The sequence below is a fragment of the Nocardia sp. NPDC006044 genome (assembly GCF_042871115.1).
Classification (GTDB): domain Bacteria; phylum Actinomycetota; class Actinomycetes; order Mycobacteriales; family Mycobacteriaceae; genus Nocardia.
The window spans coordinates 3,371,786-3,426,380 of the sequence record NZ_JBIAID010000001.1 but is presented as its reverse complement, the minus strand read 5'-3'; the positions used below and the strand labels follow the sequence as shown (position 1 = coordinate 3,426,380).

56 protein-coding genes and 1 pseudogene are annotated in these 54,595 nt (G+C 67.4%); 25 read left to right on the top strand and 32 right to left on the bottom strand.

All coding sequences use genetic code 11. The annotated features are described in order from the left end of the window. Nucleotides 1-23: 23 nt before the first annotated feature. Complete coding sequence (gene dinB, locus ACFYO1_RS15620) at nt 24-1,256, bottom strand: DNA polymerase IV (RefSeq protein ID WP_387231029.1); 1,233 nt, start codon at nt 1,254-1,256, stop codon at nt 24-26. A gap of 129 nt (nt 1,257-1,385) precedes the next feature. Here dinB and ACFYO1_RS15615 point away from each other — a divergent pair, with 129 nt between their 5' ends. The 3 genes from ACFYO1_RS15615 to ACFYO1_RS15605 are packed head-to-tail and all read left to right on the top strand — an operon-like array spanning nt 1,386 to nt 3,856. Continuing rightward, complete coding sequence (locus tag ACFYO1_RS15615) at nt 1,386-1,790, top strand: BlaI/MecI/CopY family transcriptional regulator (protein WP_364733357.1); 405 nt, start codon at nt 1,386-1,388, stop codon at nt 1,788-1,790. Continuing rightward, entirely contained in the window at nt 1,787-2,737 is a 951-nt protein-coding gene (locus ACFYO1_RS15610) for a M56 family metallopeptidase (protein WP_387231028.1), read from the top strand. The genes ACFYO1_RS15615 and ACFYO1_RS15610 overlap by 4 nt, the downstream gene beginning before the upstream one ends. 15 nt (nt 2,738-2,752) lie before the next feature. Next, a complete protein-coding gene (locus ACFYO1_RS15605) occupies nt 2,753-3,856 on the top strand; it encodes a winged helix DNA-binding domain-containing protein (protein ID WP_387231026.1) in 1,104 nt (367 codons plus the stop codon). A 373-nt stretch (nt 3,857-4,229) separates the two neighbouring features. Here the strand turns inward: ACFYO1_RS15605 and ACFYO1_RS15600 are convergent, their stop codons facing one another. After that, nucleotides 4,230-5,666, bottom strand: a complete 1,437-nt coding sequence (locus tag ACFYO1_RS15600; RefSeq protein ID WP_387231024.1) for an MFS transporter — start codon at nt 5,664-5,666, stop codon at nt 4,230-4,232. A 15-nt stretch (nt 5,667-5,681) separates the two neighbouring features. Beyond that, the gene (locus tag ACFYO1_RS15595) at nt 5,682-6,488 is read right to left on the bottom strand and encodes a thioesterase family protein (RefSeq protein ID WP_387231022.1); all 807 of its coding nucleotides are present in this window, start codon (nt 6,486-6,488) and stop codon (nt 5,682-5,684) included. A 53-nt stretch (nt 6,489-6,541) separates the two neighbouring features. Here ACFYO1_RS15595 and ACFYO1_RS15590 point away from each other — a divergent pair, with 53 nt between their 5' ends. From ACFYO1_RS15590 to ACFYO1_RS15580, 3 genes are all read left to right on the top strand, one after another. Continuing rightward, complete coding sequence (locus ACFYO1_RS15590; RefSeq protein WP_387231020.1) at nt 6,542-7,021, top strand: winged helix-turn-helix transcriptional regulator; 480 nt, start codon at nt 6,542-6,544, stop codon at nt 7,019-7,021. Nucleotides 7,022-7,377: 356 nt separating this feature from the next. Then, nucleotides 7,378-7,773 (top strand): NUDIX domain-containing protein, encoded by a 396-nt coding sequence (locus ACFYO1_RS15585; protein WP_364733340.1) that lies wholly within the window; start codon nt 7,378-7,380, stop codon nt 7,771-7,773. Nucleotides 7,774-7,804: 31 nt separating this feature from the next. Beyond that, entirely contained in the window at nt 7,805-8,302 is a 498-nt protein-coding gene (locus tag ACFYO1_RS15580; protein ID WP_387231018.1) for a hypothetical protein, read from the top strand. Between the two features lie 4 nt (nt 8,303-8,306). Here the strand turns inward: ACFYO1_RS15580 and ACFYO1_RS15575 are convergent, their stop codons facing one another. The 5 genes from ACFYO1_RS15575 to ACFYO1_RS15555 all read right to left on the bottom strand — a co-directional run bounded on the left by ACFYO1_RS15575 (nt 8,307) and on the right by ACFYO1_RS15555 (nt 12,334). Further along, nucleotides 8,307-8,504, bottom strand: coding sequence for a hypothetical protein (locus tag ACFYO1_RS15575; RefSeq protein WP_387231016.1), 198 nt, complete (start codon nt 8,502-8,504; stop codon nt 8,307-8,309). 63 nt (nt 8,505-8,567) lie between these two features. After that, nucleotides 8,568-9,167 carry an ATP/GTP-binding protein gene (locus ACFYO1_RS15570; RefSeq protein ID WP_387231015.1) on the bottom strand — a complete coding sequence of 200 codons (600 nt, stop codon included), beginning with the start codon at nt 9,165-9,167 and terminating at the stop codon, nt 8,568-8,570. After that, nucleotides 9,148-9,522, bottom strand: a complete 375-nt coding sequence (locus ACFYO1_RS15565; RefSeq protein ID WP_387231013.1) for a DUF742 domain-containing protein — start codon at nt 9,520-9,522, stop codon at nt 9,148-9,150. The genes ACFYO1_RS15570 and ACFYO1_RS15565 overlap by 20 nt, the downstream gene beginning before the upstream one ends. Next, complete coding sequence (locus ACFYO1_RS15560) at nt 9,519-9,944, bottom strand: roadblock/LC7 domain-containing protein (protein ID WP_364733329.1); 426 nt, start codon at nt 9,942-9,944, stop codon at nt 9,519-9,521. Before ACFYO1_RS15560 ends, ACFYO1_RS15565 begins: the two co-directional genes overlap by 4 nt. Nucleotides 9,945-9,946: 2 nt before the next feature. Continuing rightward, nucleotides 9,947-12,334, bottom strand: coding sequence for a nitrate- and nitrite sensing domain-containing protein (locus ACFYO1_RS15555; protein WP_387231010.1), 2,388 nt, complete (start codon nt 12,332-12,334; stop codon nt 9,947-9,949). Between the two features lie 239 nt (nt 12,335-12,573). Here ACFYO1_RS15555 and ACFYO1_RS15550 point away from each other — a divergent pair, with 239 nt between their 5' ends. After that, nucleotides 12,574-14,127 carry a succinic semialdehyde dehydrogenase gene (locus ACFYO1_RS15550; protein WP_387231008.1) on the top strand — a complete coding sequence of 518 codons (1,554 nt, stop codon included), beginning with the start codon at nt 12,574-12,576 and terminating at the stop codon, nt 14,125-14,127. A gap of 168 nt (nt 14,128-14,295) precedes the next feature. On the opposite strand, the gene ACFYO1_RS15545 is transcribed toward ACFYO1_RS15550, so the two are convergent. From ACFYO1_RS15545 to ACFYO1_RS15535, 3 genes are all read right to left on the bottom strand, one after another. Then, a complete protein-coding gene (locus tag ACFYO1_RS15545) occupies nt 14,296-14,694 on the bottom strand; it encodes a DUF779 domain-containing protein (RefSeq protein WP_387231006.1) in 399 nt (132 codons plus the stop codon). After that, nucleotides 14,694-16,211 (bottom strand): aldehyde dehydrogenase family protein, encoded by a 1,518-nt coding sequence (locus ACFYO1_RS15540; protein WP_387231004.1) that lies wholly within the window; start codon nt 16,209-16,211, stop codon nt 14,694-14,696. Before ACFYO1_RS15540 ends, ACFYO1_RS15545 begins: the two co-directional genes overlap by 1 nt. A 99-nt stretch (nt 16,212-16,310) precedes the next feature. After that, the gene (locus ACFYO1_RS15535) at nt 16,311-17,543 is read right to left on the bottom strand and encodes a transcriptional regulator (protein WP_387231002.1); all 1,233 of its coding nucleotides are present in this window, start codon (nt 17,541-17,543) and stop codon (nt 16,311-16,313) included. A 301-nt stretch (nt 17,544-17,844) separates the two neighbouring features. On the opposite strand from ACFYO1_RS15535, the gene ACFYO1_RS15530 reads away from it, so the two are divergent. After that, entirely contained in the window at nt 17,845-18,270 is a 426-nt protein-coding gene (locus tag ACFYO1_RS15530) for an MmcQ/YjbR family DNA-binding protein (RefSeq protein ID WP_387231000.1), read from the top strand. 374 nt (nt 18,271-18,644) lie between these two features. Here the strand turns inward: ACFYO1_RS15530 and ACFYO1_RS15525 are convergent, their stop codons facing one another. The 3 genes from ACFYO1_RS15525 to ACFYO1_RS15515 all read right to left on the bottom strand — a co-directional run bounded on the left by ACFYO1_RS15525 (nt 18,645) and on the right by ACFYO1_RS15515 (nt 20,952). Further along, entirely contained in the window at nt 18,645-18,968 is a 324-nt protein-coding gene (locus tag ACFYO1_RS15525) for a hypothetical protein (protein WP_364733309.1), read from the bottom strand. 490 nt (nt 18,969-19,458) lie between these two features. Continuing rightward, nucleotides 19,459-20,601: an alkaline phosphatase family protein gene (locus ACFYO1_RS15520; protein WP_387230998.1), complete on the bottom strand. Its 1,143-nt coding sequence runs from the start codon at nt 20,599-20,601 to the stop codon at nt 19,459-19,461. A 42-nt stretch (nt 20,602-20,643) separates the two neighbouring features. Then, nucleotides 20,644-20,952, bottom strand: a complete 309-nt coding sequence (locus tag ACFYO1_RS15515; RefSeq protein ID WP_150401486.1) for a nuclear transport factor 2 family protein — start codon at nt 20,950-20,952, stop codon at nt 20,644-20,646. A gap of 141 nt (nt 20,953-21,093) precedes the next feature. Between ACFYO1_RS15515 and ACFYO1_RS15510 the strand changes: the two genes are divergently transcribed. Continuing rightward, the gene (locus ACFYO1_RS15510; protein ID WP_387230996.1) at nt 21,094-21,978 is read left to right on the top strand and encodes an LLM class F420-dependent oxidoreductase; all 885 of its coding nucleotides are present in this window, start codon (nt 21,094-21,096) and stop codon (nt 21,976-21,978) included. Between the two features lie 641 nt (nt 21,979-22,619). Here ACFYO1_RS15510 and ACFYO1_RS15505 read toward each other — a convergent pair. Then, complete coding sequence (locus tag ACFYO1_RS15505; RefSeq protein ID WP_150401484.1) at nt 22,620-23,027, bottom strand: hypothetical protein; 408 nt, start codon at nt 23,025-23,027, stop codon at nt 22,620-22,622. After that, nucleotides 23,024-23,308 carry a ribbon-helix-helix domain-containing protein gene (locus tag ACFYO1_RS15500; RefSeq protein WP_387230994.1) on the bottom strand — a complete coding sequence of 95 codons (285 nt, stop codon included), beginning with the start codon at nt 23,306-23,308 and terminating at the stop codon, nt 23,024-23,026. The genes ACFYO1_RS15505 and ACFYO1_RS15500 overlap by 4 nt, the downstream gene beginning before the upstream one ends. 269 nt (nt 23,309-23,577) lie before the next feature. Between ACFYO1_RS15500 and ACFYO1_RS15495 the strand changes: the two genes are divergently transcribed. Genes ACFYO1_RS15495 through ACFYO1_RS15485 form a run of 3 tightly spaced genes read left to right on the top strand, consistent with a single transcriptional unit; the run spans nt 23,578 to nt 26,945 of the window. After that, the gene (locus ACFYO1_RS15495; protein WP_387231886.1) at nt 23,578-24,225 is read left to right on the top strand and encodes a TetR/AcrR family transcriptional regulator; all 648 of its coding nucleotides are present in this window, start codon (nt 23,578-23,580) and stop codon (nt 24,223-24,225) included. A gap of 50 nt (nt 24,226-24,275) precedes the next feature. Beyond that, complete coding sequence (locus ACFYO1_RS15490) at nt 24,276-25,127, top strand: 3-hydroxyacyl-CoA dehydrogenase (protein ID WP_387230992.1); 852 nt, start codon at nt 24,276-24,278, stop codon at nt 25,125-25,127. A 48-nt stretch (nt 25,128-25,175) separates the two neighbouring features. Next, nucleotides 25,176-26,945 (top strand): oleate hydratase, encoded by a 1,770-nt coding sequence (locus tag ACFYO1_RS15485; protein ID WP_387230990.1) that lies wholly within the window; start codon nt 25,176-25,178, stop codon nt 26,943-26,945. A 332-nt stretch (nt 26,946-27,277) separates the two neighbouring features. Here ACFYO1_RS15485 and ACFYO1_RS15480 read toward each other — a convergent pair whose 3' ends face one another. The 3 genes from ACFYO1_RS15480 to ACFYO1_RS15470 all read right to left on the bottom strand — a co-directional run bounded on the left by ACFYO1_RS15480 (nt 27,278) and on the right by ACFYO1_RS15470 (nt 30,556). Then, on the bottom strand, nt 27,278-28,171 hold the full coding sequence (locus tag ACFYO1_RS15480; protein WP_387230988.1) for a helix-turn-helix domain-containing protein: 894 nt from the start codon (nt 28,169-28,171) through the stop codon (nt 27,278-27,280). A gap of 191 nt (nt 28,172-28,362) precedes the next feature. Continuing rightward, nucleotides 28,363-29,169: an SDR family oxidoreductase gene (locus ACFYO1_RS15475; RefSeq protein WP_387230986.1), complete on the bottom strand. Its 807-nt coding sequence runs from the start codon at nt 29,167-29,169 to the stop codon at nt 28,363-28,365. Nucleotides 29,170-29,707: 538 nt separating this feature from the next. Beyond that, nucleotides 29,708-30,556 carry a helix-turn-helix transcriptional regulator gene (locus ACFYO1_RS15470; RefSeq protein WP_387230984.1) on the bottom strand — a complete coding sequence of 283 codons (849 nt, stop codon included), beginning with the start codon at nt 30,554-30,556 and terminating at the stop codon, nt 29,708-29,710. A gap of 101 nt (nt 30,557-30,657) precedes the next feature. On the opposite strand from ACFYO1_RS15470, the gene ACFYO1_RS15465 reads away from it, so the two are divergent. Beyond that, the gene (locus ACFYO1_RS15465; RefSeq protein WP_387230982.1) at nt 30,658-31,380 is read left to right on the top strand and encodes an SDR family oxidoreductase; all 723 of its coding nucleotides are present in this window, start codon (nt 30,658-30,660) and stop codon (nt 31,378-31,380) included. Nucleotides 31,381-31,459: 79 nt separating this feature from the next. Here ACFYO1_RS15465 and ACFYO1_RS15460 read toward each other — a convergent pair whose 3' ends face one another. From ACFYO1_RS15460 to ACFYO1_RS15435, 6 genes are all read right to left on the bottom strand, one after another. Then, entirely contained in the window at nt 31,460-32,275 is an 816-nt protein-coding gene (locus ACFYO1_RS15460; protein WP_387230980.1) for a class I SAM-dependent methyltransferase, read from the bottom strand. Nucleotides 32,276-32,291: 16 nt separating this feature from the next. Continuing rightward, entirely contained in the window at nt 32,292-33,542 is a 1,251-nt protein-coding gene (locus ACFYO1_RS15455; protein ID WP_387230978.1) for a cytochrome P450, read from the bottom strand. Beyond that, nucleotides 33,539-34,243 (bottom strand): tRNA-dependent cyclodipeptide synthase, encoded by a 705-nt coding sequence (locus ACFYO1_RS15450; protein WP_387230976.1) that lies wholly within the window; start codon nt 34,241-34,243, stop codon nt 33,539-33,541. Before ACFYO1_RS15450 ends, ACFYO1_RS15455 begins: the two co-directional genes overlap by 4 nt. A 320-nt stretch (nt 34,244-34,563) precedes the next feature. Beyond that, nucleotides 34,564-35,316 carry a 3-oxoacyl-ACP reductase FabG gene (gene fabG / locus ACFYO1_RS15445; protein WP_387230974.1) on the bottom strand — a complete coding sequence of 251 codons (753 nt, stop codon included), beginning with the start codon at nt 35,314-35,316 and terminating at the stop codon, nt 34,564-34,566. Nucleotides 35,317-35,526: 210 nt separating this feature from the next. Continuing rightward, nucleotides 35,527-36,150, bottom strand: a complete 624-nt coding sequence (locus tag ACFYO1_RS15440) for an HAD family hydrolase (RefSeq protein ID WP_387230972.1) — start codon at nt 36,148-36,150, stop codon at nt 35,527-35,529. Between the two features lie 42 nt (nt 36,151-36,192). Further along, entirely contained in the window at nt 36,193-36,564 is a 372-nt protein-coding gene (locus ACFYO1_RS15435; RefSeq protein ID WP_387230970.1) for a winged helix-turn-helix transcriptional regulator, read from the bottom strand. A 49-nt stretch (nt 36,565-36,613) separates the two neighbouring features. Between ACFYO1_RS15435 and ACFYO1_RS15430 the strand changes: the two genes are divergently transcribed. The 4 genes from ACFYO1_RS15430 to ACFYO1_RS15415 all read left to right on the top strand — a co-directional run bounded on the left by ACFYO1_RS15430 (nt 36,614) and on the right by ACFYO1_RS15415 (nt 39,181). Then, nucleotides 36,614-37,543 (top strand): NADP-dependent oxidoreductase, encoded by a 930-nt coding sequence (locus ACFYO1_RS15430; RefSeq protein WP_387230968.1) that lies wholly within the window; start codon nt 36,614-36,616, stop codon nt 37,541-37,543. Nucleotides 37,544-37,679: 136 nt separating this feature from the next. Further along, nucleotides 37,680-38,141 (top strand): SRPBCC family protein, encoded by a 462-nt coding sequence (locus ACFYO1_RS15425; protein ID WP_387230966.1) that lies wholly within the window; start codon nt 37,680-37,682, stop codon nt 38,139-38,141. Nucleotides 38,142-38,628: 487 nt separating this feature from the next. After that, nucleotides 38,629-38,778, top strand: a complete 150-nt coding sequence (locus tag ACFYO1_RS15420; protein WP_387230964.1) for a hypothetical protein — start codon at nt 38,629-38,631, stop codon at nt 38,776-38,778. Between the two features lie 16 nt (nt 38,779-38,794). Further along, nucleotides 38,795-39,181, top strand: a complete 387-nt coding sequence (locus tag ACFYO1_RS15415; protein ID WP_387230962.1) for a hypothetical protein — start codon at nt 38,795-38,797, stop codon at nt 39,179-39,181. 194 nt (nt 39,182-39,375) lie between these two features. Here ACFYO1_RS15415 and ACFYO1_RS15410 read toward each other — a convergent pair whose 3' ends face one another. Together ACFYO1_RS15410 and ACFYO1_RS15405 are read right to left on the bottom strand one after the other, a co-directional pair. Further along, entirely contained in the window at nt 39,376-41,601 is a 2,226-nt protein-coding gene (locus ACFYO1_RS15410) for a molybdopterin oxidoreductase family protein (RefSeq protein ID WP_387230960.1), read from the bottom strand. A 510-nt stretch (nt 41,602-42,111) separates the two neighbouring features. Further along, on the bottom strand, nt 42,112-42,990 hold the full coding sequence (locus ACFYO1_RS15405) for an SGNH/GDSL hydrolase family protein (protein ID WP_387230958.1): 879 nt from the start codon (nt 42,988-42,990) through the stop codon (nt 42,112-42,114). 114 nt (nt 42,991-43,104) lie between these two features. Here ACFYO1_RS15405 and ACFYO1_RS15400 point away from each other — a divergent pair, with 114 nt between their 5' ends. The 3 genes from ACFYO1_RS15400 (at nt 43,105) to ACFYO1_RS15390 (ending at nt 44,489) form a co-directional block, all read left to right on the top strand. Beyond that, nucleotides 43,105-43,761 carry a hypothetical protein gene (locus ACFYO1_RS15400; RefSeq protein WP_387230956.1) on the top strand — a complete coding sequence of 219 codons (657 nt, stop codon included), beginning with the start codon at nt 43,105-43,107 and terminating at the stop codon, nt 43,759-43,761. Then, nucleotides 43,758-44,192: a hypothetical protein gene (locus ACFYO1_RS15395; protein WP_387230954.1), complete on the top strand. Its 435-nt coding sequence runs from the start codon at nt 43,758-43,760 to the stop codon at nt 44,190-44,192. Before ACFYO1_RS15400 ends, ACFYO1_RS15395 begins: the two co-directional genes overlap by 4 nt. Before the next feature lie 105 nt (nt 44,193-44,297). After that, complete coding sequence (locus ACFYO1_RS15390; RefSeq protein ID WP_387230953.1) at nt 44,298-44,489, top strand: DUF1059 domain-containing protein; 192 nt, start codon at nt 44,298-44,300, stop codon at nt 44,487-44,489. A 183-nt stretch (nt 44,490-44,672) separates the two neighbouring features. On the opposite strand, the gene ACFYO1_RS15385 is transcribed toward ACFYO1_RS15390, so the two are convergent. After that, complete coding sequence (locus ACFYO1_RS15385) at nt 44,673-45,341, bottom strand: YitT family protein (protein WP_387230952.1); 669 nt, start codon at nt 45,339-45,341, stop codon at nt 44,673-44,675. Between the two features lie 209 nt (nt 45,342-45,550). Here ACFYO1_RS15385 and ACFYO1_RS15380 point away from each other — a divergent pair, with 209 nt between their 5' ends. Beyond that, a complete protein-coding gene (locus ACFYO1_RS15380) occupies nt 45,551-45,688 on the top strand; it encodes a hypothetical protein (RefSeq protein WP_387230950.1) in 138 nt (45 codons plus the stop codon). A gap of 513 nt (nt 45,689-46,201) precedes the next feature. Here the strand turns inward: ACFYO1_RS15380 and ACFYO1_RS15375 are convergent. The 4 genes and pseudogenes from ACFYO1_RS15375 to ACFYO1_RS15360 form a co-directional block, all read right to left on the bottom strand. Further along, nucleotides 46,202-46,687 carry a GNAT family N-acetyltransferase gene (locus tag ACFYO1_RS15375; RefSeq protein WP_387230948.1) on the bottom strand — a complete coding sequence of 162 codons (486 nt, stop codon included), beginning with the start codon at nt 46,685-46,687 and terminating at the stop codon, nt 46,202-46,204. Nucleotides 46,688-46,740: 53 nt separating this feature from the next. Further along, nucleotides 46,741-47,061 (bottom strand): annotated as a pseudogene (locus ACFYO1_RS15370) (SRPBCC domain-containing protein); the annotation flags it as partial. Between the two features lie 137 nt (nt 47,062-47,198). Then, complete coding sequence (locus ACFYO1_RS15365) at nt 47,199-47,537, bottom strand: ArsR/SmtB family transcription factor (protein WP_387230946.1); 339 nt, start codon at nt 47,535-47,537, stop codon at nt 47,199-47,201. Beyond that, complete coding sequence (locus ACFYO1_RS15360) at nt 47,534-47,992, bottom strand: SRPBCC domain-containing protein (protein WP_387230944.1); 459 nt, start codon at nt 47,990-47,992, stop codon at nt 47,534-47,536. The genes ACFYO1_RS15365 and ACFYO1_RS15360 overlap by 4 nt, the downstream gene beginning before the upstream one ends. A gap of 213 nt (nt 47,993-48,205) precedes the next feature. On the opposite strand from ACFYO1_RS15360, the gene ACFYO1_RS15355 reads away from it, so the two are divergent. The 4 genes from ACFYO1_RS15355 to ACFYO1_RS15340 all read left to right on the top strand — a co-directional run bounded on the left by ACFYO1_RS15355 (nt 48,206) and on the right by ACFYO1_RS15340 (nt 54,346). Further along, complete coding sequence (locus ACFYO1_RS15355; RefSeq protein ID WP_387230942.1) at nt 48,206-50,443, top strand: serine/threonine-protein kinase; 2,238 nt, start codon at nt 48,206-48,208, stop codon at nt 50,441-50,443. 11 nt (nt 50,444-50,454) lie between these two features. Next, nucleotides 50,455-51,603: an epoxide hydrolase family protein gene (locus tag ACFYO1_RS15350; RefSeq protein WP_387231884.1), complete on the top strand. Its 1,149-nt coding sequence runs from the start codon at nt 50,455-50,457 to the stop codon at nt 51,601-51,603. A gap of 512 nt (nt 51,604-52,115) precedes the next feature. Next, nucleotides 52,116-52,832, top strand: coding sequence for a metal-dependent hydrolase (locus ACFYO1_RS15345; protein ID WP_387230940.1), 717 nt, complete (start codon nt 52,116-52,118; stop codon nt 52,830-52,832). A gap of 506 nt (nt 52,833-53,338) precedes the next feature. Continuing rightward, the gene (locus ACFYO1_RS15340; RefSeq protein ID WP_387230938.1) at nt 53,339-54,346 is read left to right on the top strand and encodes an SMP-30/gluconolactonase/LRE family protein; all 1,008 of its coding nucleotides are present in this window, start codon (nt 53,339-53,341) and stop codon (nt 54,344-54,346) included. Nucleotides 54,347-54,595: the final 249 nt, after the last annotated feature.

The following is a 54,595-nucleotide window of genomic DNA, read 5'->3' as shown; positions in this document are numbered from 1 at the left end:
CCATAACCGCAGAGCGGGCGATGTCAGTCCGGTAGCAACGGCACCGACAGGCCCTCGCCGCGGCCGAGCAGTGCGGCGCGAGTGACGGCGGCGGAGCCGAAGCGGTGGCGCAGGTCGTCGAGTGTCGCGTCGAGGGTGTTGGTCGCGCGGGCCTCGAAGGGCAGCGACAGTTGGAACGGGTCGGCGTCGGCAAGGTTGGTCAGCGCCAACCCGATCAGGGTCAGGCCGCGTTCCTCGATCATCGGCATGGCGGTGGCCAGCAGCGATCTCGCGGCGCCGAGCAGAGTTTCGGTGTGATCGGTCGCCTCGGGCAGGGTGTGTGAGCGGGTGGCACGGGTGAAATCGTCGAAACGCATGCGCAGCACCACCGTTCGGCAGATGCGCTCGGCGGCGCGCAGCCGGCGGCCCAGCCGGTCGGTGAGCCCGTGCAGGTAGGCCTCGATCTCGTCGGGTGGATGCGCCTGTCGGCCGAGGGCGCGTTGGGCGCCGATGGATCGTCGGCGTACACCGGTCTCGACGCGTCGCGGGTCGCGCGCCCAGGACAGGGCGTAGAGGTGGCGGGCCGCGCCGGCGCCGAGGATCGCGCGCAGCGGGCTCTCGCCGAGGTCGGCGAGCTGGCCGACCCGGGTGATGCCGTGTTCGTGCAACGTGCGAGCGGTGACTTCGCCTACGCCCCACAGTCTTTCGATGGGCAGCGGGTGCAGGAAGTCGAGTTCGGCGTCCGGCGGCACGACCCGTAATCCGTCCGGTTTGGCGACCGCGCTGGCGACCTTGGCCAGGAACTTGGTGCGGGCGATACCCACCGAGATCGGCAGCCCGACCTGCTCGCGTACCCGGCCGCGTAATCGCTCGGCGATGCCGATCGGCTCGCCCGCGATCCGGCGCAACCCGCCCACATCGAGGAACGCCTCGTCGATCGAGATGCCCTCGACCACCGGCGTGGTGTCGTGGAAGACCTCGAACACCGCCTTGCTCGCCTCCGCGTACGCCGACATCCGCGGCGGCACGACGATCGCGTGCGGGCACAGCCGCCGCGCTTGCCCGCCGTTCATCGGCGTGCGCACCCCGAACGCTTTCGCCTCGTAGCTGGCCGCCAGCACGACACCGCCGCCGACGATCACCGGCTTGCCGCGCAGCCGCGGATTGTCGCGCTGCTCGACCGAGGCGTAGAACGAATCCAGATCCGCGTGCAGGATCGACGCTTCGGCGCGCGCGACGATCCGCGGGCGGGGAGCGGGTGCGTCAGACACGAACATATGTTCGCATGAGCGACCGACAGGATCGAGCGCAATCCGCGAATCTACGGCTTGACTACGTAGCAATTCGGACGAACCGGTACGCTGGCCCGATAGCAGGGCACGTTTTCGGATGAGGGAGTCGGTACTGTGCGCGGATTTGGAGACCTGGAGGCGGTGATCATGGACCGCATCTGGGATCGGGACGCGGAAGACACCACGGTGCGCGAAATCTTCGACGAACTGTCCGCTCAGCGCGACATCGCCTACACCACCGTCATGTCCACGATGGACAACTTGCACCGCAAGGGCTGGCTGGCGCGGGAGCGTTCCGGTAAGGCGTACAAGTACTGGCCGACGCTGACCCGCGAGGAGCACAGTGCCCGGCTGATGCTCGAGGCGCTCGGCGCGGGTGGCCGCTCCGATCTGGTGCTGAGCCATTTCGTCGACCGGATCAGCGCCGAGGAATCGGCCGGCCTGCGGGCCGCGCTACGCAGGCTCACCGCCCGCAAGACCCCGGACGGACCGCCGGGCGCCGAAGGCGCCGCGCCATGACCCTGGCCATCGCACTGATGTTGTACGGCGCCACCGTGGCCACGCTCGGCCCGCCGGTGCTGACCCGGCTGACCCGGCGGGGCAACGCGCCCCGGCTCGGCATCATCGCCTGGGTCGTCGCGATCATCGGGACGCTCGGCGCGTGGGCGGCGGCCGCCACCATGCTCACCGTCGAATTCGCCACCTACTGGGGACATCCGCACGAGGCGTTGCGCGCCTGCTTCACCATTCTGTGGAGTCCGATCCACGACGACGGCAGCGGCGCGACCAAGGCGGTCACCTTCGCCATCGGCGCGCTGGTCGCGACCTGCACGATGGCGGTGGTGGCGCGCGCGGTGTCGGTGGTGCGGGAGATGCGCAGGCGCACGCACGCGCACGCGAAGGCGCTGCGGCTGGTCGGGCGTCGGGTGCCCGGGGTGGCCGCGCTGGTGCTGGATTCGCCGGAGCGGCAAGCCTATTGCGTGCCGGGGCGCCCGGACACGATTGTCGTCACCAGTGCCGCGCTCGACGCGCTGGCGCCGGATCAGCTGGACGCGGTGCTGGCCCACGAGCGGGCACATCTGTCCGGCAGGCACGCGCCGTTGACCGCGGTGTTGCGGGCGATCGCCACGACCTTGCCGGGGTTGCGGGTGGTCACCGTGGGGACCGCCGAGATCGCCCGGTTGCTCGAGATGTGTGCCGATGACAAGGCCGCCGACAAGCACGGCTCGGAACCGCTGCTCGGCGGATTGCTGGCGATCCTCGGGGTGAGCGAGGCGCTGCCCGAAGGTGCGCTCGCCGCGGCCGGGACCGCGGTGCTGGCCAGGGCCGAGCGCCTGGTGGATCCCGTGAGCCCGTTCCGGCGGGCCACCACGCGCACCGCGCTGCTCGGGGTGATCGCCGCGACGGTGACGGGGCTGGCGTCGGCGGCGGCTACGGTAGCGTTTTGCAGTGCGTTGCTGAGTTGATCTGAAGGAGTACCCATGCGCTTGACCTGGGATCAGGTTTTCGCGTGGCGGTTGCGGCGACAGTTCGTCGCGCCGCGTGCGGACGGCGTCGCCGAGATCGTCGGCCGACTGTGCGGGGTGCAGGCGCAGGTCACCTCGGCCGCGGAAATGGCGGTGGCGCTGCGCAGTTCGGCACCACGGGCCGGCGCGCTGGTCGATGAGCTCAACAACGGCACCCTGATCAAGACCTGGGCGATGCGGGGCACCCTGCACGCGCTCGAACCCGGGCTCGCCGCCGACTGCCTGTCGCTGCTCGCGTCGGCGCGCACCTGGGAAAAGCCTTCGTGGCAGCGCACTTTCGGCGCGTCGCCGGATGAGGTCACCGCGTTGACCGAGGAGGTGCGCCGCGTGCTCGACGGAGCCGTGCTGACCCGCGAGGAACTGGTCGACGCCATTGTCGCCGACCCGGCTTATCACCGGCTCGGCGAGCAGCTGCGTTCGGGCTGGGGCGCGCTGCTCAAACCCCTTGCCTGGCAGGGCGCGATCTGCCACGGTCCCGCGCAGGGCACCAAGATCACGTTCGCGAACCCGGCCCAGTCGATCAAGGGCTGGCCCGGCATCCCGGAACCCGACGTCGCCGGCCCGCGCGCGATCACCGCCTACCTCGGCGCCTACGGCCCCGCGACCCCCGAGACCTTCGACGCCTGGCTCAGCCGCGGCAGCCTCCGCAAAACCGTCCTGCGCCGCTGGTTCTCCGAATTGGGGGACACCCTCACCCAGGTCGAGGTGGAAGGCCGCCCCGGCTACGTCCTGACCGAGCACCTCGACGACCTCGCCACCACCGAACCCAGCACCGCGGTCCACCTACTCGGCGGCTTCGACCAGTACGTCCTCGGCCCCGGCACCAACGACACCGTCCTGCTACCCGGCGACCACCGCGCCAAAGTCAGCCGCGCCGCAGGCTGGATCTCCCCGATCGTCGTCTCCGCGGGCCGCATCGTCGGCACCTGGGACCTCACCGACGACGTAGTACTCATCTCGATGTTCGACAACGCCCCCCTCCCGAAGGGCCTCGACACCGCCGTAACCCACCTAGCCACCACCCTCGGCCGCAACTCCCTTCTCGTACAAGCCCAGTAGCCGCACACCCCCCGATTTCCCGCACACCAAGTCGCATGCCATTCGCTGTGCGGGAAGCCAGAAGTTGCCGGCCACCGTTCGCCGACGGGGGGGAGCGCCGGTCGACCGAGGATCGGCAGTCCGTGCTAGGCGAGCAGCGGACGGCTAGATGCTGGCCCTGAATGAGGTCGAAATCAGCGCGATTTCTCGGGATTCGTACCGGGCCATATTCCGGAAACAGACCCTGAGCGAGATGCGGGGCTCGGTCTGGTTGACCTGGATGGCGTTTGGCCGGGCCGCCAGGCGATCGTGCACGCAGCCGCACGGTTTCTGATTTCCCGCACCTGGATTTGCATGCGAATTTCGGTGCGGGAAATCAGAAGGCGTGCGGGTGTCAGGCCCTTGTGGGAGTTGGTTGGGGAGAGGCGCTGGTTTTCGAATCCGGTTGCGGGGCAGCTGGGGACGGGGTCTTGGTGGCCAGGCCGATGAGGCCGGCGAGGATGGCTACCGCGGCGGTGACGTACCAGCCCCGATGGAAGGCATCGAGGGTGGCGTCAGGGGTGGTGGGGGTGCCCAGGACCGCGACGAAAAGGGCTACGCCGACGGCCAGGCCGATTTGGCGGGCCATGCTCAGGACCGCGGAGCCGGTGGCGAAGCGCTGGGGCGGCAGGGCGCCGGTGCCCGCGGCGAACGAGGTGGGAAGGCTGAGGCCGACGCCCAAGCCGCTGACGAGCATACCGCCGAGCAGGCCACCGACGTAATCCGGTTGCAGCGTGACCGATTGGGTCCACCAGAACATGCCTGCGGCGAAGGCGATTCCGCCGGCGGCGATGACCGGACCCGCTCCGACGCGGGCGATGAGTTTGCCGGCCAGGATGGCGACGATCGGGACGACGAGTGGTCCGGGAGCGATGGCGAGCCCGGTGCGCAGCGCCGACCAGCCCCAGACGTTCTGTGCCCACAGCACCGAGGAGAGCAGCATGGCGCCGAAGGCCATGTTGAAGAAGATCGAATTACCGGCCATCAGCGCGAAATTGGGGGCGCGCAGCAGGGCCGGGTCGACGACGGGGCTGTGGTGACGGGCCGAGGAGACGGCGAAGCCGATCGCGAGCAGCACGGCGGCGGCGAACGCGAGCAGGACGCCGGCTGAGGACCATCCCCAGTCTTCGCCCTTGACCAAGGCGAGCACGAACGTGGCGATGGTGCCGACGAGCAGGAACGCACCGAACAGGTCAGGCAGTCGTCCGCCGTCGCCGGGCGGATCGGGCAACCGTCGCAGGCCCAGGACAACGGCGATGATCCCCAGCGGGACGTTCACCAAGAACACCCAGCGCCAACCGAATTCGACCAGGATGCCGCCCAGCACCGGGCCGAGCGCGGCGCCGAGCCCGCCGAAGGCGACCCACAACCGCACCGCGACCGGCCGGCGCTCGGGTGCCGTCGCGGCCAGCACCAGACCGAGCGAGGTGGGAATGAGCATCGCGGCACCGACGGCCTGCACCACCCGGAACGCGACCAGGGATCCGACATCCCACGCGGTGGCACACAGCGCGGATCCGATGACGAAAACGGTCAGCCCGATCAGGAAGGTGCTGCGGTTGCTACCGCGATCGCCGAGTCGTCCGGCGGGCACGAGCAGCGCGGCGAACACGATCGCGTAGGCGTTGAGCACCCACGACAATCCGGCGATATCGGCACCGCCGAAATCGCCGGCCATGTCGGGCAACGCGACATTGACGATGAACAGGTCCAAGCTCGACAGCAGTACGCCGATCGAGACAATGGCGAACACGATCCGCGAATCGGCCCGCGGTGCGGAACGAACAGTCATGACGATTTCTCCGATTCAGCCGTGTACACGGCGGGTCTGCCTGGCGGAGGCCAGGATTCGGCCGTCGCGGTCCCAGAGGTCGACATCGTCGACGGACCAGCCGCCCCCGGTGGAAGCGTTGGTCGCACGCACCAGCACCGGTCGCGGTGGGGCCTCGAGCAGATCGGTGTGCAGATGCATCGACAGCGCCACGGTGGGGACCGCGACCGGCGCGTGCAGCGTCGGGAAGACCGCCGGCGGCAAGGCGTCGACCAGGATCGCCAGCGTCGCCGCGTCGACGGGAAGCTCGGGGACGATCGAGATCCAGGCACACATCATCGATTCCGCCGCGCCGGTCAACGGCAACGGACCCGCCGCCGGCCGGATCTCGAAATGCGCTCCCACCGGCGTGATTTCGGGCGGCAACGCGAACAGCGAGCAGTCCTCGGGGCCGGGTACCGCAGGCGCCGGCGGCCCGGCATGCCCGGCTACGCCCGTCACCCTGGTGCGGCCGAAGGTCACCGACGCCGAAGCCATCAGCCCGGCACCCTGAAACGCCTGCACGTCGATCACCACGGTGCTGCGTCCGACCGTGTGCGTGGTGGCCCGGAAAGTGAACGCCCCCTCGCGCGGTCGCCCGAGAAACCGCAGATCCACCGCCCGCACCGGCAGGTCGCTCCCGCCCGCGCGGCGCGCCACCTCGACGAGCATCGCGCCGATCACCCCGCCGTGCGGCCCGGTCCACCCGCGCCACGATCGGTCCACGTATGCCTGCCAGATCCGATAGTCGGTCTCGGCGATCGCGAACACATCGCTGACCGATCGCCCAGTGAGTTGCATCATGCAACGAACCATAGGGGAGTGAGTTCCATGAAGCAACCGACTATGCTGTGGTCATGCGCAGGACGAGCTTCGAAGACATGAACTGCTCGCTGGCCCAGTGCCTCGAGGTGGTCGGCGAGTGGTGGACGCTGCTGATCGTGCGCGACGCGCTGCTCGGCGTGACCCGCTTCGACGACTTCCGCGAGCGCCTCGGCATCGCCCGCAACGTGCTCACCCAGCGCCTGGAACACCTCGTCGAGCACGACATCCTGGCGCGAGAGCCCTACCAGGACAACCCGGTTCGCCACGACTACCGCCTCACCCCCAAGGGCCGGTCGCTGTGGCTGGTCGTCACCGCGATGCGGCAGTGGGGCGACGAGTGGGCCGCCCCGTCCGGCCCACCACTGGAACTCGTGCACAAGACCTGCGAGCACACCGCGGCAATCGAACCGGTGTGCTCGCACTGCGGCGAACACGTCACCCTCCCAGACCTCCACGCTGTCCTGGGTCCGGGCGCTCGCACTCCGGCGCTGCTCCCGATCCCGGTCCACTAGGCGCCGGCTCGCCGTTCGACTCGCGCCGGCGTGCACGGTGGGATAGCCCGACCCACCGGAGCCGGCTGCGGTCGAGGCCTATGCTGCGCGAACACGCCGACGGGCCGCACACACCCGACGATGACGCGGACCTCGAGCCGTCAAGTTCCCTGCAGGATCGGGTATTCGGTGCGCGAGCGGTGCCTGTCGGTGAACCTGGAAAACCTGGGTTCGCACACCCGGGTCCAGGGCACCGGGCTGCTGACGGTGCCTGCTGCCCTGCGGCACTATCCACGTCGCGGCACACTACCGATCTGACCCGTCAGTTTCCGGTGTCGCGTGCGCGGCACTCAGGCAGGGGTGGTTAGGGTGCGGGGGTGGACGGGCAGCTGATCGACACGGTGGCGTGGGTGCGGATCGAGGGCGGGCGCATCCTGTGCGCGCGACCGCGCGGCAAGGACGTCTTCTATATCCCCGGCGGCAAACGCGAGGGGGCGGAGACCGATCTGCAGACCCTGCTGCGCGAGATCGAAGAGGAACTCACCGTCGCGCTGCTGCCCGAGACGGTCGCCCACGTCGGCACCTACGAGGCCACGCACGGACCCGCGCAGGTCGTGCGGATGAGCTGCTATACCGCCGACTATCACGGCACCTTGGCCGCGAGCAGCGAGATCGAGGAGATGGCGTGGTTCAGCTACGCCGATCGGGCCCTGGTGCCGCCGGTGGATCAGCTGTTGTTCGACGATCTGGTGGATGCGGGCCGATTGCGTTGAGCCGCAGGCACAACGCGCTACGGTCGGCGCTATGAGTTTGGTCTTGGCATGGCTGCGCGCGGCGGCCTATGCCCTGTGGGCGGTGCCGCTGGCGGCAGGCCCGATCCCGCCGCGACTGCGGGTGCCGCGGCGGTTGCTCGGCGAATGGGTCAATCCGCGGAAGTATTCGGCGGCGCGGGCGTTCTGGCATTCGATGCTCAGCGGCGCGCTCGGCCTGGTGACCTGGTTCCTGGCGTTTCTGGCCGTGCTCGGCGCGGTGCGGGGCGTGTGCTATCCGCTGCTCACCTCCGGCGGCTACGGGAATGCCTGGGGCGGGCCGAGTTTGGCCGGTGCCTGGTCGGTGCACGCGCTGATCGGTGTGGCGGCGTTGCCGGTGTGGCTGGCGCTGGTCGCCGGGATCGGCGCGCTGCAGGTCCGGCTCACCCGCGCGATCCTCGGGCGGGCGGGGCCACGCTGGCCGATCGCGCTGACGGTGCTGCTGTGCGCGGCGGGTGTGCTGTTGTTCGTGTCCTGGGTGCGGCAGGTGTGAGGTTTCAGCAGAGCGGGAACTTCGAACCGACGAACTGGCCCTTGATCAGGCACACGATGAAATACGCGAATTCGCGTGCGTAGGTGGCCGATCCGGACTCCGGTGCGGCCGCGACCACCGGCGGCGCCGCGACGGCGGGCGCGGCGGGCAGCACGAGGGCGCCGGAAACCATCACGGCGGCAAGGGTTCGTTCGATACGCATAGGCCTGACTCTCTTCGAACGGTGTGCACCGGTAGCCCCGAACGCGTCGGGGCTACCGGCGACTCAGGTGGTGACGATCGGACGCTGCACGCGTTCGATGAGGTGCTCCACCAACGTCATCAGCACCGTCTTGCACGAACCCCGGTCGCGGGCATCGCACAGCAGCACCGGGGTGTTGGGATCGAGGTCGAGCGCGTCGCGCACCTCCTCGATGGTGTAGACCGGCGCACCGTCGAAACAGTTCACCCCGACGATGAACGGCAGCCGCCGCCGCTCGAAGAAGTCAACGGCGGCAAAGGAATTGCCGAGCCTGCGGGTGTCGGCCAGCACGACCGCGCCGAGCGCGCCGCGGGCCAGCTCGTCCCACAGGAACCAGAAGCGGTCCTGTCCCGGTGTGCCGAACAGATACAGCACCAGGTCCTTGTCGATGGTGAGCCTGCCGAAGTCCAGGGCGACCGTGGTCGTGGTCTTCTGTTCCACGCCGGACAGATCGTCGACGCCGGTGCTGACCTCGGTGATCAGCTCCTCGGTGCGCAGGGGCGCGACCTCGCTGATCGCCGACACCATCGTCGTCTTACCGACGCCGAACCCGCCGGCGACGAGGATCTTGACCGAGGCGGCCATGTGCGGCGTGCCGCTGGGGTCAAAGTTTTCGGATTCCATCCAGTACCGCTCGCAATATGTTGAGGTCTTCGGGCCCGGCTTCCGTCGGGACGGGAGCCCGGAATATGAGTTGCCCGTCGCCGATTAGGTCGCCGACGAGGATCTTCGTCACCGCGAGCGGTAAACGCAACTGAGCCGACACTTCGGCCACCGTTTGCGAAACTCGGCACAGCCGAAGGATATCGGCGTATTCGGGTTCCATCCGGCGCGAGGCGCCCGCCGAGTCGTCGGCGACCACGGACGTGAGCATGTCCAGTTCGGGGCCTGCCCCGCTGGTGCGCCCGCGCGTCACCGCGTACGGGCGGACCAGCGGGCCTGCCGCTTCGTCGAACCAGGGCTCACGCGGGTGGGTCATGACAGATTCGATTCACCCTGTCCGACGAGGTCGTGCCGTGGCGTGGTGGACAGGTAGTTGCCGACGCGCTGGACGGTGAGGTTCATTTCGTAGGCGACCATGCCCAGGTTCGCGGACTCGATCGCTTGCAGCGCAAGGCATGCGTTGTCACCGGCGGAGGTGACGAACAGCACGGCCCGGTCGAGCTCGATGACGGCCTGGCGCACGCCGCCGCCGTCGAATCGGTTGCCCGCGCTGCGCGCCAGACCGTAGAGCGCCGAGGACATCGCGCCGAAGTGTTCGGCGTCTTCACGGGTCATCGCGCTGGAGCGCCCCAGTAACAGTCCGTCGGTGGACAGCACCACCGCGTGGCGCACCCCGGCCAGCCGGTCGACGAGATCGTCGAGCAGCCAATTGAGATCACCTGTGGGAGAAGAGGACACCCCTAACCTTCCTGTTCGTCCGGGACGGCGGCGGAGCGGCGGCCCTGCCTGGTCCCGTTCTCGATGGCGGACATCAGATCACGAGCTTGTTCGGCCGAGCGGGCCGGCGCCGCGGGGGCGGGCGGTTCGGGGGCGGGCTCGGCGAGTTGCGGTGCGAGGTTGGTCTGCCTGCTGCGCCGCGGCAGCGCGGGACGGCCGTCGCGGTCGGGCTGCGGTGCGGGCGGGATGTGCGGTCGCGGGCTGTAGGGCGCGGGGGATTCGATGGCCAGGGTCGCGACCGAACCGCTTGTCGGCTGGGCGGATTCGGCGGATTCGACCGGTTCGCTGGTCATCGGCGCGGCCAGCCGCCGGCGCCGGCCGGGGTCGGTGAGTTCCGAAGGGGTCTGCGCCGGAATGGAATCGGCGACGATCAGCGCGGACGGGATGAGCACGATGGCCTTGATGCCGCCGTAGTCGGATTCGGAGAGCCGCACCGTTATCCCGTGCCGCACCGCGAGCTGGGCGACCACGAACAGGCCGAGCCGCGAGTCCGCCGACAGCGCCGCGACACCGAAATCCGGTGGGGTGCGCAGCATGTCGTTGAGCCGGGTGAGTTCGCTGTCGGGCATGCCCATGCCCTGGTCGCTGATCTCGGTGACCACGCCCTTGCCGACCACGTTGCCGCTGACCTCGACGCGCGACTGCGGCGGGGAGAACGCGGTGGCGTTGTCGACGAGTTCGGCGAGCAGGTGGATGAGGTCGGCGACGACGGTGCCGACGACGTGCACCTCCGGCAGCCGCGACACCCGGACCCTGGCGTAGTCGAGGGTTTCCCCGACCGAGCTGCGCACCAGATCCATCAGCGGCACCGGGTTGCGCCACTGGCGGCCGGGCTGGCCGCCGCCGAGGATGGTGAGGTTCTCGGCGTTGCGGCGTTCGCGGGTGGCCAGGTGGTCGAGCCGGAACAGGGTGTCGAGCAGCGCCGGGTCCTCTTGGCGCCGTTCGGCTTCGTCGAGGATCTCGAGCTGGCGGTGCACCACGATCTGGCTGCGGTGGGCGATGTTGAGGAACACCGCCTTGACCCCCTCGCGGGTGCGGGCCTCGGCGACCGCGGCGCCGATGGCGGCGGCGTGTGCGTGCTGGAATGCCCTGGCCACCTGGCCGATCTCGTCGTGGCCGAAGTCCAGGACCGGGGTTTCGGCCGCGGGGTCGATGGTTTCGCCGGCGTTGAGCCTGCGCATGGTGTCCGGTAGTCGCTCGTCGGCGAGGGCGAAGGTCTGTTTGCGTAGTCGCTTGAGCCTGCGGATGATCCGGTTGGCCAGCACGAGCGCGACCAGGAAGGCGGCGATGCTGACCACGAGCACGCCGCCGCCGGCGTAGAGGGAATTGGCGGCGGAGGTGTTGGCTTTGTCCTCGGCCAGTTCCTGGGAGCGGCGGTTCTGCGAGATCCACACGTCGATCATCGAGCGGTTCACCTCGGCGGCGGCGTTCTGCCAGTCCGTCGTCGACAGCGGCAGCGCGGGCAGTTTCGAGGTGCCGGTCGAGGTGCTCGACGAACTGCTCGAGGAGTTGCCCGAGGAGTTCGATCCGCTCGACGAGCTGGTGGCGGCGTTGGCCTGCGCGGCGAAATAGCGTTGGGCGAGCGCGGTTTCCATCAGCGACAGCTGCTGCCAGTTGGTGCTGCCGGTGAGCTGCTGGAGCCGGTCGTGCATGGGGCCGGTGGGGAATTCGGCGGCCAGGTTGCCGATTTCGTTGTGGTAGAAGCCGACCTGGCGCAGGAACTCCTCGATCGGGATCGGGGTGGGTCCGTTGGCGGTGGCCAGCATGACGCCGAGGGCGTTGCTGCGCGACATCGATTCGGCGGCGTTGAGGAAGCGCATGCCGTCGGCGATGGCGACGCCGATCTCGGTGTCGGGGGCGGATTGTTCGGCGATCTCGGTGCCGACGGAGATGACGTCGAGGATGCGGTTGTAGAACATGTAGGCGTCCGACGGTGGCAGCTGGCCCGCGTCGGTGGCCATGCGGACCTGGGTCATCTGGCTGAGCAGGGTGTTGAAGCCCGCGACGTCGTCGCCGATCTTGGAGTCGTCGACCTTGCGCAGTCCGTTGGAGGCCTCGATCAGTCCGCGCATGGCGCCGTCGAGACGGATCCGCGCGGCGGCCAGGGCCGGGGGCACGGTGTCGTCACCGGCGAGCAGGGCCAGGGTCAGGCGCCGTTCCTGCTGGACCGCCTCCATCAACTCCCGGGTGTGCGGGATGGCGTTCTGATTCTGGACCGCCCATTCCTTGGCCGTGGTCCCCTCGGCTACCAGATACCCCGCTGCGCCCACGCCGACTACAAGCAGAGTCAAGCTCGGAATGAGCGCGATTGCCAGAATCCGCGTACGAACCCCGAGCCTCGCTCTGAACATCGGCACAACCTAAACCACAAAACCAACCGCACGGCCGTTGTGTCCCGCTGAGTGGGACTGGAATTGACTTTGCCGCCACGACCGCGCTGAGGGCGGGTTCGAGCGATAAATCCCGCCAATTGGGCGGCGATCACCGCCGGATTGCCGGGTCGCGGCTGCTGGCGAGGACCCTTCCGGCGTAGATTGTGTGTATCTCGCGGTTACACGAGATCGCATCGACATACACGTAGGAGGCAACGATGCCCGCGCCGCAAGCCGCCGTCTTCGAACGTCTGAGCGCGCTGGCCGCGATCGACGATCCCGACGCTCGTTCGCGCAAGACGATTGCCGAGACGTTCACCGGCACACCGCTGGGCAGCGTGCCGGTGGGCACGGCCGAGGATGTGGCGGCGGCGTTCGCGAAGGCCAGGGCCGCGCAGGCGCGCTGGGCGGCGCGGCCGGTCGCCGATCGCGCGGCGGTGCTGGAGCGGTATCGGGGACTGATCGTGGAGCACCGCGAGTTCCTGATGGACGTGGTGCAGGCCGAGACCGGCAAGGCCCGCTGGGCGGCCCAGGAGGAGATCATGGGCCTGATCTTCGCCGCCCGCTACTTCGCCAGGAACGCCGCGAAACTGCTTGCCCCGCACAGTGTTCCGGGCGCGTTCCCGGTGCTCAACCGAACCTCGGTGCGGACCCAGCCCAAGGGCGTCGTCGGGGTCGTCGCGCCGTGGAACTATCCGATGCTGCTCTCGATCGGTGACTCGATTCCGGCATTGATCGCCGGCAATGCCGTGGTGGTCAAGCCGGACAGTCAGACGCCGTTCTCCTCGCTGGCCAACGCCGAATTGCTCTACCGCGCAGGACTTCCGCGCGATCTGCTCGCGGTCGTGCCGGGTCCGGGCACCGTGGTCGGCACCGCCATCGTCGACCAGTGCGACTACCTGATGTTCACCGGCTCCTCGGCGACCGGGCGCACCCTGGCCGAGCAGTGCGGGCGCAGGCTGATCGGCTTCTCCGCCGAACTCGGCGGCAAGAACCCGATGATCGTGGCCGAGGGCGCGAACCTGGACAAGGTCGCCAAGGCCGCGGTGCGCGCGTGCTTCTCCAACGCGGGCCAGCTGTGCATCTCGATCGAACGGCTCTACGTCGAACGCTCGATCGCCGCGGAGTTCACCGACAAGTTCGTCGCCGCGGTCGAGGCCGCGAAACTCGGCGCCGCCTACGACTATTCGGCCGATATCGGGTCGCTGATCTCCGAGGCCCAGCTCGAGACGGTGACCAAGCATGTCGCCGACGCCACCTCCAAGGGCGCCAAGGTGCTGGCCGGCGGCAAGGCGCGCCCGGATCTGGGCCCGCTGTTCTTCGAGCCGACGGTGCTCGCCGACGTCACCGACGCGATGGAGTGCGGACGCGACGAAACCTTCGGCCCGCTGGTCTCGATCTACCCGGTCGACTCCGTCGACGAGGCGATCCGGCTGGCCAACGACACCGAGTACGGCCTCAACGCCAGCGTGTGGGCGTCGAGCAAGTCCGAGGGTGAACGCATCGCCGCGCAACTGCACGCGGGCACCGTGTGCGTCGACGAGGGTTACGCGCCCGCGTGGGGCAGCACGGCGGCTCCGATGGGCGGCATGGGCATCTCCGGGGTCGGGCGCAGGCACGGTCCGGACGGGTTGCTCAAGTTCACCGAGCCGCAGACCGTGGTGGTCACCCGGTTCCTGAATCTGGATGCGCCGCCGATGATTTCGCAGGACAAGTGGCAGCGGTTCCTGATGACGGTCGCGCGCAGCCTGCGGTTCCTGCCCGGCCGCTGAGCCAGCGTCCGCCAGGTGGTCGTGCACCACCTGGCGGACGCCGCCGGCCGGTGACCCCGGCGGGCGCGCGTACCCCTCCGCCCCCGCACATGGTCGCGGCGGGTGCGGAGCACGCCCATACCGTGCGATCATCCGGTCCGATCGCGCGGATTCGGGGCCACCGGTGGTCTAGGTCAGCCGATCGGCACCGGTATACGGCGGCGGCAAGGTCGCCACCTCCTCATCGGAGAGCAGCCGCGAGCGCAACAGGAACCGCACCCCCTCGGGCGCCTCCAGCGAGCAACTGCTGCCACGCCCGTCGACCACGTCGACGGTGACGTGGGTGTGCTTCCACAGCTCGTATTGCTCTGCGCTCATCCAGAATTCGGTGTGCCAGGGCAGATAGCCCAGCAGCACGTCCGCGCTGCCGATGCGGAACTCACGCACCGGCAGGCACACCGGCGAGCTGCCCTCGGCGCGGCCGCCGGACTGGTGGAACAGCACCGCGCCGTGGCATTCGATCAACTGCCGCAGCATGGTTCGGGCGCGTTCGGTGACGGCGACGCGGTGGGTGCGATATTGCTGCATCAGAAGAACCCCAGCTTCGTCGGTGAATAACTGACCAGCAGGTTCTTGGTCTGCTGGTAGTGATTCAGCATCATCTTGTGGCTCTCCCGGCCGATGCCGGATTTCTTGTAGCCGCCGAACGCGGCGTGCGCGGGGAAGGCGTGATAGCAGTTGGTCCAGACCCGGCCGGCTTTGATCGCCCGGCCCATCCGGTAGGCGGTGCCGCCGTCCCTGGTCCACACCCCGGCGCCGAGGCCGTAGAGGGTGTCGTTGGCGATGCGCACCGCTTCCTCGACGGTGTCGAACCTGGTCACCGCGACCACCGGCCCGAAGATCTCCTCCTGGAACACCCGCATGGTGTTGTTGCCCTCGAAGATGGTGGGCTGGATGTAGTAGCCGCCGGGCAGGCCCTCGACCTTGCGCGCTTCGCCGCCGGTGCGGACGCGGGCGCCCTCCTGTCTGCCGATGTCCATGTAGGACAGGATCTTCTCGTACTGGTCGTTGCTGGTCTGCGCGCCGATCATGGTGGCTTCGTCGAGCGGGTCCCCGCCGGTGATCGCCTCGGTGCGGGCCACGCAGCGAGACAGGAACTCGTCGTAGATCGAGGAGTGGATCAGCGCGCGCGACGGGCAGGCGTAGACCTCACCCTGGTTGAACGCGAACATGCCGAAACCCTCGATCGCCTTGTCCAGGAACGCGTCGTCGGCGGCCATGACATCGGGCAGGAAGATGTTGGGACTCTTGCCGCCCAGCGCCAGGCTGATCGGGACGATGTTCTCGCCGGCGTACTGCATGATCAGCCGCCCGGTGGTGGTCTCGCCGGTGAACGCCACCTGCGCCACCCGCGCACTGCACGCCAGCGGTTTCCCGGCTTCGACGCCGAATCCGTTGACCACGTTGAGCACTCCGGGCGGCAGCAGGTCCGCGATCAGCTCGACGACGAGCATGATCGAGGCCGGGGTCTGCTCGGCCGGCTTGAGCACGACGCAGTTGCCCGCGGCCAGGGCGGGCGCGATCTTCCACGCCGCCATCAGGATCGGGAAGTTCCACGGCAGGATCTGCCCGATCACGCCGAGCGGCTCGTGGAAGTGATACGCCACGGTGTCGCCGTCGATTTCGGCGACGCTGCCCTCCTGGGCGCGGATCGCGGCGGCGAAGTAGCGGAAGTGATCGACGGCCAGCGGTAGGTCCGCGGCCAGGGTTTCGCGGACGGGTTTGCCGTTGTCCCAGGTCTCGGCGACCGCGAGCGGTTCGAGGCTGCCTTCGATCCGGTCGGCGATCCGGTGCAGGAGTGCGGCGCGCTGCGCGGGCGAGGTGGCGGCCCAGCGCGGGGCGGCGGCGTGCGCGGCCTCCAGGGCCAGGTCGATGTCGGCGGCGCTGGATCGGGCTATCGCGCAGAACGTTTCGCCGTCGACCGGCGAGGGGTTGTCGAAGTAGCGGCCTTCGATGGGTGCGGCCCAGTCGCCGTCGATGAAGTTGTCGTACCGGGTGGCGTAGCTGACTATGCCGGCGTCGGACCCCGGTCTGGCGTAGATCATGGCTTCGCTCCTCACAGATTTACTCTGAGAGGGCCACTATGGCCGGTGAAGGTTGGCGCGAGGTTGGTGTGGAAGGTTCAACCTTCGCACCCGCGGGTCTCAGCTGCGCAGCGCGGTGTGCAACCGGGCGGCGACCACGGCGCGGCGCACGTCGTCGAGGGGCAGCAGGCGCAGGGCATGCTCGTGCACCTCGATATCGCCGGGCGCGCGTTCCCCGAACGCGACCGCGTGTTCGGCGCGATCGCTGGCCAGGACCGCATTGCGCACGCCCACATCGAGATACGCCCGCCACTGCACCACACCCGGGGTGTCCGAGCCGGGCAGCAGCGGGCCGCGATAGAGCCACACCGCGGAGGTGGTGTCGCCGGCGGCGATGGCGGCCAGCAAGTCCACCGCATCGCAGGCGACCGGGCCGGTGAGCAGGTAGCGGCGGTTGGTGATCTCACCGCCGGTGGCCCGGCGCAGGTGCGAGACATCGGCTTTGAGGGTGCTGGTGGAGACCGCGCGGTCGCCGTAGACCGCGGCGTGCAGTTGTTCGGGGGTGAATCCGTCGGGTTCCAGGGCCAGCAGGGCGAGGATCTCGAGCTGGCGCGGCGGCAGCGGGACCGGGCGGCCGTCGCGCAACAGCCGTGCGGTGCCCAGACATTCGAGGCGCACGCCCGGCGTGGGCGCGGGTTCGGCGACGCGCAGCATGGTTTCCACGGCGGTCACCAGCGCGCGGACCGAGGTCATCACCGCGGGATGGGAGCGATCCCAGGAGCTGGACAGGTCGAGCACGCCGACCTGCCTGCCGTCGGGGGCGTGGATCGGGGCGGAGTAGCAGACCCAGCCGTGCAGGGCGGCGACGAGGTGTTCGGCGGAGAACACCGAGCACGGACGGTCGTCGTGCAGGGCCAGCGACAATCCGTTGGTGCCCATGTGGGTTTCGTCCCAGCAGCCGCCGGGGGCGAAGTTCACGTCCTCGGCCTGCCTGCGCAGGGTGCGGTCGCCGCACGACCACAGGATGGTGCCCGCGTCATCGGTGACCACGGCGAGGTAGCCGGCGTCCTCGGTGATGCCGCGCAGGTCCGACGACAGTTCGGTGATCGGGGTGCGTAGCGGGGATTGGGCCCAGGTGTCGCCGATGTCGTCGAGGCCGGGCGCGACGGTGACCGACGGGTCGACGGTGTGCAGCGAGCGTTGCCAGGATTGCGCGACGTCGGTGCGCAGCAACGTCGGTCGGTCCGGCGGGGTCGCGATCTTCGGGGCCGTAGCCCAGCGCTCCCATTCCTTTTCCAGTTCGGCCCGCTGCTGGGTCAGGGTGCGGAACTGTGCCACTTCGGGGAACCCCATCGTCGTGTGAAGTCACATTCGCTCTCTCATTCTGGCGTACGCACGACCACGGTGGGCGGGTTTGTCGGCAAACCGAACGGTCCCCATGGTGATGGTCCGGGGTTTCGCGGCGTGGCGCGCAGCGTGTTCGCTACGGGCTCGCGCGGTCTGTTTCGGACGCGGCTGGTCGCTGGACGGACATGGTCGAGGCAATCGCGAGTAGTGGCACGGCCATGTCCCGGTGAGCGCGAAGCGGTTCCGGGTGTTTCAACCTCTGCTGGCGTGCACGGGCTTCTGGCGGGTGCGCCGTTATGCTGCTGGTATGGCTACCGTTTCGCGGCGGGCCGAGGTCGCTGACGTGCATGAACTGGCGACGGGCATGCCGCATGTGACGCGGGTCGACGGCCCCGCCGGTAATCCGGTGTATCAGGTCGGCGGTAAGTCGTTCGTGTTCTTTCGCACGCCGCGCCCCGATGCGTTCGATGCCGAGACCGGTGAACGCTACCGCGACGTGATCATGTTCTGGGTGCCGTCGGATTCGGACAAGCAGGCGCTGGTGCAGGATCCGGGATCGCCGTTCTTCACCACCGCACATTTCGACGGTCACCCGTCGGTGCTGGTGCGCGGCAGCCGGATCGGTGAGCTCGGTTTCGCCGAGCTGTCCGAGGTCGTCCAGGACGCTTGGTTGTCGCGCGCCTCCCGCAAACGAGCCGCCGACTGGTTGGCCGCGCATCCGCCGAACGCCTGAGGCGGTGCCGTCGTTCGGCCTGTTGTGGTGCAAACGCGGGCGATGTGCGGCACCGGATTTCGTCACCTACCCCCGACGCGGGAAGCATCGTCATATGTGCGGGCCTGGCGACGGCCTCTGGTTGGTGCTGGCGCGATGGGCCGCGCGGGCGGCGCCGCCGGGGTCGCATTGCGCGACGCCGACGGCCGCACCTGTGCGGCCGGCCAGGTGAACCTCGTGTCTCAGCTGAACAGACGCCGGATGTGGTGACCGAGCTCGTCCGGCCCACGGGTGGAGGTAGCGGCGCTGCGCATGCGGCCTCGGTGGTCCGTTCACCCGCACCGGTCCAGCGAGGAGTGCAGTCGATGCGATGATGCATCGACTGCACGTCGCCGTCACTTGTTGATGAAAATGCCTGCTACGTCGGCGTTCTTGATGGGGGTTTCGGCGTTGCGCTGACCGCCGCAGAGGATGTCGACCGAGACCATGGTGGCGTCGACGGTGGTGCCTGCGGGTTCGTGGTCGTCGTTGGTCTGCTGCTTGACGAACTTGGTGATCGTCATCCGCTTGTCGTCCTGGTTCTGCTTGACGTACTCGCTGCACGGGGTGTCACCGCCGCGATTGAGCGCGCGCTGCACGTCGGTGCACCCGGCGAGCATCAGCGCGACCGCCGCGATCCCGAGGCCGGTCCGCCCGGTCCGTGACAACGTGGCGTTCATGTGCTCCTCCTGAATGCTTCGTCGCCCGGCGATCCGCGCGATCGCCGTCCAGCCTAAAGCCCCCGAGCCCTCCCACGCCGCCACCACGACCTGTGACCCGCAAATCCGCACCCCTTCTCGGAATCCGCACTCGCGTCGAGCGTCCAGAAGTAATGCGGACTCCCGAGTTCGGATGCACCCGATCCACACGCCGCCCCGAGCGATCGGCCGCAATTCAGGTGATGCCCTGGGCAATTCGGCGACTTCACACTGGCGCCAGGACGGCACACCCGCGCCGCTTGGGTCGCGCCGCTTGGGTCGCGCCGCACACCTTCTGATTTCCCGCACCGAGATTTGCATGCGATTTCCGGTGCGGGAAATCAGAAGGTGTGCGGCGACGCTCATGTGATCGCCGGTCTGCCTGGCTTCAGCGAAACGCGCGTGGGGTCTGGCGGTGCGAGGTGCGCACGCCCTCGTCAGGCTGCTATTCGGCCCTCTGTCGACGGCACGTTCAGGAGCGGAACGTGCACAGGGGGATGTCGACTTCGGCGGGGGTGAGGGAGCCGTGGTGGCCGATCATGATCGATTGGATGGGTTCGGCGCCGCTGCGGATGATGCCGCGGTTGCCGCGCGCGGCGACGACCAGGTCGCCGATGCGGTCGGCGACGGGCGAGGTGACGGTGGGGCCGAACCAGCCGCGTTCGATCACTTCGGCGCGGGGCAGGACGGCGAAGTCGTCGCCGAGGATCTCACTCCAGGCGGCGGCGACGTCGATGGTGGCGCCGGGTTCGGTGTAGACGTGGCGGACCCGGGGTTCGCCGCCGAGTTGGCGGATGCCGTCGCGCAATTCGGGGCGGTGGTCGTAGTCGATGCGTTCGTCGAGCTCGACCATGCCGTGGTCGGCGGTGACGAGCAGCGCGGCGCCGGGTGGCAGGCGTTCGGCGATCTCGGTGGCGATGCGGTCGACGTGGGCCAGTTCCAGCAGCCAGGCATCGGAGGACGGGCCGCGGGCGTGGCCGGTGGTGTCGAGGTCGGCGTGGTAGGCGTAGACGAGTGAGCGGGTGCCGGTGCGCAGGGCGATGCCGATGCCGTCGATGAGGTCGCCGACGGAGAAGTTGGGGCGGAATTCGCAGCCGCGCAGGGCGGCGCGGGTCAGTCCGGACCCGTTCTGATAGCCGGGCGCCACCTGGGTGACGGTGATTCCGTGGGCGGCGGCGCGCTCGAATACCGTTGGGGTGGGCTGGAATTGCTCGGGAACCAGCGCATGCAGCAGATCGACCTTCGGTCCTTCGCCGTGCAGGCTCCAGCGCAGCGTATTGACCAGGCGATCCTGGCCCGGCACGCGCACCAGGTAGCCGACGATGCCGTGCTCACCGGGCGGGACGCCGACGCCGAGCGAGCTGAGACTGGTCGCGGTGGTGCTCGGGAACCCGGCGGTGAGCGTGGCCGAGGTCAGGCCCGACAAGAACGGCGCCGCACCGGAGTTGGCGGCCAGCGCGTGCGCGCCGAGCCCGTCGATGAGCAGCACACAGACCCGCTCGGCGGTGATGCCCAGACCGAGCCGGTCCGTTTCGCCGGGTACCCCGAATCCGGCGAGCAGCGAGGGAAACACATCGGCCAGGGAACCCGTACCGTAACGGGGCGCGTCGAACACGAGGCTCAGAATGTCAAGTCCGGTGCGGCGCAAGCAAGTCGGTTACGCCTGCCCGGTCTCGAAGCGGGCGACCTTGCCGTCGCGCACGGTGAACCGCCAGCTGGTGCGCATCGAACCCCAGCGGGAGTTGGTGTAGTCGGCGACCAGCGCGGTGCCGCCGTCGTCGATGGACTCGACGTTCATGTGCCCGTTGCTGCCGAAGACCTCCGAGTCGGTCCACTGCCCGACATTGCGTTCCACGCCGTCGTCGGACATGGTGGCGTCGTCGGTGAGCGCGGCGAAGAGCCGGTCCTGGTCGTTGGCGTTGAGCGCGTCGACGAATTCCTGCACCACGGGATCTAGCTCAGTCATCTGGTTATTCCTCTCGGATCAGGTGGCGGAGCATGAGCGATAGTTCAGCAAATCACTGGCGTCCACTGTAGGGCAGAACGCGGACCGGCGCCGGGATGGCTGTGCTGTTGCCGCGCGCCGCCTGCTGGTAGACAGGAGCGCGTGACCGCGCAGCGTGCATTCCGGTTCGGCGTCAACATGGTGACCCCCGACTCCAGGGCCAACTGGATCGAAAAATGCCGCAGGGCCGAGGAACTGGGTTTCGACGTCATCGGGGTCGCCGACCATCTGGGCTGCCCGGCGCCGTTTCCGTCGATGATCCTGGCCGCGGCGGTGACCGAGCGGGTCCGGTTGAACACCTTTGTGCTCAATGCCCCGTTCTACAATCCGGTGCTGCTGGCCCGCGACATCGCCGGCGCCGATCAGCTGACCGACGGGCGGGTGGAGATCGGGCTGGGCGCGGGGTATGTGCAGGCCGAATTCGAGGCCGCGGGTATCCCTTTCGAGAGCGGCGGCAAGCGCGTCGATCATCTCGAGCGCACGGTGACCACGTTGCGCACGCTGTTCTCGGATCCGGAGTATCAGCCGCGGCCCGCTCAGCCGTCGGGGCCGCCGCTGTTGATCGCGGGATGGGGTAACCGGATACTGCGCCTGGCCGCCGAGCACGCCGACATCATCGCGTTTCCCGGCGCGTCGGCGACCGAGAACGGCGGGCCACTGCATCTGGCCGGGGTCGGCGAGATGGGCGAGAAGGTCGAGTACGTGCGTGGTCTGCTCGGCGCCCGGGCCGGCCAGGTCGAATTCAACATCCTGATCCAGCGGGTGGTCCCACCGGAGGAACGCACCGCGGTGCTGGAATTGTTCGGTCCCGCGCTGCCCGACGACGTCGCCGACAACCCCGAAGACCTGCCGACCCTGCTGATCGGCACGCCCGAGGAGATCGCCGATCGGGTGCGCGCGCACCGAGATCGCTACGGCTTCACCTACATCACCGTGCTCGAACACTCGATGGAACAGTTCGCCCCGGTGATCGAGCTGCTGCGCTGATCCCCGCCGCAGCGGCGGTTGGTGATCTCGCCGCCGATGTTCCAGCGCGGTTGCGCGACATCGACGTCGACGGTGTGGAGACGGCGCGGTCGCCCTAGGACGCGGCATGGGCCATGTGGGTTCCGAGCCCAGCTGCCGCCGGGTGCGAAGTTCACATCCTCGGCCGGTCTGCGCGGGGTGCGCCGGTGGCGTTCCCTGCGGTGACTGGGCCGTCTCGCAACGTCGGTCATCGTGCGGCAACCATCTCGGCCGTCAGGGCGACCCGATTGTCGCCATGGTGGCTGGCAAATCAGCGAGCTTGGGGCGCGACTGTGCCGGATGGCCAGGCGGTCAGGAAATCGGTGATCAGTGGGTCGGTATCGGCGGGAGGGTCGCGACGACGATACGGATCGGGTCGATGCCCTCGATGGGGAGGGTGGTCAGAGTTCGGCAGATGGTGGATCTCGCACCGGAAATCGCAGCCGATTTTCGGTGCGGGAAATCAGAAGGCGTGCGGCTGGGGTCGGATAAGCGCTTTCCGATCGAGCCGTCCGCGATGAGTGCGAGCGGATCGGACGATAGCGGACAGGGGCAGTCGAATCGCCCGACAATCGTTGCGTGGCAAGCAGATTGGCGTGAGGTGGAGATGTTGCCGGGGCGAGTCAGGGCAGGGGGTCGATGATCACTCGGGCGTCGAGTTGGCGGAGTTTTTTCGGGCGGGCGGTGAGGCAGGGCCAGTCGCGGGTGATGGCCTCGTGGGTCGCTTGGCTGGCCGGCAGGAGGGCTTCGGCGTTGGCGCTGCCGGTGAGGGCGGTGCCGAGGCGTTCGGCGGCGGCGCGATCCAGGATCGGGACGATGGTGTGCGGTAGTTCCAGCAGCGCCTCGAGGATGTCGAGGCGGTCGGCGGGGATGTGGGCGCGGGCGACGCCGAGGACGGTGGCGGGTACGACGATGGTGTTGCCCGCGTTGACCGTCGCCCAGACCACGGCTTGGGCGTAGTTGGCTTGGTTGGCGAACCCGATGACGGCGGCGGTGTCGAACACGACACCGCCCAGGGCCGCGGTGATCACGCGGCGCCGGCGTGTGGTCCGCCTGCCTCTTCCTCGGATAACGGCGGTAAGCCCTGTGCGGCGCGCGCCCGGTTGATCAGGTCCAGCGGTGGACGCCCGCCGAGGACCTGCTCGAGCTTGGCCAGCGATTGTGTGCGATTGATGCGCGCCTGCACGGCTTCGGCGACGAACGCCGACACCGAGTCGATGCGGCCGTTCCCGCGCCAGGCCTCCAGGGTCGCGAGCAGTTCTTCGGGCAGCGTGACGGTGACTTTCCGTGTTCTCTGCTCCCGCGAAGGCATAGGAAGACTGTATCGCGGCTGCGTTTCGCCAGCGAGGGGTTGTCCGGAGTGGATGTGCTCGAGCCCGCCGGCGGGCTTGCGTCAGATGTCAGAAGGTGTGCGGCTGCGGCGAACCGCCGTCGCGATCGAGCGGGCCGAGTTCGTGGCGAACGGGTCCGGTTCGGGCGGTTATCCGAGGTGGAGTGGGTATTGCGCGGCTAGGGGTTGCCTCCTGAGTAACTAGGAGTACGCTCAGAAATGAGTCCACTCATTATTGGGAGGTGCTGGAGATGGTGACCACGCCCGAGGCGGCGCAGGACGGCCGTCGGTTGCGCAATATGCGGGACAAGCAGGATCGGATCTTCGAGGCAGCGGCGGCGTTGTTCGCCGAGCGCGGGTTCGACAGCGTGACCACTCAGCAGATCTCCGATCGCGCGGATGTGGCGGCCGGGACGTTGTTCCGGTACGCGTCGTCCAAGGGTGAGTTGCTGCTGATGGTCTACAACGAGGAATTCCGTACCGCCCTCGAACAGGGCGAACAAGATTCCCGCTCGGAGACCGATCCGGCGCGGGCGGTGCTGGCCATGGTGCGCCCGATCGTCGAGGCGGCGGCGGGCCGCGTCGAGAACACGGTGGCCTACCAGCGCGAGTTGCTGTTCGGCGCACCGACCGAGCAGTACCGCGCCGAAGGGCTCGCCTTGGTCGCGCGGCTGGAGTCGACGATCGCCGAACGGCTCACCGCCGCGGTCCCGGCCGACGATGCGGACAAGCAGGATCTGTTCGCCCGCGCATTGCTGAGCGGCCGCAGCGTATTCGCTGTGCTGCATCTCATCCTCGCTCAACCAGCCACGGGCGCGCATCCCGGTCGCGACGCGACCGATGACCTGCGTGACCAGATCGCCCAGATCGTCGCGGGTTTCTTCGCCTCGATCCAGTGATGTGGACGCCGAAAGGGGCGAACCTCGCCTCCGGCAGGAAGGAAATCATCATGACCATCCGCAAGGTGACCGTCCTGGGCACCGGTGTACTCGGGTCACAGATCGCGTTCCAGACCGCGTTCCACGGCTTCGAGGTCACCGCTTACGACATCGACGACGACGCGGTGAAGGCCGCGCACGATCGGTTCACCAAACTCGTCGCGATCTACCGCGACGAGGTCGAGGGCGCCGGTGACGGCAAGGCCGAGAAGGCCGCCGATTCCATCGTGGTGACGTCGGATCTGGCCGAGGCGGTCCAGTACGCCGACTTGATCATCGAGGCGGTGCCCGAGGTGCTGAAGATCAAGCAGGAGACCTACCGCAAGCTGGCCGAACTGGCCCCGCAGCGCACGATCTTCGCCACCAACTCCTCGACCCTGCTGCCGAGTGACCTCAAGGATTCCACCGGCCGCCCCGACCGTTTCCTGGCCCTGCATTTCGCCAACGACGTGTGGCGTTACAACACCGCCGAGGTGATGGGCACCAAGGACACCGACCCGGAGGTCTTCCACGCGGTCGCCGAGTTCGCCGCCGCGATCGGCATGGTCCCGATCGAATTGCACAAGGAGAAGGCCGGTTACGTGGTCAACTCGCTGCTGGTGCCGCTGCTGAACGCGGCGGTGGGGCTGAGCGCGGGCGGTTACGCCGACCCGGAGTCGGTGGACAAGACCTGGCGCATCGCCACCGGCGCCCCGTTCGGCCCGTTCCAGATGATCGACGTGATCGGGCTCAACACCCCCTACAACATCCTGGCCAACGGCGACGCCGAGGCCAAGAAGCTCGCCGCCTGGCTCAAGGACAACTACATCGACCAGGGCAAGCTCGGCGCGTCCAGCGGTGAAGGTTTCTACAAGTACTCCTGACCGCAAGCGCGGCAACGTCTTCCGAACCAGCACCAGGAGAGGAGTCACATGTACTACAGCAGCGGCAACTACGAGGCCTTCGCCCGGCCACGCAAACCGGAGGGCGTGGAGAACAAGACGGCGTGGTTCGTCGGGGCGGGGCTGGCCTCGATGTCGGCCGCGGCGTTCCTGATCCGCGACGGGCAGATGCCGGGTGATCGGATCACCGTGTTCGAGCGGTTGAAGCTGCCCGGCGGCGCGCTCGACGGCATCAAGGAACCGAAGAAGGGTTTCGTGATCCGCGGCGGGCGCGAGATGGAGAACCATTTCGAATGCCTGTGGGATCTGTTCCGTTCGGTGCCCTCGATCGAGATCGACGGGGCCAGCGTGCTCGACGAGTTCTATTGGCTGAACAAGGACGACCCGAATTTCTCGTTGCAGCGCGCCACCGAGAAACGCAGTCAGGACGCCCACACCGGCGGGCTGTTCACGCTGAGCAACAAAGCGCAGAAGGACATGGTCAAGGTGTTCCTCGCGGCGCCGGAGGAGATGGAGAACAAGCGCATCGACGAGGTCTTCGGCGCGGACTTCTTGCAGAGCAATTTCTGGATGTACTGGCGCACGATGTTCGCGTTCGAGGAATGGCACAGCGCGCTGGAGATGAAGCTGTATCTGCATCGGTTCATCCATCACATCGGCGGGCTGCCGGACTTCTCGGCGCTGAAGTTCACCAAGTACAACCAGTACGAGTCGCTGGTGCTGCCGCTGTATCGGTGGCTGCTCGATCAGGGGGTGAGTTTCCGGTTCGATACCGAGATCACCGATATCGACTTCGACCTCACCGGTGATCGCAAGCAGGCCACCAAGATTCACTATGTGTCCGAAGGCGCCGAGGGTGCGGTGGAGCTGGGCGAGAACGATCTGGTGTTCACCACGATCGGCTCGCTGACCGAGAACTCCGACGACGGCGATCACCACACCCCGGCGAAACTGCTCGACGGTCCGGCGCCGGCGTGGGATCTGTGGCGGCGGATCGCGGCCAAGGATCCGTCGTTCGGGCATCCCGATGTGTTCGGCGGGCATATCGAGCAGACGAAATGGGAGTCGGCGACCGTCACCACCCTCGATGAGAAGATCCCGGGCTATATCCAGAAGATCTGTAAGCGGGATCCGTTCAGCGGCAAGGTGGTCACCGGCGGCATCGTGACCGTGCGGGATTCGAGCTGGCTGATGAGCTGGACGGTGAACCGGCAGCCGCATTTCAAGCAGCAGCCCGAAGATCAGATCGTGGTCTGGATCTATTCGCTGTTCGTCGATGTGCCCGGCGATTACGTGAAGAAGCCGATGAGCGAGTGCACCGGCGAGGAAATCACCAGGGAGTGGCTGTATCACCTGGGTGTGCCGGAGACCGAAATCGATGAGCTGGCCGCGAATTCGGCCAAATGCGTGCCGGTGATGATGCCGTATGTGACGGCGTTCTTCATGCCGCGCAAGGCCGGCGATCGCCCGGACGTGGTGCCGGAGGGGGCGGTGAACTTCGCGTTCATCGGCCAGTTCGCCGAGTCGACCCGCGATTGCATCTTCACCACCGAGTATTCGGTGCGCACCGCGATGGAGGCGAGCTATCAGCTGCTCGGTATCGAGCGCGGAGTGCCGGAGGTGTACAACTCGACCTTCGACGTGCGCAAGCTGCTGGCCGCGACGAGCCGACTACGCGACGGGGACGAGCTGCGTATTCCCGGGCCGGAGATCGTGCGCAAGAAGCTGATGAAGAAGCTGGAGTCGACCGAGATCGGGGTCATGCTCGAGGAGTACGGACTGGTCGGGGACAAGAAGTAGATTCGCGCAGTGGAGGCCCGGTCCGTGTGGACCGGGCCTCCTGGGGATGCACCGGCTCGGATTCTGTACTGCCGGAAGGTGGTTCGGGCGTTTCCGAGTCCGGCCTCGGATTTCAGTCCCGCCCGGTTTACCGGCCGTGCGCGGCGCGCCGCTCGAGCGATCTGAATCGCCTCGCACGAGGTGAGTTCGTTCACCACCCGGACCGCACCTGCTTGGTCGACGCGCACATTTCCGCCACGGCCGTGAAGTCCTGTGCCCGGCAACCGCTTACGCCCGATTTGCCGAGTGTCCGGGTCGGCCGGGTACCCCGACTGCTACGCCTGATGAGTGGACTATCCGTTGTGTGCTTCGAGTTCGGTCGCCAGCGTCTGCTGGGTGGCCGCCCACGAGGCCAGCAGCGCTAGATTGTCGGCGGTCGGAGTGCCCGCGGGGGCGGTGTAAACGGTGAGGTATAGGCCGGGTTCGGCGGGCAGGTTCATGGACTCGACGTCCAGGTCGAGTCGGCCCACGACCGGATGGTGCATGCGCTTGCGCCCGGATCGGTGCAGCCGAACGTCCTGGGAGGCCCACCGCTGCCGGAACAGCTCACTGCGCGTCGACAGTTCCCCGACCAGCGCGATCAGCTCCTCGTCGTGCGGGTCGCGACCGGCTTCCATGCGTAGCTTCGCGGCCATGTCACCGGCGATTCGGTCGTAGTCGACAAAGAATTCTCTGGCCGCCTCGGGAGCCAGGTAGACGAACCGCGCAGTGTTCGCCGGCCGTCGCGGGTCGGCCGGCACCGGTGAGAACAGCGCGCGGGCAAGGTGATTCATGGCGAGCACGTCATAGCGTCCGTTACCGATCAGGGCGGGCGCATCGGAGATCGCGTCGAGCACCTGCCGCAGTGTCGAGCGCACTGTCACCGCGGCCCTGCGCCGGCGTGGGCCGTTGCGCGCCGCGGATCGGCGTGCGAGGTGGAACAGGTGGTCGCGCTCGGCCTCGTCGAGTTGCAAGGCGGCGGCCAGCGCGTCGAGTACGCCCTCGGAGGCGCCGGCGAGGCCGCCGCGTTCCATGCGCACGTAGTAGTCGACCGAGACCCCCGCCAGCAGCGCCACCTCTTCGCGACGCAGACCTTTGACCCGGCGATTGCCGCCGTAAGCAGGTAAGCCCGCCTGTTCGGGTGTGATGCGGGCGCGACGCGAGCTGAGAAACTCCCGGATGTCGGCGCGTAGATCGGTCGTGGTCATCCCTTCACCGTATGCGCGTCCGGCACGCGGGGACAGGTACTGCGGGTACCCCCGACGACTGCGTGCAGACCCCGCCTTGGCGGTTCGCGAAGGCCCGGCGGTTGCTACGGAGGGACGCCGCCGAGCTCGGCTGAGAGAACTCCGCGGGGAACTGACGCAAGCCTCGGTCCTGGAACCCCTTGCGGCGACGTCTACGGGGTACCTGTTGCGGTCGTCGCGATGCCGCCGTCGACCGGGATGATGGCACCGGTGAGATAGGCCCCGGCCCGGCTGGCGAGGAACACGGCGGTACCGGCCATGTCGTCGTCGCGGCCGAGCCGGCGCAGCGGGGCCGCCGCCGCGATGGTGTCGCCGATGGCCTCGAGTGCGGATGCCATCATCTGCGACGGGAACACTCCCGGTGCTACCGCGTTCACCGTGACGTGCTGTGGACCCAGTTCCCTGGCCAGCACCCGGGTGAGTTGATGGAGTGCCGCTTTGCTGCTGGCGTAGGAGTAGTTGGGCGCCGCGGCGACGTGGATGGCGGCGATACTGCCGATGTTGATGATCCGTGCGGGATCATCGGCGGTGCCCGCCCGGCGAAGGGCGGGCAGCAGCGCCTGCACCAGCCAGAACGGCGACTTGAGGTTGAGGTCGATCACGGCGTCCCAGGCCTCGTCCGGGAACGTCTCCAACGGCTCGCGCCACATCGCTCCCGCGTTGTTGACCAGGATGTCCAGGCGTTCGGAGTCGGCCTCGACCAGGCCGGCGAGACGCTGACACTCCTCGTGCCTGGACAGGTCGGCGGGGATCGCCCGAACGTCACCGAAGTCGGACAGTAGACGCTGTGCCCGCGCGCACGCCTCCGCCGTGCGTGAGCTGATGATGACGTGGGCGCCCGCCTGGAGAAGGCCGCGCGCGATCATCATCCCGATGCCCCTGGTGCCGCCGGTGACCAGTGCGCGCTTCCCGCTGAGATCGAAAAGATTTGTGTGACTGGTGAATTGATTGTCCGCCATCGGTCCGCGGTCCCTTCTGTCATGGATGAATGCGCCGGCACGCCCCAGATCCATCACTTCTGCGCAACCTGGCCGGGAGCCGACTCGACCACGTTGACAGGCGTTTCCGATGTCCGGGAGACCCTGCCGATACAGGGACTGCCAGAGCCCCCTTGCCTGAGCAGCTCGGCCAGATCCCGCCGGCACCGCTCCTTGGACCGTCCGCCGCCCCGCGTACGGCCCGAGCGCCCAACACGGCACCTCCGGGTGCGCGACAACACAACGAGCATCCGAGGCCGGGCGCCCTGCGCGATCAGCGAGGTTGAAGTGCGACGCGGTCGAATAAGGAGAGCCCCCGCCCCTCGCGACAGCTTTCGCGCTCGGATGGTCGCGGCTGCCGGTACGCGGTCCGCTCGAAGGACTGATCACTAGCCCAGCGCCGCGGCCACTACGCCGGTCGAGGCAATGATCTCGAAGGTATGGCCGGTGTGCGCCCCCCGCTCGCAGATGGCCGACGGGTGCCCCGCATGCGAGCGGTGCGGCCGGGTGGTGTTCGTGGTCAGGGGTGGTCGCTGAATTGCTGGGTGCCGGTGACGCGGAGCAGGTCCAGGGCGGAGGCCGCGGGGGTGTCGGGGGCCGCGGAGTAGACGACGACGGATTGGTCGGCGTCGGGCACCAGCAGGGTGTCGCATTCCAGGACGAGCAGGCCCAGTTCGGGGTGTGCGATGGTTTTGGTGGCGCTGCGCCATTGCGCGGACGGGCGTTCGTTCCATAGTTGCTCGAAATCGCTACTGCCGGAACGTAGTTCGGCGATCAACCGGTCCAGGTCGGGGTCGGCGGGGTAGCGCGCCTTGGCGCTGCGCAGGGTGCCGACACCGTAGGCGGCGACCATCCGGAACTCCTCGGGGTTGAATCGCACCCGGCCGGCTTCTTCGCCGAGGAAGCATTGCCAGATGATGTTGCGGCGGGTCGGCGGCCAGGCGGAGAAGTCGCCGAGCAGGGCGGTCGCCATCGAATTCCAGGCCAGCACATCACCTTTGGCCGACATCACCAGCGCGGGCAGGTCGGACATGCGGTCGAGCAGGCGCAGCACGCTCGGGCGCACGGTCAGCGCGATCCGGCCTGCTTGCGGTGGCGTGGCGTCGGCGAGCCGGAACAGCAGGTCGCGGTCGTCGTCGTTGAGGCGCAGCGCGCGGGACAGGGCGGAAAGCACGGCGGTCGAGGGATGCGGGCCGCGTCCCTGTTCGAGGCGAACGATGTAGTCCACGCTGACCCCGGCCAACTGGGCGACTTCCTCGCGGCGCAGTCCGGGCACCTGCCGACGCGGACCGGCGGGCAGCCCGACATCGCGCGGCTGTATCCGGGTGCGTGCTTGACGCAGCAGCGCCGCGAGTTCCGAACGGTCCATCCCTCGATCATCGCGCACCCGCGCGGGCCGGGGGTGGTACCACCGGTCCCAGGACATGCCGACCCTTCCCGCGCCCCCGCAGACCGCCGAGGCTGGAAGGCATGAACGCAACGACAACGGCTCTGGTGACCGGAGCCAACAAGGGACTCGGCCACGAAACGGTGCGCAGGCTCGGCGAACTCGGCTGGCAGGTCTTTCTGGGCGCCCGCGACGCCGACCGGGGCAAGCAGGCGGTGGCCGAGTTCGTCGAGCAGGGGTTGAACGTCGAATTCGTGCACCTCGACGTCACCTCCCTCGACTCGATCACCGCGGCGGTCGGCACGATCGGGCAGACCGCGGGGCGGTTGGATGTGCTGATCAACAACGCCGGCATCTCCGGCGGGTTCGCCGAGACACCGGAGCAGATCCAGGCAGCACACTTGCGTGCGGTCTACGAGACCAACGTCTTCGCGCCGGTCCAGGTGACCCACGCGTTCCTGCCGCTGCTGCGCGCCGCCGAGCAGCCACGCATCGTGATGGTGTCGAGCGGAATGGGTTCGCTGACCATCACCTCCGACCCCGACCGCCTCGAATCCACCCTGGTGAACCTGCCCTACACCTCATCCAAGTCGGCCCTGAACATGATCACCTCGCAGTACGCGCGCGCCCTGCCCGGTATCAAGGTCAACGCCGCCGACCCCGGTTACACCGCAACCGATTTCAACGCCCACACCGGCTATCAAAACCTCACCGAAGGCACCGACGCGATCATCCACCTCGCCACGATCGGCGCCGACGGCCCCACCGGCGGCTACTTCGACCGCGAAGGTCCGCTGCCCTGGTGAGGTGAGACGGCTGGCTGGTCGATCGCACGGTTCTTGACCGCCGGGCTGGAGCAGGTTCATCGGTTTGCTCGTGCGGAGGCTATTTCGCTGTTGCTGATCGCCGTGCTTGGATGATGCGGGCGTGTGGGCGCGCGAGGTAGTTGCTCCAGTGCTCGGTGCCGTATCGGCTGATTCCCTCGGCGTCGACGGTGTAGTCCTGCCAGGTGATGTCGGTGAATCCAGTCTGTTTCAGGGCGTATTCATAGGTTTCGGCCGACCACCAGAAGGCGGTCATGTGGATCTCGGGTGTGGTCTCGGTGGACAGGACGGTCATGTGCAGCGGCGTGCCGTCGGTGACCGGCCCGGGTGCGGTGAGTTGGAAGCCGTAGTGGGCGTACCAGCGAGGATTGTCGCGTTCGTCGGCGTAACCGGGGTTGGCGACCGCGGCGATGAGCCGCCCGCCCGGTCGTAAGTCGGCGGAGGCGTTGCGGCACATGGCGATCAGGCCATCTAGAGTGGACGCGTAGCACAGTGCGTAGACCGAGAACGCGAGATCGACATGACCGATGAGATGGTCGAAGCGTGCTTCGCATTCACAGGGTTGGGTGAGGTCGCGCACGATGTAGTCGAGTCCGCCGCGTTGTTCGGCGGTTTCGATCTGTTGTGCGCGCGCGATCATCTCCGGGGAGATGTCGGCGCCGATGACGCGTTCGGCTCCCCAGTCACGCAGCCGGCGTGTGTAGATGCCGGGGCCGCAGCCGAGTTCGATGACGATGTTTCCGGTGAGGTCGCCCGCGACGGTCCGTAAGGTCGGTTCTTCGAGGTGTCGGCGAAGGGGTTGTTCGGTCGTGGTTTCGTAGCCGGTGACCTGCTGGTCGAATTGCAGTGGGTTGAAGCGAGGGTCGGTGACGGTCATGACGATTCCTGCTTTCCTACCAGGTGACCGGGAGTTCGACGGGTCGTGCGAAGAGCACCTCGGGTGGTTCCCAGGCGATGTCCTCGGGGCGCACCGCGAGCATCAGGGTGGGGATTCGCCGCCACAGGGTCCGCAGTGCGGTGCGCAGGTGCATGCGGGCGATATGTGAGCCCAGGCAGAAGTGCGGTCCGTGACCGAAGGACACCCTGGGGTCTTCCTGTTCACTGCGGTTGAGCAGGTATTCCGCCGGTGTTTTGAATCGCTCCGGGTCACAGGATGCGGCGATCCAGGGAGTGACGACCGATTCGCCTTTGCGGATCACTACGCCATGCAACTCGACATCCTCGAGCGCCAGGCGGGGCACCGACATCGTGCCGTTGTGGTGGCGGCGCAGTAACTCCCAGACTGCTCGATCCCAGTCGTCGTCGGTGTCGCGGGCGAGCAACTGTTGCAGCATGTTTCGATGCCCCAGCAGCGTGTAGACGCCGACCGCGGTCGGGCCGGCGACCGGCTCGGCCGAGGTGAGGAACAGGTACATGGTGGTTGCACGCAGTTCCTGGGCGCTGATCTTGCCCTCGGTGTGTGCGTGGATCAGTGCGCGGATCGGGTCGGCGTCCGGAGCGCCGCCTTCGGTCCGGACCGCGGTGATGACCTCGTCGGTGAAGGCCATGAGGCGGTCGGTGGAGGCGTTGATGATGATCGATTCCTCGCCCCAGTTGGCTTGCACGAGCAGATCCGGGACGATCCGGACCCGCTGCCGCATCGGCACACCCATCAGCTCGCACGCCATGTTCAATCCCAAGGGCATGCCGTAATGAGCTAGCAGGTCGATCACCGGGCTGCCCGATGCGGCGCGCGCGGATTCCATCTGGGTGATCAACCGCTCGGCGTGCGCGGCGATGCGTGGTTGCAGCGCGGCGGCGGCCGCCGGTGCGAAGAAGGGCGCGACCACGTGCCGGATGCGGCCGTGCTCGGGTGGATCGAGATTGAAAATGCCGCCGACCACGGTGTTGAAGTTCTCCCCGGCGAAGCGGGGCACCGACGGGTCGGTGAAGTTGCGGGAGAACCGCTTGTCGGTGGCAATCGCGGTGATGTCGGCGTGCTTGGTCAGCATCCAGGCCTGCACACCACTGGGAAAGGCGACTCGGGCGACCGGTCTCTCCCTACGGAGCCGGGCGTACAGTGGCGGCTCCTGCCCATTCGGGCCCAAAGGCTGCGGCATCGACACGACATCGGGCAGCGGTACCACCTCGGTCAGTGATGTCATCGCGGATTCCCTTCTCCGTCTTGGACGCTCAGCAATGCGAAGCCCTGATGCGACGACAGCGCAAGGCTCGGCACCGCTCCGGATTCGAGCAGGTCGTAGACCGGGAACGGGCGCGGGTAGGCGAAGGTGAGACTGGAGTGGCCCAGCACTGCCGCGCCGTCGATGAACAAGGGAGCCTCGGCACTGATGTAGGGGGTGTTGGCGTCGATGGCGTAATCCGGTGCGCCATGGGGGAATTCGTTCGCCAGCACCTGGGCGAGCACCTGCCGGGTCACCGTGCGCAACGCCGGAGTTTCGGTGAGGGCCCGGTCGAACCCCGAGCGCAGTTCGGTGTACCTGGCATTGCCCGCGAACCGGGTCCACACCAGCACATTCTGGTCCGGATCGCGATAGCCGGCATCCATGAGCGCGCTGCGCGCGACTCGACGATGCTCGTGCACCGCTTTGATCACCTTGCCGACAGCCCGGCGTGCGGGCATACCGGCCGAGGTGAAACGCAGCGCCGCCTCCGGACCGGGAAGCAGCGCGTAGACGTGCTCGAAATGCTTGACCGCCCAATAGATACAGCCCCGGATGACCGGGGCGGTGAACCAGCCGTTGAAGGTCGATAAACCGAATATGATCGACTCCCCCGAGTCGATGATCGCCCGATCACGATCGCTACGACCGACACCGGACACCATGGTGTACTGCGCCGCCATCACCGATACCTCCGAGTTCAGCCACTGTCAGGGACAAACTGGTGACACCGAAAGACCGTATTTCACAGAGAACCGCCGCCTAGGCGACCGATGAGCCGTAACAGATCCGGCCCGAAGGAAATCATTATCGCACTAGGCACGAACCCCACGAGACCGAAATGACACAAGCCGTCCCCGGCTGGGAACTCGAGCCGTGTCGGTTCTCAGTACGCAACTCTTCTATGTGGACGGTCGGGCAGGCAGATCGGTCAGCACAGGGTGTCTCGTACTCGCAGTGGCCGGTAGCCGGTCGGGCCGAGCTGGGCGAGTTCGCCTTCGATTCAGCGGGCGCCGCCGTTGACGTAGAGGGTTTGGCCGCTGACGTAGGAGGCTTCGTCGCTGGCGAGGAAGGCGATGACGGCGGCGACCTCGTCGGGTTGGCCGACGCGGCCGAGGGGGGTGCGTTCGGCGACGGAGTGTTGCAGGTCTTCGGGGGACATGCCGACGCGTTCGGCGGTGGCGTCGGTCATGGCGGTGGCGATGTAGCCGGGGGCGACGGCGTTGACGTTGATGTTGTATTGACCGAGTTCGATGGCGAGGGTGGCGGTCAGGCCTTGGATGCCGGCTTTGGCGGCGGCGTAGTTGGCTTGGCCGCGGTTGCCGAGAGCCGACCGGCTCGACAGGGACACGATCTTGCCGTAGCGCTGGGCGACCATGTACTTCTGCGCGGCCTGCGAGCAGTGATAGACGCCGGTCAGGTTGACCGACAGCACGGCGTTCCAGTCGTCGTCGGACAGTTTGAAGAACAGGTTGTCGCGGGTGATGCCGGCGTTGTTGACCAGGATCTGCGGGTCGCCGAGTTCGGCGGCGAGCTGCTCGAAGACCGACTGCACCGAGTCACGGTCGGTGACGTCGCAGACGTAACCGCGCGCGGTGCCGCCGGCGCGGCTGATCTGTTCGAGGGTGGCGTCGGGGGTGTTGCGGTCGAGCACCGCGACCCGGGCTCCCTCGACCGCGAACTTCAGTGCGGTGGCCGCGCCGATGCCCTGCGCCGCCCCGGTTACCACGGCAACCTTGTCGGTGAAACGGTCCATGGATTCGTTCTCCTCTCAGAACGCGCGGCGGGCGCGACCGGCTGGTGTGCAGGCTAGCGACGCGGAAACTCACGGTGCAAGTCTTCGAGGTCGTGGCGCGGCGAAAGTGGTTCGACCACGGGAGGATTCGGGGCGGAGGCGCCGATGTGCCCCTTGCCGTCGATGCCGGTCATCGGGGGCGCGGATGTGCCGCTCAGCCCGCTGTGCCGCTCAGCCCGCGTCCGCGACCGGGCCGAGTTCGGCGCCGAGCCACTGCGGGAACTCGGTGAGGTCGGCGAGGATCACGTCGGCACCCGCGGCGCGCAGTTCCTCGGCATCGCAAGGCCCGGTCACGACTCCGACCGCCAGGACACCCGCCGCTCGCGCGCCACGCATGTCACCGACATGATCGCCGACGTAGATGCCGGCCCGCTCCTGTTTCAGCACCGTGGCCTTGTCCGCGGACCACAGATCACCGGCGAGACGGTCTATCCGCCAACCGAGTTCATCGATGTGCAACTGCGCGAGCGGCTCGTGCTTACCGGTCACCACCAGCACCCGCCCACCGCGTTCCTCGATCGCGGCCAGCGCGTCGTCCGCACCCGGCATCGCGGGAATGCTCGACACGATGCCCGGATACAGCTGCCGATATCGCAGGACCATCGCCGGCACCAACTCCTGCGGCGCCCCCGCCTCGGCCAGCATCGTGGCCAGCGGCGGCCCGAGCCGGGCGGCGAAATCCACGCCACGCACCGGCACCTCGAACTCCGCGGCCAGCAGGTCGATGGCCCGGCTGACGCCCGGTCGCGAGTCGATCAGCGTCATATCCAGGTCGAAACCCACCGTCCACGTCACCACCCGACCCTATCGGCCGGGTCTTCGCGGTTCGTGATCGGTTCAGTCGTGCTGGGCGAGCAGCGCCGAATGAGCGTCGAGGACCGCGTCGGCGTGTGCCCTGGACCACTCGGTGAGTACGTGGATCGGCTCGATCAGTGTCGCGCCCAACGTGGTGAGCTCGTACTCGACCCGTGGCGGCACCTCGGCATAGGCGTGCCGGCGGACGAGCCCGTGCGATACGAGCCGCCGCAGGGTCTGGGTGAGCACCTTGCGGGAGATGCCGCCGATCAGCTCGATCAGCTCGCCGTGGCGGACCGGTCCCTTGCTGAGTCCGGCCAGCACGACCACCGTCCACTTGTCGGCGATCAGCTCGACCGCCAGCCGGGCCGGGCAGTCGGCGAGGAAGGACTCGCCGGGAACGAAACCGCTCATGCCGCCTAAGGTACCCACCGGTTCCTGTCGGATCCCTAGCGTCGGTGACATGCGAATCATCACCCAGCAGGAATTCGGCGATCCCGAAGTACTGACCATTGTGGACACCCCTGAGCCTCAACCTCTTCCGACCGAAGTCCTGGTCCGAGTCAAGGCGATCGGGCTGAACCCGTTGGAGGCACGGCTGCGCGCCGGCGAATTCCCGTTACTCGGCCGGCCGCCGTTCGTCCTCGGCTGGGACCTCAGCGGTGTGGTCGGCGATGCGCCGCAGACCTGGCGATTGCGGCCCGGCGACGAAGTGTTCGGCATGCCGCTGTTCCCCCGTGCGGCCAACGCGTATGCCGAGGTCGTGTCGGCGCCTGCCCTGCATCTGGTGCGCAAGCCGGCCTCGCTGTCGCATGTCGAAGCGGCGGCGTTGCCGATCGTCGGACTGACGGCATGGCAGGGCCTGGTCGATCTCGGCGGCGTGACCGAGGGTGATCGTGTGCTGATCCATGGCGGTGGCGGCGGGGTCGGCCATGTGGCGATCCAGATCGCGAAAGCGCTGGGCGCGCACGTGATCGTGACCGCCGGCGGGAGTAAACGGGAGTTCGTCGAGGGGTTCGGCGCCGATGAGGTGATCGACTACACGGCGGTCGACTTCGCCGAGGTGGTCCGCGATATCGATGTCGTGCTGGACACGATCGGTGGCGGCACCGCCGAGCGATCACTCGGGGTGCTCCGTCCAGGAGGACATCTGATCACGGCGGTCGCCGAGGAGGATTCGGCGCTCGCCGCCCGGTTCGCGGCGGCCGGCATGCGGTTCAGTGGCGTCGCGGTCGACCCGGATCCGGCGGGTTTGAGCGGACTGGTCGGGCTCGTCGAGCAGGGCAAGCTTCGGGTTCACGTGCAGGAGACGTTCCCCTTCGAACGCGTCGCCGATGCGCATCGGCTGCTCGACGCCGGTCACCTGTGGGGCAAGGTCGTGCTCACTGTCTGATCGCGTGCGCGGCTCCCGCACTCGGCTGCGTGCGCGAAGCCTGGGTGCAAGTAAGTGGTTGGCCGGCAGCAGATTCGACGGGGCGAAGATCGCGGCGGTGGCCTAGGGTCGAGGGAGGGACTGCAGAGGGGTACTCATGGGGCATGTCGAGCACAGTGCGACGTGTGCGGCGCCGGTGGACTTCGCGTTCGCCTACGTCGCGGACTACCGGAACGTGCCGCAGTGGATGTTCGGCATCCGGCACTTCACCCCGGTGGGGGAGCAGACCTCCGGCGTCGGCGCGGTCTTCGACACCGCCCTGCACCTCGGCCCGACCACCCTGAACCTGCGCGCGGACACGATCGAATGGATCGACGGCTCCCGGGTGACGATGCGTGCGATCAAAGGCATCGAAGGCACTGTTCGCTGGGACTTCGAAGCCGTCGGCGCGGAACGGACGAAGGTCAGCGCCACCGCCGACTACCGAGTCCCCGGCGGTCTGGCCGGGCGCGCCCTCGACCGGGTGATCCAGGCGTTCATCGGACCGGCGATCCGGCACACCGAAAAGCAGCTGCGCGAGAAGATCGAAACCGGCTACCGCGAGAGGACGGGCGGCTGAGAGCGGTCACCGGATGGAGCCCGGTGGGTACGTGAACAGTTTGCCCGGCGAGTCTGATTCACGTGGAACCGCCGGTGCAGACGGTGAATTATCAAGCGCGTCAACATCGTTCGAGAAGCATTCGGCAGTCGCTGCATGTCTGCACCGACCGCAACACTGGAGTCGAATACAGCTGCGACGGTGGGTTTCTCCGTCAGATGCGGCGGATCGGATCGGTCAACCGAACGAAACTTCCGCACACGCAACATGGCATCCTCGGCCGTCGAGGACTGCGATCGATCGTGAAAACGGAATTGCCGCTGCCGATCATATGGATCGCTTGGATGGGCGATCTGAGGGCCGGAGGGCTCGAGCGCATCTCGTTCACCCGGTCCGCGAGTGCGGCGGTCGCACTGCGCGTGCAACCACGCAGGCCCGATCGAGTACGCCGTCGTGTGTGCCGAACCTGTCTGAACCGAATTCTCGGCCGACAACCAGGTGTTGAGCGATGGCGATCAGGGTCGCACGTAGTCACCATCCCACCGCGCCGTTCGATCACGGTCACGCGCATCGGACGCTGCGCGAGGCGCGCCCCCACGGTGATGACGCGGCGCTGATGGCGCAGGGGCATCGTCGTGAGGACAGGGGTGTGCGGTGACCGTAAAGTTCGGCGCATGGCGTTCCAACTCGAGCTGCGGCCGACTCCACCGTTGCAGTTGACGCCGGAATGCTTGGTGCACACCGGAATCGCGCGATTGTTCGTCACCGGCATGCTGGTCCAGGGTTCCGGCGCCCCACCCGAGCAGTTCGGGTTCTTCATCCCCACCGCGACACCGCTGCCCGCGGCGACACCCGAGCCGCAACTACTGGCCGAGGCGTCGCTGATGACCGGAATCGCCACCTCGATCTCGGGCAACTTCCCCTTCGGGGTCGAACACGTGCAGGCCATGTTTCTGCCGGACCCACGCGGCGGCACCGATCGCTGGCTCTACCTGAGCGGCGCGGCGCACATCGGCCGCGAGATCCGCATCGGCTATCGAGTGACCGTCGTGACGGCGTAGGGCTTTGTAACCGCCCGGCGGCGGGAGGAGCGCTCGGCGAGCGGAGGGGGTGACACGCCGGCATCCTCGGCGCTGGCCGCCCGTGGTGGTTTCGCGGCTTCGATGATCGCGGTGATTTCGAATCAGCTTGCGATGTGGCGGTCATCTATCCGGTCCGCGAAAGGGTTCGGCGCATACGCCGCCGGGCCCCCGGGTCAGTCAGCGCCGTGCGAGCGGAGGGCCTCGACGTTCGCGTGATCGGTTGTCGCCGAACCGGCATCGGCGGGCACGCGGGTGACCGTCACCCAGGTGTTGTTGACCGCGGAGTTGCCGGAAAACGTGTCGGTGAGTGACGGGTCGTGCAACAGGTTGACATTCGCGCCGGGCAACGCGGCGGCCACCGTCCAGCCGACACCGGGTTCGCGATGGCCCCACCCGTGCGGGATGGCGACCGTGCCCGCGCGGATCTCGTCACTGACTTCCAGGGGTACCACGATCGAGCCGGTGGGTGAGGTGACCGTGACCGGTTCGCCGTGGGTGAGCCCGCGGCTGGTGGCGTCGTCGGGGTGCATGAGCGCGGTGCAGCGGTCGCGGCCCTTCACCATCGCGGGGACGTTGTGCAGCCAGGAGTTGTTGCTGCGCAGGTGGCGTCGGCCGATGAGTTTGAGGTCGTAGCCGTCGGCCGGGGTAGTGAGCGCGCTGCCCGCGCGGGCGTCGCCGAGCACGGTGCGGGCGGCGGCGAGGAAATCCGCGGGCGCCAGGTGCACCTTGCGGTCTCTCGTCCCGATCAGCGCACGCAACCTAGGCCGCAGCGGACCCAGATCGATACCACCGGCCGACGCACGCGCCTTCGCGACCGAGAGCCCCTTACGCCCACGCCGCAGCATCCCGTACGGACCGGTAGCCACCCCCGCCGTCGCCAACCGGACCGGACCGAACTGCCCGAACACCGCATTGAGCGCCCGCCCGGTGAACCGGCGAGCCGGCATCGGCACCATCTCGGTGATCAACCGCGCCATGATCTGCCAATCCTCGAGCCCGTCGGCCGGCGGATCGAACACCCGCGCGTCGTACCGCAGGTTGTTGCGCACACTGAACACCGGGAACAGGATGTTGACGTCCTCACGTTCCAGCGGCGAGATCGGCGGCAGGATGAAATCCGCGTGCCGCGTCGTCTCGGTGATGTACATGTCGACCGCCACATAGCAATCCAGCGACTCTAGTGCCGCACCGAGCCGCCCGCGCTGCGGCGTGGACAGCACCGGGTTGCCGGCGTAGGTGATCATCGCCCGGATCCGCCCCTCGCCCTCGGTCAGGATCTCATCGGCCAGGACCGCGACCGGCAGCTCGGTGCGAAACGATTTGTAGGCGCCGGAGCGGTCGGTCCACGCCCCGTAACCCATCGGCAGATACTTCGCGAACCGCGCCGCATCGATCGGCGGCGTCGCGAACATCTGCCCACCGGCCCGGTCCAGATTCCCGGTGACCGCGTTGATCGTGTTCACCAGCCAATGCGTGAGCGTGCCCGTCACCTGCTGACACACCCCGATCCGCGCGTACAGCACCGCCGACGACGCAGCGGCATGATCGCGAGCCAGCCCGCGAATGACGTCGGCGTCGACTCCGGCATGCGGCGCCATCTGCTCCGGTGTCGCCTCGGCGACCAGCTCACGCAGCTGCTCCCACCCGGTGCACTGCGCGCGAATCGCCCTCTCGTCACAGAGGCTTTCGGCCACCAGGACGTGGAGCATCGCCAGCAGCAGATAGACGTCACCGCCCGGGCTCACCGCCACATGCTGATCGGCCAGCCGCGCCGTCTCGGTCCGGCGCGGATCGATCACCACCACCTGCCCGCCGCGGCCGCGCACATCCTTGATGCGCTGCTTGGCATTGGGCATGGTGGTGATCGACCCGTTCGACACCGCGGGATTCGCGCCGAGGATCACCAGCCGGTCGGTGCGATCGATATCGATGACCGGCATCAGCACATTCGACCCGAACATCCGCCACGCCACGAACTCCTGCGGGAACTGATCGATCGACGACGCCGAGAAGAAGTTCCGGGTCAGCAGCACCGCGCGCAGCAGCGCCCCGTAGATCACCGACGAACTGTGCGCCGCCGGGTTCCCCAGGTACATGCCGATCGCACTCGGCCCGTACGCACCGCGCACCGCACGCAACCGCTGCCCGATCTCCCGGAACGCCTCGTCCCATCCGATCGGCTCGAACCCGTCACCGACCCGCCGCATCGGCGTGCGCAACCTGTCCGGATCATGATGCAACCCACCCATCGCGGTCGCCTTCGGGCAGATATAACCCCGCGACAGCACGTCATCCGGATTGCCTTCGATCCGCGTGACCTGCGCGTCCTCGACGGTGACCAGAATTCCGCAATGCGCCTCACACAGCGTGCACTGCCGGGCAATGGTGGTAGCACTCATCGGTTTTCACCTTCTGCCGGTTCGCTTGCCACAGGCTACCAAGCAAACCGTAGGTACCACTATGTTCGCGGAGTGCGGCGTCATCGAGGCGAGTCATATGGTCGCCAGTTGATCTCCGATAGCGACCATATGACTCGCCTCGATAAAACCGGCATCGGAACAGCCGGCCGGGGGGAGCATCCGTTCCTGGCGACAAGCGGATTGCATGGCGTGCCAACCTGCCCGCGCTGCCGATTCTTTCCCGGTGCCGAAACCTCTGTGCGGAAGGGCGATTCGCGCACAGGGCACCGGTGGGCACACTGGCAATCCAGTGACTCGAGTGCCGCTGCGGCGTGTGCCGGTGTGCGCGACAACCCGCCTGGCCGCATCATCACAGCGGCGAGCACCTGACATCGGTGATGCCGGCCCATGACATCCGGGACCCGCTCCGTGGCGACAGAAGCCCGCGCGAAGTGCCATTCGCGATCGACATGGCGGTACAGACCGACGCGAAGGATCGCTGTGCCCCAGTTACCGGTCCAGCGCCGCCAATACGCTGCGCGCTTGATGGTCGGCACCGAGTTGGTTGGGGTGGAACGGAACCGCCGGGCCGGGCGGATTGCTCGACCACGGGATCAGGCCCTCGACCCAGCGGGTGCCGGGTGGCTGGCAACCGTCGTGCCCGCTGCTGGTGGAGTACGTGTCGACCAACTCCACGCCGGTCGCCTCGGCAACGCGCGCCAGCATCGCGTTGAGCTCGATCAGCTTGCGGCCGAGCCAATCCGCGTCGGCATCGGAGATCGGCACCGTCGGGAAGCAGCCGCGGCCGGTGCCGACTCCCTCGAAGTAGTCCAGCAGCAGAATCCGGGCGTGCGGCGACCGGTCCCGAATTCCACGAACCGACGCGATGACGTTCGGTTCGGCGGCGGCGATGTTCAGCGACATCTGATCCACCCCGCCGACCACCAGCCCGTCGACACACGGCGCAGCCGACGCGTCCGCGGTCAGGCATCGCTGCACGACCGCCGCCAGCCCCGCGTCGTTGCCGCCGATCTCCAGCGTCACCAGATCCGTCGACGCGGTGAGACGGTCGAACTGCGGGGGATTGACCCCCAACGGGGTGCGCTGCGGCCCGGCCAGATTCTTCGTCATGGCGCCACCACACGTCGCGTCCCGGAACACCGGAATTGCCAACGCGGCCGCCACCTGCTTGGCGTAACTGCCCTGGCTCTGCGCGCAGCCCAACGGCACGAAGTCGCCGGTCGCCTGAATCAACGACGCGTCCGCGGCCCACGAATCACCCAGCGCCACATACTCACCGAACCCGGGCGCGGCCAAGGCCGACGGCGCGGCCGTCAACGGCAGCACACTCAATGCCGCGCACGCGATCACAGCTCGGGACGTCTTCACAATGCCTCCACCAGCGAACCAAGCTGGACGTACGACCAGCGCCGATGAAACCTAACATCCCCCCGCCACTCACGCGAGCAACCACGGTCACCACGGCGCTATACGATGCAGCCCATGCCACACCGCCGCTCCCGCCTGGTGGCCGTACTCGGAGCGCTTCTCCTCACCACCACCGCCTGCATCGGCGCCGTCGACCGCGCCGACTTCGAAAAGGTCCTACAAGCCCGCGGCGGCGGACTCGTCTCCGCCCTGCCGGCCGCCGCCCTCGACACCCTCCGGCAACGCCTCGGCGTACCCGGCCTCCGCGCCGGCGTCATCATGCTCACTGCGCCCGAAACCGGCACCACCAACTGGGGCATGCTCGCGCAACCACCACAGGTCACCCGCTTCAGCAGCGAGAACCACGATCTCTTCTCCCAGGATTCCGCGGTACACCTGCGCATCCAGGTGCCCAACCGCCCAGAACAACAAGACGACTACACCTACGCCAACCGCACCCTGCACGGCCCCAGACCGGTCCACGTCTCAGCCGCCGTGCACCCCGACTCCGAAATGTTCGACGTCGGCGAGGTTTCCGGCCTGCTCCGGCTCGAGCAAGTCCTCGACACCGCGCTCGCCCGCACCGCCGTGACGGACGGGCACGTCTCGGCGGCCATCGTCAGCCGCACGGGCGACGAGGTCCGCATCTCCGTCAGCGTCACCTCACCGCGCACCACGATGGTCGCCGAATTCGACCGTGCCGGAACATTTCTGCGAATGGACCGAGTATGAGCGAAGAGTATCGGTCCGACGCGCACCCGGCAGACCAAGCCGACGACCAACCACCACGCCGGACCCGCAAGATCCTCGTCATGCTGGGCACGATCCTGTTCGGCACCGCGATGCTGGGAACCGTGCTGCCCGTCGCCATCTGGCCTGGCGAAGCGAAACTGACCGCGCCGTTGATCTGCGCCGCGCCCTACACCGAGCCGATCGTCGTCTCCGACACCTTCCACGACTCCGACGGCCAAAGCACCAACTTCTCGATGTACTGTGTCGGCGACCGCGGGCAGTACACCGAAGTCGGATTCCTGCGACCGTGGCTGGCGCTGTGGGTGCTGCACAGTGCGATCGTGATCGCCTTGGTGATCATGGGCGGGCTGTGGCGGAAGCGCCCGCGAGCCGGCGAACCGGAGCGACTTGCCGAATCTAGGGAACTCTAGGTATTTGCTGGGCCGCCTGATTTGTCGACGCGATCCGGCATGGCTGATCACCGACGGGGCTACCGTAGGAGTACCACCATTGATCTCTCTCAGGAGGCTCGTCCGATGACGAGGAAAGTAGCCGACTGCCGCAAGTTCCCCAGCGAAACGAACTGCACACTCACCATCTCCGGCGAAGAGGATGAAGTCGTACAGGCCGCCAGCGAGCACGCCGTCTCGGTGCACAAGCACGAAGACGGGCCAGAGCTGCGGGAGCAAGTCCGACAATCATTGGAAGACGAGAAAGTCCCAACCTGACGCGGGGGTCAAACCACCCATTAACGTCACAGTGACGTTTTGCGGAAGGGTTCCCGTTTGCCGTTAGACCGCCGGGGGAGCAGCCCACCGCGCCAAGGGGCACGTAGATACAAGATCAACGGGACATGGCAGTGGCGCTACTCGACGAATACCGCAACCATGTCCCGTTGATCTCAGGCAAGCTCACTCACGTGCGAGCAAGCTGTCATCTCGTGCGGCCGTTACCGGTGCGGCGACCACCGCGACCGGCTCAGCTGCCTTGTCTTGGAAGCCGGGCAGATGACGATTCGCCAGCGGGATGAAGAGCTGAATCAGCGGACCGATGCCGAACGCGTAGACCAGCGTCCCGATCCCGACGCTGCCGCCGAGCACCCAGCCGATCGCCAGCACCGTCACCTCGATCGACGTCCTTATCACCCACACCGAAACGCCCGTCCGGCGCACCAGGCCAGTCATCAGTCCATCACGCGGACCCGGACCCATCCCGGCGCCGATGTAGAGCACCGTGGCGATCGCATTGAGCAGCACGGCCGCACCCATCGCGCCGATCCGCGCCGCCATCATGTCCCACGCCGGCAACAACCACAGCCCGGCATCGACCGCCACCGCGATGACCACCACATTGCTCACCGTGCCCAGACCGGGCCGCTGCCGCAACGGAATCCACGCCAGCAGCACCGCGATCCCGGTCAGCGCCGTCACCGTGCCGAAGCTGAGCGGCACATGCCGCGCCACACCCTGATGGAACACGTCCCACGGATCCAACCCGAGCCCGGCCCGCACCATCACGGCCATCGAGAACCCGTAGAACCACAACCCGACATACAGCGCAACCAGCCGACGTATCAACACCCGCCCAGCATGGCCGACAACTGGCATCTGGAAACAGAGCCAGTCAACAACGCCTGGCCCTGCAACTGGTCCCGAAGGTGGACTCGACCCTGAGATTCACACCGCCGAAATCAGCCCACCGCCATTCCCGCGACCGATGCGACGCCGCCCGCGCCCGAACCACACTGGCAAGCAAGAAGCACCGGCCGACAACGAGGGTAAGGATCATCATGGGCATCTTCCGCAAAACGACCAAGCGTGATGAGCAACCCGCCGGCTCGACCGACAAGAACGCCGCGGACGCAAAGAAAAATCGGAAGCTCCGCCGCAGACTCCTCGGCGGCTACTACGGAAACGGCGGAATGTAGCCAGAGCGGCTGCCACCCAACACAATTGGGTGTCCACCGCCCTACGTTCAAAACGTCACTGTGACGTTTTGAACGTAGGGCCGGTGGACCTAGGGGAGAAGCTCCGAAACCTCAATCTGGAACCCGCTCAAGACTTTCCACTCAAATCAGGCTCCGGCAGGAATATTTACATCGGAGATAATCCGGCCAAGGGGAGATCGACAACCAACAGCGCCGTGCAAACACCAGCACTCCATGAACCCCACGAGGCGGCGGCTCGAGAGAGCCGAGGGGTCACCACGCAACGCCACAAACACCGACGTAATCGCCCGATACCGACCCGATTCTCCACGCCCGTTTCTACGCCGATAATCAACATTATGTCAATCCAAGGAGATCTAGGGATCTCCACCGGCCGCCCCCCCGACCCCCGGCGTATCCGTCTGCGTCAGACTAGATCCCCCTCAGCCGGGTGGCACGGGCGAACGTTGATCGACGGTCGTAATTGCTTGACCAGGATGCGGAACGGCGGCCTCAGAACTGTCGATACATCACGTGCAGACCCACGCGACCCAACTCCGGATGCTCGAATGCCCCAGGGACAGTACCGATTACCGAGAATCCCAGGCGGCGATACAGTTCGACAGCCGTGCTGTTACTTTCCGCTACCGCATTGAACTGCATCCCGGCGAACCCTCGATGCTCCGCCCAGTCCAGTGCGTAGGTGCACAGCTTCGTCCCGACGCCGTTTCCCCGCGCGTCGACGGCGACCATGAAGCTCGCCGTCGCCACATGTGCTCCGGGCCCGGCCCGATTGGGACCCATCTTCGCGGTCCCGAGCACCCGTTCGCCTTCGACGGCAACCACCGTGACCCCGGGCGGCCGCTCGACCCATATACCTCGCGCCTCCCCCTCACTCATATCCGGGTCGTAGGTGAAGGTCTCCTGCCCGCGCACCACCTCGTGGATGATCGTCCACATCTGCGGCCAGTCGGACTCCTCGGCCTGCCGAATCTCCATGGTGCGCACCATAGGCGGCGTCGCCCACGGTTATCCAGCGAAATACCGGCCGATCACAGCCAGTTGCCGATCCGGACCTCGTGCGGATCCGGTGCACCCGTTCCGGTTTCGACCAGCTGCTTCAGGCTCAGCAGATAGGTCGCCCATTTGGTGCTGCAATGGTGCATGAACTCGCCGGCCTCCGGCCAGCCCTGGTGTTTGAACAGGATGATCGTGTAGCCGTCCTCGCGCTTCAGGTCCCAGACGACTTGGGTGCCGATCCATTCCTCGGGGCCGCCGATGACCTCCCACAGCACCCGTTTGCCGGGCTGCAAGTCGACCACCTTCATGTCGAATCCGCCTGCGGTGAAACGGAACTCGATGACTCCCCCGGCGCCGGCGTCACCCTTGGTGTCGCTGGCCTACCAGCCGGCCAGCTTGTCGACCGAGGTGAGCGCCGCGTACACGTCGTCGGTGGACTGCGATTTGACCCCGACGCGGTGCAGAATATCTACCATTTTCGATTCTCTTCCTACTGCTGTTTGCTGCGTTGAATGGCTTCGGCGATCCGCTTGATGCGCTGGAGCCTGGCGTCCCAGGTCGAGCCGACCGCGTTGAGTTGCGCTACCGCGCGGGCGAGTTGGACGTCGTCGACGCGGTAGCGCCGCTCCCGGCCCTCCGGCGATCCGTGTACCAGTCCGACCCGATCGAGGACGTTGAGATGGCGGGCCACGGCCTGCCGCGTGACGGGTAGCCGCTCGCTGAGGCTGGTCGCGGTGCCCTCACCGTCGGCCAGGAGCAGGTCGAGCATCCGACGCCGGGTCGGGTCGCCGATCGCGGACCACAGGTCGTCGTCGACGGCGCCGTTCATCGGCTGGCGACCAGGCGCACGGCGTACTCGCCCAGGCGCGGCAGATAGGCGTCCCAGCCGGAGACGTGGTCGTTGTACTGTTGCTCCAGAACGGCGATCTCCCAGCCCCTTTCGCGGAATCCGGTCTCGATCATCCGGACCGTGGTGCCGGCTCCGGAGGGGGCGAGTTCGAAGGTGACGAACAGTGAGTTGCCGACGGACGCGGCTTCGTCGGCCGGATGCGTCCAGCGAAAGGAGAACAGCCGGTGTGGCTCGGCCTCGACCACGGTGATCGGGACGACGTCTCGCTCGTCCCCGGTGCCGAAGGTGAGGGTGCCGCTGGCGCCGGCGACCGGTTCGAGGTCGGCGTCGTCGGGCCACCACTCCTTGAGGTGGGCAGGGCTACTGATCACCTCGTAGACCACCTCGGGGGTGGCTTCGACGTACATCGTGCGTTCGATCTGGCCGTGTTCCATGCTTGCTCCTCCGATTCGCAACAACTTGTTGCGCATGACGCTAACCGACCAATCCGATACACGCAACACTTTGTTGCACATCATGTCGGTGGCGCCTAGCGCAGATGTCCGACCGCGGAACTAGCGGTAGCAGGTAATTCGACGGCTACGGCCGTGATGATCGTTTATTCTCGGGAGGGGGCTCGGGAAGCCATTTTTGATCGGGTGGGCCACATGGAGATGGACCGGGTGGCGGCGACGCAGACTGCGTTGACGCGACTGGTTGTTGGATTCGACAGTGCTTGGGAGGACGCGGCTGAGCCACCGGACCTGGCCGCGCACCTGCCGGTCGAGGGCGGGCTGCGCCGCACCGCGCTGATCGAGTTGATCAAGGTAGACCTGCACCATCGCTGGCAGCAGACCCACCACGGCAAACGCCTCGCCGACTATCGCGCCCAATTCCCCGAACTCGACGCCGCCCCACTCCCGCCCGACCTCATCTACGAGGAAATCACCGCACGCACCCGCGGCGGCGACCCCGCCCTCGACCTCAGCGAGTACGAACAGGACTTCGCCGCGCAGATGGCCCAGCTGGCCACCCAGCTCGACACCGACATCCTCGCCGCCGAGAACTTCCGCACCACGCTGCTCTCGGACCCGACGGCCGTCAACGCACTCGACACCATCGCCGCCGGCGCCACCATCGACGACTTCGACCTGCTCATCGCACTCGGGCAAGGAGCGTTCGCGCGGGTGTTCCTCGCCCGGCAGCGCTCCATGCAACGCCTTGTGGCGGTGAAGATCTCGCGAGACCGCGGAAGCGAACCGCAGACACTGGCCCAGCTCGATCACGACCACATCGTGCGAGTCTTCGATCAGCGCCAGATCGAGGAGCAGCATCTCAAGCTGATGTACATGCAGTACGTCCCGGGAGGCACGCTGCTCGGCGTGCTGCGACTCGTACGCAGCACCCCCGTCGCGCGCCGGACCGGGCAGTTGCTGCTCGACGCGGTCGACGCCTCGGTCACCTCCGGCGGAGTGCTGACACCCCAACCATCCGCCACCCGAGCCGAGCTCGCGCGCCTGAGCTGGTCCGAGGCCGTCGCCTGGCTCGGCAGCCGGCTCGCCACCGCACTGGACTACGCGAACCGCGCCGGCGTGCTGCACCGCGACATCAAACCGGCCAACGTGCTGCTCACCGCGGACGGGCAACCCAAGCTCGCCGACTTCAATATCAGCTTCAGCACGCACATTCCGGGCGCGAGCCCGGTCGCCTACTTCGGCGGCTCACTGGCCTACATGTCCCCCGAACAGCTCGAAGCCTGCCACCCCAACATGGCCACGACCGCCGCCGACCTCGACACACGCAGCGATCTCTACGCGCTCGCGGTCGTCCTGTGGGAGTTACTCACCGGGCGGCTGCCCTTCAGCGACGAACTCGGCATCGGAGAGTCCGATACCTCGCTCACCAGAATGATCGAACTGCGCCGCCAACCGATCGACGAGCGCGTGCAGGCGAGCACCCCGGCGGACTGCCCGCAGATTCTGCGGCACGCGCTGCTGACCTGCCTGTCCCCCGACCGCGACGACCGATACGCCACCGGCGCCGACCTCGCCCAGCACCTCGAACTCACCCTGGACCGAACCGCCCGCGACCTCGTCGACCCGCCGAAACGCAGTCTGCGCGGACGACTCCGGATGCGGCCGATGCCGGTGGTGACCTTGTCCAGCGCGCTCGGGCAGATGCTCGGCGGGCTGTATCTCGCGGGACACAACACCAAACTGCTCGACCTCGAACTCGGGCCCGACGGACAGGCGCAGCTGACCAAGCTGGGGTTGATCGCCGCGGCCGTCGGATACCCGGTCGGCATCGCGATTCTGCTGTACTGGTGCCGGCTGGTGTTCCTCGTTCCACACGGACTGCGGCAGGGCAAGCAGTACAGCGAGGAGACGTTGACCAAAGCGCGGGCGGACACCCTCGCGTGTAGCGATCGCATCGCGGCGGTGGCGTTCACCGGATGGCTGCTGGCGTTGGTGGTGTTCCTGATCAAGCTCAACGACATCGCGGACCTGTCTGCGGGACTGTTGTTCAACCTGATCTCCTCGCACCTGGTCGCCGCCGCGGTCGCGGTGGTGTACACCTACTTCCCGGTGACGTTCTTCGTGCTTCGCTGGTACTACCCCGGATTGTTGGCCGCGGGGCGCAACTCCCCCGCCGAGTCGGCGCAGCTGCGTCGGCTGGCGCGGCGGAGCCGGATCTACCTCGGGATCGCCGCCTCGGTGCCGCTGTTCGGGGTGGCCGCGGGTGTGGCGTTCCTGAATCCCGATCAGCAGCAGACAGTAATCGCGTCGATCGTGGCGCTGTGTGTCTGCGGGTTGTTCGCGTTCCTCGGAGCGTTGCGGGTGTTCTATACGCTCGAATCCGATCTGCACGCGCTGGATCGCATCGTCAATCCGCACGCTCGGCCGTGACGGGACAGTCGTTGCGGCCGTTCCGGATTCAGGTGCCGGAGCAGGAACTCGAGGATTTACGGGCCCGGTTGCGGGCCACCAGGTGGGCTGAGCCGGAGACGGTCGAGGACTGGTCGCAGGGAGTGCCGCTGACGTATATGCGGGAACTCTGCGCGTACTGGGCGGACGAGTACGACTGGCGAGCGACCGAGGCACGGTTGAACGCACTGGGCAACCTACGGACCGAGATCGACGGGCTCGGAATCCACTTCCTGCATGTGCGATCGCCGGAACCCGATGCGCTGCCGCTCGTGCTCACGCACGGATGGCCGGGATCGATCATCGAGTTCGGCAAGGTGATCGGGCCGCTGACCGATCCCGCCGCGCATGGCGGCGATCCCGCCGACGCGTTCCATCTCGTGTGCCCGTCCCTGCCCGGTTACGGCTTCAGTGACCGGCCGAGCGAGCCCGGTTGGGGTATCGATCGGATCGCTGGGGCGTGGGCGGTGCTGATGCGGCGGCTCGGGTACGAGCGGTACGGCGCGGCCGGCAGCGATTGGGGTACCAGTGTGTCCACCCGGCTCGCTCAACTCGATCCGCGGCATGTGGTCGGGATCCACCTCGTGCCACCGCTCGCGCCGCCCGATCCGGACACCTTCGATGACCTCACCCAGCCGGAACGAGCGGCGCTGCGCACGCTCGACGAGGCGGGACGGTGGGAGTCCGGCTACTCCAGGATGCATGCCACGCGGCCGCAGACAGCCGGGTACGGGCTGGTCGACTCCCCTGTCGCGTTGTGCGCGTGGATCATCGAGAAGTTCCGGGCGTGGACCGACTGCGACGGGCATCCGGAGAACGCGCTCACCCGGGACGAGCTCCTCGACAATCTGATGCTCTACTGGCTGCCCGGTACGGGTGCGTCCGCCGCTCGGCTGTACTGGGAGAGCATCGAACAGGTCGATGAGTGGATCTCCGGAGCGGTGCGCGACACCGTGGATGTGCCGACCGGGTGCTCGGTGTTTCCGAAGGAGTTGCAGCGGCCGTCCAGGAGGTGGGCGGCGCGGCGGTTCACCGACATTCGGTACTGGAGTGAGCCGGAGCGAGGTGGGCACTTCGCGGCGTTCGAGCAGCCCGGGTTGTTCGTCGGGGATGTCCGGGCGTTCTTCCGGTTGGTGCGGTGAGGAGCTGGGCTCCGGGCGGGTATGCCGGGGTGCCTAGAACTGATCGGTGATCGTCTTCGGCTCGGCCGGCGAGTGATCCGCCAGCAGCTGGTCGAGCGCTATCGGTTATCCGCGCCGGTTCGGCTGGCCCCCTCCCCTCTACTGCTTGTTGTTTACCGTCGGCATCTTTGGTTGGTGACGGACCAATAGCGTTTTATATGCATATATACGCACGTCTAGGTACCACAATGTTCTATTGCAGTGTTCCTCAGTACCACGCCTCGTAAGTACTCGAAATCTCGATAAGCATCGCTTCGGCGGAGGCTCTACTGCTCCCACTCCCCGGCCAGACACCAACGCACCCTACACAATCCGTCCGGGCGGCTCCCCTACCCCGGCCGACCGTGTCCACCGCGTATGCGCCGCAGCCGATCCCGATCGCCACGGATTGCCTGTCCCCCAATTCGCCCGCCGCACATGATCACTGAACACGCATTCGCTGAACGATGCTGCGGTGAACTAACCTTCAACCGGTGCTAGGACATTCTCATGCGACCAGTGGCGCTTTGGCCTGGTCGGGGGCAGCAACGGCGCTGCCCGTCGCGATCTTGACCTACCCGACAATCCAAGGTGTATCAGGACATCTCGGCCCCGTCGACCTACTTCTCGGAACATTCCTCACGGCCGGTGCGGCATTGTTGCCGGACGCCGACCATCCGGAAGGAACGATCGCACATGTGCTCGGTCCGGTCTCGTACTACCTCTGCAAACTGATCTCCTGGATCTCCGGCGGCCACCGGCACGCCACCCACTCCTTCGCCTTCGTCGCCGCCGTCTCCTACGGCACGTGGGCGGGTGAGCACTGGATCGGCCGCTGGTTCACCCTCGGCCTGGTCTTCTTCCTCCTGGCGCTCGCGGTGCGGGCGCTGCACCTGTGCCCGCCGGGCGACGGGATCGAGGCGTGGGGCACCATCGTGGTCCTGGCCGTCGCCGGAACCTTCGCCATGGACCACTGGATCTCGGACAAGCCCGTCTGGTTGCCGTTCTCCGTCGGCCTCGGCGCACTCGTGCATTTGATCGGCGACTGCCTCACCGACCGCGGCTGCCGGCTGTTCTGGCCGTTCAAACTCCGCACCCGGGTGCCGATCATCGATCGGACGGGGAACAAGCTCGAAACCTGGATCCTGTCACCGCTGTTCGTGCTCGGCACCCTCGCGGTGCTGTGGTACTCGATCACGCATCAGCCGTAGGTTTCCGACGGCGGAGGCGGCTTGTGCGGCGCGGACCGGCGCCACGTTTGGCGGGCGGGCTCGCTGCGTCGGCGAGCCGCCTCCTGAGCCGTCTCCCCGCGTGGAGGACGGTGCCATCCTCTGCGTAGCACGCACGGCACCATCCTTCACCCGAAGATTGCAAGCGAACAGGACCTGGTCGGTGCTCGGTGAGCCACGGTATTGCTCCCCTGCTCTATGCAATCTTTGGTCGGGACGACAGTATTTCGGGAGATTCGGGTGGTGATGAATTGCATAATTAGATGCGCATATCTACGTAACACAATGTCTTTACTTCGGTTGTGGCTGACTGCCCCCCGGATTACCCCTGGCTGCTCGGACCAGACACGAGCCCTGGAACCACACATCAGAGCGCCGATCGGCAGCCCCTCCCCACCCCTACCCTTTCCACCAGTCCTCGCATCGCCGGTACTCCCCTGCCCCGTCGTTACCCCGAGACGTTCACCATCCCGGCGCTACGCTTGGTCGTGCCCACAACGACGATGAACCCGCGGCGCTGGACACCGCCGCCCGCTCCTCCGCGAGCACGCCAAACCCGAAGCACACCACCGCTTCCCACCCTCACCCGGCTCGAGCTGCCGGGCGTCGGCCCCGAGGATGTCGTGCTCGGACCGGATGGACGATTGGTCGCCGGGATCGCCGATGGATCGGTGCTGAGCATTGATCCATCCAACGGCGACGTCCGTCAACTCGCGCATACCGGCGGCCGCCCGCTGGGCCTGCATGCCGATCTGGACGGCGCCCTCTTGATCTGCGATTTCGAGCGCGGACTGTTGCAGCTGAGCCCGGACGGGACGCTGGAGGTGCTGGTCGACGAGGTCGACGGTGAGCGGCTTCCGTTCGCCAGCAACGTTGTTCGCGATGCCGACGGAACCATCTACTTCTCGTCGTCGTCGAGCCGTTACTCGCTGGCCGAGTACATGGGCGACATACTCGAGCATTCCGGCACCGGACGGCTGTTCCGGCGCGATCCGGCCGGCAATGTCGAAACGCTGCTCACCGGACTGGATTTCGCGAATGGGGTGGTGCTTGCCCCGGACCGCTCGTGCGTGGTCGTCGCCGAGACCGGCGGCTATCGGGTTTCGCGCTATTGGCTGTCGGGGCCGAAGGCAGGCACCCGCGACTACCTCATCGAGAACCTCCCCGGCTTTCCGGACAACATGAGCCTCGGCAGCGACGGTCTGGTCTGGATCACCCTGCCGACGTCACGAAACCCGTTGCTGGACCGGCTACTTCCGCTCCCCGGCATTCTGCGGCGCGTGGTGTGGGCGCTCCCCGAGTGGATGCGCCCGAAGCCGGCGCGGACGGTCTGGGTGCTGGGCGTGGACTTCGCGGGCAATGTGGTGCACGACCTGCAGACCGAGGGGACGAACTTTGCGATGGTCACCGGAGTGGTGGAGCACGACGGCATGCTGTACCTCGGCAGTCTCACCGAATCCGCCGTCGGAGTGACGAGAGTTCCCAAGCCCTCCTGAAATCGCCCGAATCCGAAGGCCGATGCGAGCATGCTCGATCCCCTGTCGTAGCGCGTCCAGCCGTCGTAGCGCGTCCAGCCGTCGTAGCGCGTCCAGCCGTCGTAGCGCGTCCAGCGGTCGTAGCGCGTCCAGCGGTCGTAGCGCGTCCAGCGGTCGTAGCGCGTCCAGCGGTCGTAGCGCGTCCAGCGGTCGTAGCGCGTCCAGCGGTCGTAGCGCGTCCAGCGGTCGTAGCGCGTCCAGCGGTCGTAG

What these genes read in the sequence shown, in the direction of transcription:
- dinB (WP_387231029.1), bottom strand. Translation starts at nt 1,256, where the DNA reads ATGTTCGTGTCTGACGCACCCGCTCCCCGCCCGCGGATCGTCGCGCGC.
- ACFYO1_RS15610 (WP_387231028.1), top strand. Translation starts at nt 1,787, where the DNA reads ATGACCCTGGCCATCGCACTGATGTTGTACGGCGCCACCGTGGCCACG.
- ACFYO1_RS15605 (WP_387231026.1), top strand. Translation starts at nt 2,753, where the DNA reads ATGCGCTTGACCTGGGATCAGGTTTTCGCGTGGCGGTTGCGGCGACAG.
- ACFYO1_RS15600 (WP_387231024.1), bottom strand. Translation starts at nt 5,666, where the DNA reads ATGACTGTTCGTTCCGCACCGCGGGCCGATTCGCGGATCGTGTTCGCC.
- ACFYO1_RS15595 (WP_387231022.1), bottom strand. Translation starts at nt 6,488, where the DNA reads ATGATGCAACTCACTGGGCGATCGGTCAGCGATGTGTTCGCGATCGCC.
- ACFYO1_RS15590 (WP_387231020.1), top strand. Translation starts at nt 6,542, where the DNA reads ATGCGCAGGACGAGCTTCGAAGACATGAACTGCTCGCTGGCCCAGTGC.
- ACFYO1_RS15580 (WP_387231018.1), top strand. Translation starts at nt 7,805, where the DNA reads ATGAGTTTGGTCTTGGCATGGCTGCGCGCGGCGGCCTATGCCCTGTGG.
- ACFYO1_RS15575 (WP_387231016.1), bottom strand. Translation starts at nt 8,504, where the DNA reads ATGCGTATCGAACGAACCCTTGCCGCCGTGATGGTTTCCGGCGCCCTC.
- ACFYO1_RS15570 (WP_387231015.1), bottom strand. Translation starts at nt 9,167, where the DNA reads ATGGAATCCGAAAACTTTGACCCCAGCGGCACGCCGCACATGGCCGCC.
- ACFYO1_RS15565 (WP_387231013.1), bottom strand. Translation starts at nt 9,522, where the DNA reads ATGACCCACCCGCGTGAGCCCTGGTTCGACGAAGCGGCAGGCCCGCTG.
- ACFYO1_RS15555 (WP_387231010.1), bottom strand. Translation starts at nt 12,334, where the DNA reads ATGTTCAGAGCGAGGCTCGGGGTTCGTACGCGGATTCTGGCAATCGCG.
- ACFYO1_RS15550 (WP_387231008.1), top strand. Translation starts at nt 12,574, where the DNA reads ATGCCCGCGCCGCAAGCCGCCGTCTTCGAACGTCTGAGCGCGCTGGCC.
- ACFYO1_RS15545 (WP_387231006.1), bottom strand. Translation starts at nt 14,694, where the DNA reads ATGCAGCAATATCGCACCCACCGCGTCGCCGTCACCGAACGCGCCCGA.
- ACFYO1_RS15540 (WP_387231004.1), bottom strand. Translation starts at nt 16,211, where the DNA reads ATGATCTACGCCAGACCGGGGTCCGACGCCGGCATAGTCAGCTACGCC.
- ACFYO1_RS15535 (WP_387231002.1), bottom strand. Translation starts at nt 17,543, where the DNA reads ATGGGGTTCCCCGAAGTGGCACAGTTCCGCACCCTGACCCAGCAGCGG.
- ACFYO1_RS15530 (WP_387231000.1), top strand. Translation starts at nt 17,845, where the DNA reads ATGGCTACCGTTTCGCGGCGGGCCGAGGTCGCTGACGTGCATGAACTG.
- ACFYO1_RS15525 (WP_364733309.1), bottom strand. Translation starts at nt 18,968, where the DNA reads ATGAACGCCACGTTGTCACGGACCGGGCGGACCGGCCTCGGGATCGCG.
- ACFYO1_RS15515 (WP_150401486.1), bottom strand. Translation starts at nt 20,952, where the DNA reads ATGACTGAGCTAGATCCCGTGGTGCAGGAATTCGTCGACGCGCTCAAC.
- ACFYO1_RS15500 (WP_387230994.1), bottom strand. Translation starts at nt 23,308, where the DNA reads ATGCCTTCGCGGGAGCAGAGAACACGGAAAGTCACCGTCACGCTGCCC.
- ACFYO1_RS15495 (WP_387231886.1), top strand. Translation starts at nt 23,578, where the DNA reads ATGGTGACCACGCCCGAGGCGGCGCAGGACGGCCGTCGGTTGCGCAAT.
- ACFYO1_RS15490 (WP_387230992.1), top strand. Translation starts at nt 24,276, where the DNA reads ATGACCATCCGCAAGGTGACCGTCCTGGGCACCGGTGTACTCGGGTCA.
- ACFYO1_RS15485 (WP_387230990.1), top strand. Translation starts at nt 25,176, where the DNA reads ATGTACTACAGCAGCGGCAACTACGAGGCCTTCGCCCGGCCACGCAAA.
- ACFYO1_RS15480 (WP_387230988.1), bottom strand. Translation starts at nt 28,171, where the DNA reads ATGACCACGACCGATCTACGCGCCGACATCCGGGAGTTTCTCAGCTCG.
- ACFYO1_RS15475 (WP_387230986.1), bottom strand. Translation starts at nt 29,169, where the DNA reads ATGGCGGACAATCAATTCACCAGTCACACAAATCTTTTCGATCTCAGC.
- ACFYO1_RS15470 (WP_387230984.1), bottom strand. Translation starts at nt 30,556, where the DNA reads ATGGACCGTTCGGAACTCGCGGCGCTGCTGCGTCAAGCACGCACCCGG.
- ACFYO1_RS15465 (WP_387230982.1), top strand. Translation starts at nt 30,658, where the DNA reads ATGAACGCAACGACAACGGCTCTGGTGACCGGAGCCAACAAGGGACTC.
- ACFYO1_RS15460 (WP_387230980.1), bottom strand. Translation starts at nt 32,275, where the DNA reads ATGACCGTCACCGACCCTCGCTTCAACCCACTGCAATTCGACCAGCAG.
- ACFYO1_RS15455 (WP_387230978.1), bottom strand. Translation starts at nt 33,542, where the DNA reads ATGACATCACTGACCGAGGTGGTACCGCTGCCCGATGTCGTGTCGATG.
- ACFYO1_RS15450 (WP_387230976.1), bottom strand. Translation starts at nt 34,243, where the DNA reads ATGGCGGCGCAGTACACCATGGTGTCCGGTGTCGGTCGTAGCGATCGT.
- fabG (WP_387230974.1), bottom strand. Translation starts at nt 35,316, where the DNA reads ATGGACCGTTTCACCGACAAGGTTGCCGTGGTAACCGGGGCGGCGCAG.
- ACFYO1_RS15435 (WP_387230970.1), bottom strand. Translation starts at nt 36,564, where the DNA reads ATGAGCGGTTTCGTTCCCGGCGAGTCCTTCCTCGCCGACTGCCCGGCC.
- ACFYO1_RS15430 (WP_387230968.1), top strand. Translation starts at nt 36,614, where the DNA reads ATGCGAATCATCACCCAGCAGGAATTCGGCGATCCCGAAGTACTGACC.
- ACFYO1_RS15425 (WP_387230966.1), top strand. Translation starts at nt 37,680, where the DNA reads ATGGGGCATGTCGAGCACAGTGCGACGTGTGCGGCGCCGGTGGACTTC.
- ACFYO1_RS15420 (WP_387230964.1), top strand. Translation starts at nt 38,629, where the DNA reads ATGGCGATCAGGGTCGCACGTAGTCACCATCCCACCGCGCCGTTCGAT.
- ACFYO1_RS15415 (WP_387230962.1), top strand. Translation starts at nt 38,795, where the DNA reads ATGGCGTTCCAACTCGAGCTGCGGCCGACTCCACCGTTGCAGTTGACG.
- ACFYO1_RS15410 (WP_387230960.1), bottom strand. Translation starts at nt 41,601, where the DNA reads ATGAGTGCTACCACCATTGCCCGGCAGTGCACGCTGTGTGAGGCGCAT.
- ACFYO1_RS15400 (WP_387230956.1), top strand. Translation starts at nt 43,105, where the DNA reads ATGCCACACCGCCGCTCCCGCCTGGTGGCCGTACTCGGAGCGCTTCTC.
- ACFYO1_RS15395 (WP_387230954.1), top strand. Translation starts at nt 43,758, where the DNA reads ATGAGCGAAGAGTATCGGTCCGACGCGCACCCGGCAGACCAAGCCGAC.
- ACFYO1_RS15390 (WP_387230953.1), top strand. Translation starts at nt 44,298, where the DNA reads ATGACGAGGAAAGTAGCCGACTGCCGCAAGTTCCCCAGCGAAACGAAC.
- ACFYO1_RS15380 (WP_387230950.1), top strand. Translation starts at nt 45,551, where the DNA reads ATGGGCATCTTCCGCAAAACGACCAAGCGTGATGAGCAACCCGCCGGC.
- ACFYO1_RS15375 (WP_387230948.1), bottom strand. Translation starts at nt 46,687, where the DNA reads ATGGAGATTCGGCAGGCCGAGGAGTCCGACTGGCCGCAGATGTGGACG.
- ACFYO1_RS15365 (WP_387230946.1), bottom strand. Translation starts at nt 47,537, where the DNA reads ATGAACGGCGCCGTCGACGACGACCTGTGGTCCGCGATCGGCGACCCG.
- ACFYO1_RS15360 (WP_387230944.1), bottom strand. Translation starts at nt 47,992, where the DNA reads ATGGAACACGGCCAGATCGAACGCACGATGTACGTCGAAGCCACCCCC.
- ACFYO1_RS15355 (WP_387230942.1), top strand. Translation starts at nt 48,206, where the DNA reads ATGGAGATGGACCGGGTGGCGGCGACGCAGACTGCGTTGACGCGACTG.